This window comes from Paenibacillus phytohabitans (genome assembly GCF_013141775.1).
GTDB lineage: Bacteria > Bacillota > Bacilli > Paenibacillales > Paenibacillaceae > Paenibacillus_AQ > Paenibacillus_AQ phytohabitans.
This window is the reverse complement of record NZ_WHOB01000097.1, coordinates 230,686-288,356: the sequence shown is the minus strand read 5'-3', so window position 1 is coordinate 288,356 and position 57,671 is coordinate 230,686. Positions and strand designations below refer to the sequence as shown.

53 protein-coding genes and 1 other RNA gene (2 of these 54 only partly in view) are annotated in these 57,671 nt (G+C 52.8%); 6 read left to right on the top strand and 48 right to left on the bottom strand.

The window, feature by feature from the left end; translation table 11 throughout:
- From GC101_RS34790 to GC101_RS34775, 4 genes are all read right to left on the bottom strand, one after another.
- On the bottom strand, window positions 1-321 hold the 5' end (the start) of the coding sequence (locus tag GC101_RS34790; RefSeq protein WP_171721011.1) for a peptide ABC transporter substrate-binding protein. The gene continues 1,404 nt to the left of window position 1, outside the view; 321 of the gene's 1,725 nt are visible here — the first part of the coding sequence; its start codon is at window positions 319-321; the stop codon falls past the left edge of the window.
- 150 nt (window positions 322-471) lie between these two features.
- Entirely contained in the window at window positions 472-831 is a 360-nt protein-coding gene (locus GC101_RS34785) for a DUF3397 domain-containing protein (protein WP_342424821.1), read from the bottom strand.
- Window positions 832-864: 33 nt separating this feature from the next.
- A complete protein-coding gene (locus tag GC101_RS34780) occupies window positions 865-1,845 on the bottom strand; it encodes a ketopantoate reductase family protein (protein WP_171721009.1) in 981 nt (326 codons plus the stop codon).
- A gap of 132 nt (window positions 1,846-1,977) precedes the next feature.
- On the bottom strand, window positions 1,978-2,625 hold the full coding sequence (locus GC101_RS34775; protein ID WP_039304213.1) for an RsfA family transcriptional regulator: 648 nt from the start codon (window positions 2,623-2,625) through the stop codon (window positions 1,978-1,980).
- Between the two features lie 347 nt (window positions 2,626-2,972).
- On the opposite strand from GC101_RS34775, the gene GC101_RS34770 reads away from it, so the two are divergent.
- Window positions 2,973-3,209 (top strand): DUF2626 domain-containing protein, encoded by a 237-nt coding sequence (locus GC101_RS34770; RefSeq protein ID WP_039304209.1) that lies wholly within the window; start codon window positions 2,973-2,975, stop codon window positions 3,207-3,209.
- Window positions 3,210-3,415: 206 nt separating this feature from the next.
- On the top strand, window positions 3,416-4,546 hold the full coding sequence (locus tag GC101_RS34765) for a hypothetical protein (protein ID WP_171721008.1): 1,131 nt from the start codon (window positions 3,416-3,418) through the stop codon (window positions 4,544-4,546).
- Here GC101_RS34765 and GC101_RS34760 read toward each other — a convergent pair.
- Window positions 4,538-5,770, bottom strand: coding sequence for an extracellular solute-binding protein (locus GC101_RS34760; protein WP_171721007.1), 1,233 nt, complete (start codon window positions 5,768-5,770; stop codon window positions 4,538-4,540). The genes GC101_RS34765 and GC101_RS34760 overlap by 9 nt on opposite strands.
- A gap of 484 nt (window positions 5,771-6,254) precedes the next feature.
- Window positions 6,255-7,586, bottom strand: a complete 1,332-nt coding sequence (locus GC101_RS34755) for a PhoH family protein (RefSeq protein WP_171721006.1) — start codon at window positions 7,584-7,586, stop codon at window positions 6,255-6,257.
- A gap of 105 nt (window positions 7,587-7,691) precedes the next feature.
- On the opposite strand from GC101_RS34755, the gene GC101_RS34750 reads away from it, so the two are divergent.
- Window positions 7,692-8,264 carry a YhcN/YlaJ family sporulation lipoprotein gene (locus GC101_RS34750; RefSeq protein ID WP_171721005.1) on the top strand — a complete coding sequence of 191 codons (573 nt, stop codon included), beginning with the start codon at window positions 7,692-7,694 and terminating at the stop codon, window positions 8,262-8,264.
- A 61-nt stretch (window positions 8,265-8,325) separates the two neighbouring features.
- On the opposite strand, the gene GC101_RS34745 is transcribed toward GC101_RS34750, so the two are convergent.
- The 6 genes from GC101_RS34745 to GC101_RS34720 all read right to left on the bottom strand — a co-directional run bounded on the left by GC101_RS34745 (window position 8,326) and on the right by GC101_RS34720 (window position 13,978).
- Window positions 8,326-8,778: a PNPOx family protein gene (locus GC101_RS34745; protein WP_171721004.1), complete on the bottom strand. Its 453-nt coding sequence runs from the start codon at window positions 8,776-8,778 to the stop codon at window positions 8,326-8,328.
- Window positions 8,779-8,874: 96 nt separating this feature from the next.
- Window positions 8,875-9,996 (bottom strand): LCP family protein, encoded by a 1,122-nt coding sequence (locus GC101_RS34740; RefSeq protein ID WP_171721003.1) that lies wholly within the window; start codon window positions 9,994-9,996, stop codon window positions 8,875-8,877.
- 82 nt (window positions 9,997-10,078) lie between these two features.
- Window positions 10,079-10,375: a YlaH-like family protein gene (locus GC101_RS34735; RefSeq protein WP_042139406.1), complete on the bottom strand. Its 297-nt coding sequence runs from the start codon at window positions 10,373-10,375 to the stop codon at window positions 10,079-10,081.
- Window positions 10,376-10,535: 160 nt separating this feature from the next.
- Window positions 10,536-12,380: a translational GTPase TypA gene (typA, locus tag GC101_RS34730; protein WP_039304185.1), complete on the bottom strand. Its 1,845-nt coding sequence runs from the start codon at window positions 12,378-12,380 to the stop codon at window positions 10,536-10,538.
- A 255-nt stretch (window positions 12,381-12,635) separates the two neighbouring features.
- Window positions 12,636-13,148 carry a hypothetical protein gene (locus GC101_RS34725; RefSeq protein ID WP_076244067.1) on the bottom strand — a complete coding sequence of 171 codons (513 nt, stop codon included), beginning with the start codon at window positions 13,146-13,148 and terminating at the stop codon, window positions 12,636-12,638.
- A 170-nt stretch (window positions 13,149-13,318) separates the two neighbouring features.
- Entirely contained in the window at window positions 13,319-13,978 is a 660-nt protein-coding gene (locus GC101_RS34720; protein WP_042139408.1) for a TerC family protein, read from the bottom strand.
- 189 nt (window positions 13,979-14,167) lie between these two features.
- Here GC101_RS34720 and GC101_RS34715 point away from each other — a divergent pair, with 189 nt between their 5' ends.
- Complete coding sequence (locus GC101_RS34715; protein WP_171721002.1) at window positions 14,168-14,869, top strand: TerC family protein; 702 nt, start codon at window positions 14,168-14,170, stop codon at window positions 14,867-14,869.
- Window positions 14,870-14,950: 81 nt separating this feature from the next.
- Here the strand turns inward: GC101_RS34715 and thiI are convergent, their stop codons facing one another.
- The 6 genes from thiI to GC101_RS34685 form a co-directional block, all read right to left on the bottom strand.
- Window positions 14,951-16,177, bottom strand: coding sequence for a tRNA uracil 4-sulfurtransferase ThiI (gene thiI, locus GC101_RS34710; RefSeq protein WP_425497175.1), 1,227 nt, complete (start codon window positions 16,175-16,177; stop codon window positions 14,951-14,953).
- Window positions 16,178-16,249: 72 nt separating this feature from the next.
- Window positions 16,250-17,401, bottom strand: coding sequence for a cysteine desulfurase family protein (locus tag GC101_RS34705; protein ID WP_171721000.1), 1,152 nt, complete (start codon window positions 17,399-17,401; stop codon window positions 16,250-16,252).
- Between the two features lie 144 nt (window positions 17,402-17,545).
- Window positions 17,546-18,259, bottom strand: a complete 714-nt coding sequence (locus GC101_RS34700; RefSeq protein ID WP_042139411.1) for a lytic transglycosylase domain-containing protein — start codon at window positions 18,257-18,259, stop codon at window positions 17,546-17,548.
- 191 nt (window positions 18,260-18,450) lie between these two features.
- Window positions 18,451-18,852, bottom strand: a complete 402-nt coding sequence (locus tag GC101_RS34695) for a hypothetical protein (RefSeq protein ID WP_042139414.1) — start codon at window positions 18,850-18,852, stop codon at window positions 18,451-18,453.
- Between the two features lie 11 nt (window positions 18,853-18,863).
- Window positions 18,864-19,085, bottom strand: a complete 222-nt coding sequence (locus tag GC101_RS34690; RefSeq protein ID WP_042141544.1) for a DUF1540 domain-containing protein — start codon at window positions 19,083-19,085, stop codon at window positions 18,864-18,866.
- Window positions 19,086-19,261: 176 nt separating this feature from the next.
- Window positions 19,262-19,759 carry a YpuI family protein gene (locus GC101_RS34685; RefSeq protein ID WP_042139416.1) on the bottom strand — a complete coding sequence of 166 codons (498 nt, stop codon included), beginning with the start codon at window positions 19,757-19,759 and terminating at the stop codon, window positions 19,262-19,264.
- A 281-nt stretch (window positions 19,760-20,040) separates the two neighbouring features.
- Here GC101_RS34685 and GC101_RS34680 point away from each other — a divergent pair, with 281 nt between their 5' ends.
- On the top strand, window positions 20,041-21,918 hold the full coding sequence (locus tag GC101_RS34680) for a S8 family peptidase (protein ID WP_171720999.1): 1,878 nt from the start codon (window positions 20,041-20,043) through the stop codon (window positions 21,916-21,918).
- Between the two features lie 37 nt (window positions 21,919-21,955).
- On the opposite strand, the gene pdxR is transcribed toward GC101_RS34680, so the two are convergent.
- Window positions 21,956-23,398 (bottom strand): MocR-like pyridoxine biosynthesis transcription factor PdxR, encoded by a 1,443-nt coding sequence (gene pdxR / locus GC101_RS34675; protein ID WP_171720998.1) that lies wholly within the window; start codon window positions 23,396-23,398, stop codon window positions 21,956-21,958.
- A gap of 95 nt (window positions 23,399-23,493) precedes the next feature.
- Here pdxR and GC101_RS34670 point away from each other — a divergent pair, with 95 nt between their 5' ends.
- Window positions 23,494-24,708 carry an aminotransferase-like domain-containing protein gene (locus GC101_RS34670; protein WP_042139419.1) on the top strand — a complete coding sequence of 405 codons (1,215 nt, stop codon included), beginning with the start codon at window positions 23,494-23,496 and terminating at the stop codon, window positions 24,706-24,708.
- Between the two features lie 115 nt (window positions 24,709-24,823).
- On the opposite strand, the gene rnpB is transcribed toward GC101_RS34670, so the two are convergent.
- The 29 genes from rnpB to GC101_RS34525 all read right to left on the bottom strand — a co-directional run.
- An RNA gene (gene rnpB, locus GC101_RS34665) (RNase P RNA component class A) lies at window positions 24,824-25,240 on the bottom strand.
- A gap of 72 nt (window positions 25,241-25,312) precedes the next feature.
- Window positions 25,313-26,428, bottom strand: a complete 1,116-nt coding sequence (locus GC101_RS34660; protein WP_171720997.1) for a Nif3-like dinuclear metal center hexameric protein — start codon at window positions 26,426-26,428, stop codon at window positions 25,313-25,315.
- Entirely contained in the window at window positions 26,404-27,183 is a 780-nt protein-coding gene (locus GC101_RS34655; protein ID WP_171720996.1) for a tRNA (adenine(22)-N(1))-methyltransferase, read from the bottom strand. The genes GC101_RS34660 and GC101_RS34655 overlap by 25 nt, the downstream gene beginning before the upstream one ends.
- A complete protein-coding gene (locus tag GC101_RS34650) occupies window positions 27,180-28,004 on the bottom strand; it encodes a hypothetical protein (protein ID WP_171720995.1) in 825 nt (274 codons plus the stop codon). Before GC101_RS34650 ends, GC101_RS34655 begins: the two co-directional genes overlap by 4 nt.
- A gap of 159 nt (window positions 28,005-28,163) precedes the next feature.
- A complete protein-coding gene (rpoD, locus tag GC101_RS34645) occupies window positions 28,164-29,297 on the bottom strand; it encodes an RNA polymerase sigma factor RpoD (RefSeq protein WP_039304147.1) in 1,134 nt (377 codons plus the stop codon).
- 40 nt (window positions 29,298-29,337) lie between these two features.
- Window positions 29,338-31,158, bottom strand: a complete 1,821-nt coding sequence (gene dnaG / locus GC101_RS34640; protein WP_039304434.1) for a DNA primase — start codon at window positions 31,156-31,158, stop codon at window positions 29,338-29,340.
- A gap of 39 nt (window positions 31,159-31,197) precedes the next feature.
- Window positions 31,198-31,671 (bottom strand): YaiI/YqxD family protein, encoded by a 474-nt coding sequence (locus GC101_RS34635; protein ID WP_039304144.1) that lies wholly within the window; start codon window positions 31,669-31,671, stop codon window positions 31,198-31,200.
- A 179-nt stretch (window positions 31,672-31,850) separates the two neighbouring features.
- The gene (glyS, locus tag GC101_RS34630) at window positions 31,851-33,932 is read right to left on the bottom strand and encodes a glycine--tRNA ligase subunit beta (RefSeq protein WP_171720994.1); all 2,082 of its coding nucleotides are present in this window, start codon (window positions 33,930-33,932) and stop codon (window positions 31,851-31,853) included.
- Entirely contained in the window at window positions 33,925-34,812 is an 888-nt protein-coding gene (glyQ, locus tag GC101_RS34625) for a glycine--tRNA ligase subunit alpha (RefSeq protein WP_039304138.1), read from the bottom strand. The genes glyS and glyQ overlap by 8 nt, the downstream gene beginning before the upstream one ends.
- A gap of 460 nt (window positions 34,813-35,272) precedes the next feature.
- Entirely contained in the window at window positions 35,273-36,028 is a 756-nt protein-coding gene (gene recO, locus GC101_RS34620; protein WP_171720993.1) for a DNA repair protein RecO, read from the bottom strand.
- Between the two features lie 36 nt (window positions 36,029-36,064).
- Window positions 36,065-36,208, bottom strand: a complete 144-nt coding sequence (locus GC101_RS34615; protein WP_081972193.1) for a YqzL family protein — start codon at window positions 36,206-36,208, stop codon at window positions 36,065-36,067.
- Between the two features lie 107 nt (window positions 36,209-36,315).
- The gene (gene era, locus GC101_RS34610; protein ID WP_039304132.1) at window positions 36,316-37,209 is read right to left on the bottom strand and encodes a GTPase Era; all 894 of its coding nucleotides are present in this window, start codon (window positions 37,207-37,209) and stop codon (window positions 36,316-36,318) included.
- A gap of 799 nt (window positions 37,210-38,008) precedes the next feature.
- On the bottom strand, window positions 38,009-38,428 hold the full coding sequence (locus GC101_RS34605; protein WP_039304130.1) for a cytidine deaminase: 420 nt from the start codon (window positions 38,426-38,428) through the stop codon (window positions 38,009-38,011).
- A 332-nt stretch (window positions 38,429-38,760) separates the two neighbouring features.
- Window positions 38,761-39,156, bottom strand: a complete 396-nt coding sequence (locus tag GC101_RS34600) for a diacylglycerol kinase family protein (protein WP_042216793.1) — start codon at window positions 39,154-39,156, stop codon at window positions 38,761-38,763.
- The gene (ybeY, locus tag GC101_RS34595; protein WP_171720992.1) at window positions 39,156-39,659 is read right to left on the bottom strand and encodes an rRNA maturation RNase YbeY; all 504 of its coding nucleotides are present in this window, start codon (window positions 39,657-39,659) and stop codon (window positions 39,156-39,158) included. The genes GC101_RS34600 and ybeY overlap by 1 nt, the downstream gene beginning before the upstream one ends.
- Window positions 39,631-41,910, bottom strand: coding sequence for an HD family phosphohydrolase (locus tag GC101_RS34590; protein ID WP_171720991.1), 2,280 nt, complete (start codon window positions 41,908-41,910; stop codon window positions 39,631-39,633). The genes ybeY and GC101_RS34590 overlap by 29 nt, the downstream gene beginning before the upstream one ends.
- A gap of 17 nt (window positions 41,911-41,927) precedes the next feature.
- Window positions 41,928-42,899, bottom strand: coding sequence for a PhoH family protein (locus GC101_RS34585; RefSeq protein WP_039304117.1), 972 nt, complete (start codon window positions 42,897-42,899; stop codon window positions 41,928-41,930).
- Window positions 42,900-42,914: 15 nt separating this feature from the next.
- Window positions 42,915-44,096, bottom strand: coding sequence for a sporulation protein YqfD (yqfD, locus tag GC101_RS34580; protein WP_171720990.1), 1,182 nt, complete (start codon window positions 44,094-44,096; stop codon window positions 42,915-42,917).
- Window positions 44,093-44,386, bottom strand: coding sequence for a sporulation protein YqfC (gene yqfC, locus GC101_RS34575; RefSeq protein ID WP_039304110.1), 294 nt, complete (start codon window positions 44,384-44,386; stop codon window positions 44,093-44,095). Before yqfC ends, yqfD begins: the two co-directional genes overlap by 4 nt.
- Before the next feature lie 264 nt (window positions 44,387-44,650).
- Window positions 44,651-45,265 (bottom strand): hypothetical protein, encoded by a 615-nt coding sequence (locus tag GC101_RS34570; protein ID WP_171720989.1) that lies wholly within the window; start codon window positions 45,263-45,265, stop codon window positions 44,651-44,653.
- A gap of 15 nt (window positions 45,266-45,280) precedes the next feature.
- Window positions 45,281-46,282: a flotillin-like protein FloA gene (gene floA / locus GC101_RS34565; RefSeq protein ID WP_039310446.1), complete on the bottom strand. Its 1,002-nt coding sequence runs from the start codon at window positions 46,280-46,282 to the stop codon at window positions 45,281-45,283.
- An 86-nt stretch (window positions 46,283-46,368) separates the two neighbouring features.
- The gene (locus GC101_RS34560) at window positions 46,369-47,709 is read right to left on the bottom strand and encodes an NfeD family protein (RefSeq protein WP_171721049.1); all 1,341 of its coding nucleotides are present in this window, start codon (window positions 47,707-47,709) and stop codon (window positions 46,369-46,371) included.
- A 389-nt stretch (window positions 47,710-48,098) separates the two neighbouring features.
- Window positions 48,099-48,542 carry a GatB/YqeY domain-containing protein gene (locus GC101_RS34555; RefSeq protein ID WP_039310385.1) on the bottom strand — a complete coding sequence of 148 codons (444 nt, stop codon included), beginning with the start codon at window positions 48,540-48,542 and terminating at the stop codon, window positions 48,099-48,101.
- A gap of 15 nt (window positions 48,543-48,557) precedes the next feature.
- A complete protein-coding gene (gene rpsU, locus GC101_RS34550; protein ID WP_005547957.1) occupies window positions 48,558-48,731 on the bottom strand; it encodes a 30S ribosomal protein S21 in 174 nt (57 codons plus the stop codon).
- A 138-nt stretch (window positions 48,732-48,869) separates the two neighbouring features.
- On the bottom strand, window positions 48,870-49,229 hold the full coding sequence (locus tag GC101_RS34545; protein ID WP_042139435.1) for a histidine triad nucleotide-binding protein: 360 nt from the start codon (window positions 49,227-49,229) through the stop codon (window positions 48,870-48,872).
- A gap of 456 nt (window positions 49,230-49,685) precedes the next feature.
- Complete coding sequence (gene tnpB / locus GC101_RS34540; RefSeq protein WP_171720988.1) at window positions 49,686-50,807, bottom strand: IS200/IS605 family element RNA-guided endonuclease TnpB; 1,122 nt, start codon at window positions 50,805-50,807, stop codon at window positions 49,686-49,688.
- 425 nt (window positions 50,808-51,232) lie between these two features.
- A complete protein-coding gene (locus GC101_RS34535) occupies window positions 51,233-54,793 on the bottom strand; it encodes an AAA family ATPase (RefSeq protein WP_171720987.1) in 3,561 nt (1,186 codons plus the stop codon).
- On the bottom strand, window positions 54,790-55,977 hold the full coding sequence (locus tag GC101_RS34530; RefSeq protein WP_171720986.1) for an exonuclease SbcCD subunit D: 1,188 nt from the start codon (window positions 55,975-55,977) through the stop codon (window positions 54,790-54,792). The genes GC101_RS34535 and GC101_RS34530 overlap by 4 nt, the downstream gene beginning before the upstream one ends.
- 917 nt (window positions 55,978-56,894) lie before the next feature.
- On the bottom strand, window positions 56,895-57,671 hold the 3' portion of the coding sequence (locus GC101_RS34525) for a UvrD-helicase domain-containing protein (RefSeq protein WP_171720985.1). The gene runs 3,414 nt beyond the window's last position; only the last 777 of its 4,191 coding nucleotides appear in the window; its start codon lies beyond the right edge, outside the window — the gene reads right to left on this strand; the stop codon is at window positions 56,895-56,897.

Genomic DNA, 57,671 nt, shown 5'->3' with positions numbered 1-57,671 from the left:
AGCTTGGCCAGTTTCGTCGTTCATGCGGGTCAAACCTTCATACATAGTTTTCAGGACGGTATTAGCTTGGCTGTCCTGAGCTTGAGCAGGGTCAAAAGTAGGTGGTTCTGCAGTCAGGTTGACTCTAAGTGTCTGGTCAGCAGCCAGTTTCTCGTCACCACTTGTTCCTGTGTTCGTGCTACCTTCATTACCAGCTGCATTTGTTGCTGCAGCATTGGTGCCGCTGTTAGCATTGTTGTTGTTTCCGCCGCAGCCAGCAAGCACTGTGCCGATAACCAAAACTAATGCGAACATGAGCAATAGACTTTTACTCTTCTTCATCTAGCAGTTCCCCCTAAATAGAATGTGGTATATGGTTTATGATTATACAACCAGTGGTCAAAAAAATCTAGAGCAATATTTTCTGAAAACGACTTTTTTTTAATTCTTTAAAATTTTGTGACGTTGACGCTTCACCGGAGCAGCGGAACATTACATCGCTTGTGATATGTATCGTATAAGGCCTACAATCATAAATAATACGTAACTGGCACCCATAAAAAAGAAAGAAAGTCGCCAAACTGCCCGTAGTAACCGTTTTCCGTCTACCGATCCTTTGAGCCGGTTTTGCGCGCCTCCAATCAGTCCAGCGGATATTAATACAATAAGTAGTATAAGAAAGAACCCGAAATTCGAATGAAAGATCGTATTAAATAATCCTGAAACTGACAGCAGTAAAAATAAAGTAGTCACGTCCATCGCCAGCAAAAAAGTTTTCCTCTTCTCTTGCTTAAGACCGATGCCCGTGAAATATACAATTAAAAAAGGAACAATCGGAATAACGCTTAACACGCCGAACGAATTCCGCAAAAATTCCAAACAGCCTCACCTCTCCCTCACAGTCATGCCCTCTACCAGTCCGCAGATCCAGCGGTGCAGCGGGACTTGCGCCCCGTGCTGCAGCCCCATATTCACAATGCTTCCGTTAATCCAGCGGATTTCCGTTTCCCTTGAGGCAAGCACATCGGCCAGCATGGATGAAATATTGCCCGATGTAGCCCGGCATACTTCAAGAATGGCCTCCCAGACATGCTTCTCATAGGTAATCCCGCAGGCATCATAGGTCTGTACAGCCTCTGTGTACAGTTCCTTCATAATCTGTACACGCTCAGGCGAAGCCAACAGCCCGCCGTTTGGGACCCGCCATATTGCGGTTAAAGGATTAATTACAGCATTGATCAAGAGCTTCCGGTAAATGATGGTATCCACTTCTTTCGACAGAGAGGCGTTGAATCCTGCTGCTGCAAGGGCCTCAGCAAAACTTATTACGCTGCCACGGTCCCAATCCTGCGCGTTTGATTCATTGTGATGCAGAGAGTGACTGCTTTTCCCTATACAGATTTCCCCTTTACCTGCATGAATAACCTCTGTTAATGTTTTCCTCTTGGCAGCCTCAGTGGTTACCGCCACCCAGAGAGAGGATTCCGGCAGCAGCTCCTGCAGCAGCTCTATATGTCCGCAGCCGTTCTGGAAACATATCATTGTAAGATTCCGGTCTTGAAGCGGCCGCAGAATCTCCGGAAGCTCATGATGCAGCACCGTTTGTTTGACGGTTAGCAATGTCACCTCTCCCGGATCCGCCAGCTGCCGCTGCGTATACTTACTCACCGGTTCGGCCGAGAAGCGGTCACCCTTAACAGATATCGCCTCCCCGCCGTCCTCATAGCTGACTGTTAGACCGCTGCTTGCTAATTCTCTGCACTGCTGCTCACTCCGGCACCACAGTCTGACCTCACTCCCCGCACTGATGAGCTTGCCGGCAAGCAGGAGCCCGAGCGCCCCCGCCCCTATAATATCAATTTTCATGCAAACACATCCTCCTGCCGCCCGGTAATTTTCCTAATTATATCCTGCACCTCTGCTCAAAGCAAAACACAAAAAATCCTGCAATGCCGGTGCCGTGAGGCACTGGGATGCAGGATCTGCGGGATTCATGTTCTATTCGATCCGTTCCAGGTTTCCATTCGCGTCCATTTTGAAGCGGGTTTTTTCCTCTTCTTCTTCATTTAGAAATGCGAGTCTGCGGGCCCGGTCCATAATCTGGATCAGCGCTTTGTAATCATCATTGACTACACGGTAATCGCTCTGGGCTAGATTGACTTCCTTGGATAAGCGTTCATTCTCTGCTCTCAGCTCCGTCAGTTCATCTTCCTTCTCTCGCAAATCCCGCTCCAGCATCTTCAGCTGCCGCCCAGCCTCCTGGAACGTGCCTTTCCATTGTCTCAGAAACCGGATTACCGCATCAATCGATAAGCTGTTCTCGCTTAACCCTTCGCTTCGTCCGTAGTCCTCTTCAATGTCTCCAAGAATCAGTCCCGCTACCTGCGCACCTCTGGAAGCCGGCTGTTTCTTCAAATAACTTCGTTTCTGACGCTGGCCTTTAGCAATTCCGATAGCATCCTCGTAACTTTTGCGTACGCAGCTGTTCCAGCGGAAACCGCAGGCAGCCGAGGTTCTGCCGATTTTTTCACCCACCTCTTCAAAAGCAGCAAGCTGTGTGCTGCCCTCACGGATATGACGCAGCGTTATTTCTGCCAATATCAGATCATCTTCCGCACTCCAAGCATCCTGTCTAACGGCTGTCATAAAGCCTAACCCTCCTAACAACATCATGAAATAACCATCTTCAGAACCGGCAGCTCTTGCCGGGTAGTGAATAGGGATAAAAGCTGCTTACTCCATTTCTATGCCTCTATTAGAGTTCATAGAATCTATTTGATACTAAATTGTATTGCCATTTTGGCTGAACCTCATACTTACAATGCTATAAATTCTCGAATTCGAAGAGAAAAGCTTGTGTCAATTATAAAAATCATAAAGATTATGATTTCCTGCCTTTTTTTTCAATGAATTCGTTTACAGTGTTTTGCGGAGCCGTTATAATGAATGGTAAGCAGCAGTATCCGGATTCATACTGGAAGGGGGACTCTCTCTTGGACCGCATGTTTCGCGTATTGGGATTTTTCACACTCGTTATCGGACTTATGGCATTCGCCGGTGATCTTACGGAAATGGCCCTGCTATTCTTTTTACAAACCGCTTTTTTTGTGATCCTCGGCTACATGAAATTCACGGAAAAGACCTACATTCTGCTCTTCTGGGGTTATATGATCCTGACCTTTACAGGCTTCAGTTATTGGACAGTCTTTCAGATGGGTCTGCCGCTGTAACGCATATACAGTACTGAAACGGATAGTGTTCCTTTATCTCAGGGAGCAACTCCGTTTTTTTTGTATGGGAATTTATATGTTTTCGCTGTAATTTTGTTTGTCCGAATGTAGTTCCCGGATGCCGAAACAGGGTATGATATTTTAACAGGCAGAAACATATTATTAGTACATACCTATTACTCAACTCTGTTCAAGGTGGTGATGTGGTGTTATTCCGCAGTTCCTTACGCCGGTTATTTGCAGCTCTACTCCTTCTCACCTGCACACTTCTGCCGCTGGCTTCACCGGTATATCTGTCCGCCGACCCGGGTTCCGGCCTCAGCGCTTCAGCACCTGCCGTTCCGGATAATGAAGAAACCCGCAAGCTGCTCGAACAGACTCTGTCCTCAGCGGAGATTGAACGGGAGATTGTCCGGATTACGGCAGAACAACAAGCACTTGAAAGTGAAGTCGCCACGCTGACCCGGCAGTCGGCCGCCAAACAAACGGCCATTGCAGATCAGCAGGAACGCGCAGGCGCAGTTGTGCGGGCTTATTATATGGGGGAACGCGACGGATTGCTTGCAGCCTTACTGTCCGCCAAAAGCATCAGCAGAGTACTCGCTCTTTATGATTATTATGAGATTATTATGGGGCAGGACCGGGACACGCTGTCACAGTATGAAACACAATACAAGGATTTGAAAAAAACAATTGCGGCCGCACAGCGCAGCTCTGAAGAGCTCGCCGGGCTCAAAACAGCGCTCCAGGAGCAGCAGAAGCGTGTGCTTGCTTTGAATGAAGAAATTGAGGGCGGGATTCAGGCCAGTACAGATCCTGAGCGCATGGGGGTACTGCTGGAGGAATTCAGTAAATATTGGGAGAATATCGGAATACATGAGGTTAAGACTTATTTCAAGGCGTTATCCTCGGCGATGAAGCATCTGCCGCAGTTCGTCCAGAACCGGGACGGTGTGCTGGTCCGTAAGGGGATGACTTATAATCTTGCGCTGAAGGAAGAGGATTTGAACGAATTCCTGGTCACGCAGAATACGCTGTTCAAGGATTTCGCTTTTCATTTCAAGGATAACGAGATCACAGCCATGGGGAAAAGCGGCGGACTGTCACTGACATTGACAGGTCATTACACCATTCAGGAGGAACCGGTCAACGGATTAATGTTCCATGTGGACCATGTGGTCTTCAATGGACTGGAGCTGCCGGATACTACCCGTCAGGCGCTGGAGGAAGAGTTCGATCTGGGCTTCTATCCGTCAAAAATCGTCTCATTCCTGCATGCCACTGAAGTATCCAGCTCGGACGGCGTGCTCCATGTCAAGCTGTCCCTCTCATTCTGAGGCTGCGGCCGCTGCTTGATATCCTGCAGCATCCAGCTTGCCGGTCAGGAGCAGCATTGCCGCTTCCGCCTTGCGGCTCCACTCGCCCTCAGAGTCTGACTCGGGGGCATTGTCATCAGTGAGGAATAATCCGGAGTCGAACGGAAGCCGGGAGATTTCAGGCAATCCAGAGCGGTACAGCTCATCCAGTGCAGGCAGATGGTCTGTATTCTCCAGCCATTCCAGCTGAGCCGAGCTCGAGGTCACATAAGCCAGCCACTTAACCGCCGCTTCCGGGCTGCCGGATTGTGCAGGGAGCGCAAAAAAGCGGCTTTGGATTGCCTCGTAGATGTTGTGGCCCGTCTGTTCCAGCGGCGCTTGGACCGCCAGCGTGGAGTTTCCATATTTTCTCCATTCGGAGAGCGGCACTACGGCCACCGCAAGCTTGCCATCCTGCAGCATATCCCAGATATCCTGATTAAACCGGCTGGTCAGATAAAAATATCCGCGGGCAGCTTCCGTCCAAGCTGCTTGCGCTTCACTCATAGACAGCAGTCCGCCTCCCATGCTCTGCAGTACAGCAGCATAACCATAAGGGTTCCGCGTATCCATTGCCAGCAAATAATGTTCCTTCGTCTCGTCCCCGTTCAGCCGGCCCAGCAGTCCGTTCCATTCTTCCAGACTTGACGGTGCCCCGGACAGCCCCCATTCCGCAAGCCGCTGCGGAGAATATACCAATACATAGGGATCAATATCGAGCGGAACGCCCCAGTCGTATCCGTTCCACTGCATTTGCGGGATCAGCATGGTAAGAGGGGTGCTCCCGGGAACACTCTGGTATATATCTACAGGCAACAAATAACCCCGGGAAGCCAGATCAAAAATACTGTGGCCGTCCAGCATTACAATATCCGGACTATCCCCAACCGTCAGTTCCTCCCGTACCTGAGAGGCTCCGTCTTCTTCAGTGTCCACATTGGTCAGCTGTACGCTGACCCCGCTCGACAGGCTGTAATTATTGCTGATCCGCTGCAGTACGCCAAATTCCAAACTGCTGAGCGATACGCGGATGGTCAAGCTCTGCTCGTCCCCAAGTTCTCCTGAAGGGGGGCGCTCTGATTGGTCGAGCGGCTGTCTGGGCGGATAACTTCCCTCGTCCGTGTCCAGCTCCATGCTGGGCGACAGGCTTGTCAGCGACAGCAGCAGAACAGCAAACAGCAGCCAATAGTTTTTGCGTCTCAGCACGTGCTTCTCTCTCCTCCCGCGATCCTCGTCTTCCTCATTTTAGCAGACATATACGTGCTTGTCTGCGTTTGTGAAAACGTTCTCTTTCTATTATATAGGTGTGAACGGCATGAGGGGGTGAGTCTGATGAACCGGTCGCCGGTTAGGCGGTATTCGCACCTGCGGTGAATATTTGGACTTCCGGCCGCTGTTGTCTCCAGATTTCTTCGATTGAACCGCTGTGCGCGGTTGAAATCCGGAGACAAAGGCGGACGCTCCCGCTCCTCCAGTTCCAAAATTCCCCTCCGGTGCTATCGCCTTTCCGCTCCAGCTATCTCAGAGATCCCCTCCTGCCGTTCCGGGGGCGGGCAGACAAAAGCCGGGAGTGGTCATCTCCCGGCCGTGATTGTGCCAATCAACCGGCGGGCTGCCGATTGAAGAGCGGGTGCTGCCAGTTAAGCTTGCGGGCTGAAGCCTATTATGCCTGGCGCGAAGAGCTTAAAGGCTACAACAAGTCCGCAGCCAGCTGAGCAAGATGCGAACGCTCACCCTTTTCAAGGGTAATATGGCCGCTGATGCCCTGCTGCTTAAATTTCTCAACGATATAGCTGAGCCCGTTGCTCGCGGCATCCAGATAAGGATGGTCGATTTGCTCCGGATCTCCCATCAGAATCACCTTGCTGCCTTCACCGGCGCGGGAGACAATCGTCTTCACTTCATGCCGGGACAGGTTCTGCGCCTCGTCGATGATGATGAACTGCGCCGGAATGGAACGTCCGCGGATATAGGTGAGCGCCTCAACCTGGATGCTGCCCAGGCCCATCAATATTTTATCGATATCTCCGGCTTTTTTGGTATCGAACAGGAATTCGAGGTTATCATAGATCGGCTGCATCCATGGACGGAGCTTCTCGTCCTTCTCACCGGGTAAATATCCGATATCCTTACCCATCGGGACCACTGGACGGGCGATCAGCAGCTTCTTGTATTTATGTTCGTCCTCCACCTTGAACAGTCCGGCGGCAAGCGCCAGCAGCGTCTTCCCTGTACCCGCTTTACCGGTAATGGTCACCAGCGGAATATCATCATTCAGCAGCAGCTCAAGCGCCATCCGCTGCTGGGCATTCCGGGCGCTGATGCCCCACACCGCATCATTGCCGAGGTACAGCGGTTCGAGCCGGCTGGCATCGCTGTTCACCTTGAGCAGGGCCGATTTGCCGCTGCCAATCTCATCCTTCAGAATGACAAATTCATGAGGGTAGAGCGGGTAGGACAACGACAGCTGTTTGATGGACAAGAAACGGTGACTATAATATTCATCGATCAGCGAAGGATGCACCATCAGCGACTGGCAGCCGGAGTACAGCTCATTCAAATCTCCGGTGCGGTCGGATAAATAATCCTCCGGTGTTATGCCAAGCACATCCGCTTTGATGCGGACGAGTACATCTTTACTTACGAGTACCACAGGACTGGGATCAGCCTTTTCATTCTCCTCATGGAGATAATTGAGGGCAACAGCCAATATGCGGTTATCGTTCGAGACCTCCCCGAACATTTCCTGTACCTTTACGAAGCTGCGGTGGTTAAGCTCTACCTTCAGCGTGCCTCCATGTTCCAGTACCACACCGCTGTGCAGGTGGCCCAGTTCCCGGAGTCCGTCTAACAAGCGTGACACGGTGCGGGCGTTGCGGCCGATTTCATCGGCATTACGCTTCTTGGAGTCGATTTCTTCCAGGACTACAGCGGGAATGACAACTTCATTCGCCTTGAAAGCAAAAATCGAATTGGGGTCGTGCAGTAGCACGTTAGTGTCTAGTACGAATATCTTTTTCATGTTATCCCCTCCACAGCGCCTGGTTTGATTGATCATACATAACTCTTTTCAGCAAGGGCAAGATAAGGTAAACCACTGAACTATGGCTGAAAGGAGTAAGCACATATGAGAAAATCAATGTGTCTGTTGCTGGTACTGCTGCTGCTGACAAGCTGCGGTATCGCTAATAAAGAGACATCACCCTCTCCTCAGGATAAACAATCGTCAAAGGCCTTGAGCAGCCAGGGGAATCACGGAGTACGGACATTGTCCGAAGATGGTACAGCCCTTGAACCTACACCAGAGAACGGACAACCTTCTGACGTTAAGGGCGAAAGCGATGTTGCACTTAAGGATCATTTTGAACAGTTAGCCAAAAGAGTTCCCGGTGTAAACGGAGCCCACTGTGTCGTAATGAACAACATTGCCGTTGTCGGCATTGATGTCGACGGATCGCTTACCCGCTCACGGGTCGGAAGCGTGAAATACACGGTAGCGGAAGCTATCCGCAAGGACCCGAGGGGTGTAAGAACGCTCGTTACTGCCGACATGGACCTCACCAGCAGGTTAGCCGAGATGGGAAAGCATATTACCAAGGGAAACCCGGTATCCGGCTTCGCCTCAGAAATGGCTGACATTATCGGCCGGATCATTCCGCAGCTGCCGGAGGATACCAAACCGCAAGGCAACGGACAATAAGCTCGCACATTCCTGTACAAAGCGCAGGATCTGGAGACAAAAAAAGCCTAGTGATGGCACACTAGGCTTTTTGCATGGCGGCAAATACTTGTCCGTCCAGCTTCTCAGCCGCACGCGCATCGTATACCTTCGCATATTTCGGAGCAGATTCCAGGTGAGCGCCGTAGAACAGCGCATTGCGGACCGCTTCAATCTCAACATCAAAACAGCACATCTTAAAAGGAACATCCGACAGCGGGTCCTGCTTCACAGAAGCACGCCCGTTGATGGCATGAACCGTTCCCTCACCAAACACAGTAATGGTTACCAGCGGGTTGACCTTCATGTTGTTCACAAGTCTGGAACGGTGATCTACCGATAAGCGCACAATAGAAGGGCTCACTGCATAGATCCAGGAAATCGCAGTAGATGTAGGGCCACCGGATTCAGCATCCACAGTGTTTAGAAGAACAAAGGTTTCCGACTGCAGCATAGCTAGCAGAGTTTCGTTGAGCTGAGCAACGGCTTCGGACATAAGTACAGGCCCCCTATGCGGCGTGAGTGCATTCAATTTATTATATTATAGCACAGGATGAAACTTGCATTCAATTTGTAGATTCTTTCCTGCTCTTTAAGGACTGTCTGCGGCCGCAGCAGCAGCGGCACCTGAGAGGCCGGATATCTGGTCCTGAAGGCTTTGCTTGGCTGCGTCCAGCTCTTTATCGTCAATATATACATAGGGACTGCGCCAGGTTCCTGTCACCGGCACAAATTCTACATTCTCCTTAGATATATTCCAGTAAGTCGCTATCATGCTCTTGATCTGGGCATTCTCAATATCGCTGGCCAGATTATCGTCCACGGCATCCAGCACCTTGCCGATTTTGAGCACCCCTCCGAGTGACTGCATCTGCGCGATCAGCGAATTAAGCACTTCATTCTGGCGTTTATTGCGGTCAAAATCATCGGAAGGCTTCGTTGCCGGACTGCAATTGGATTTACGGTAACGTACATAATCAAGCGCCTTATCCCCGTTTAGCTGGGCTTGGCCTTTCTTGAGATTAATATCTGTTCCGTCCACACTGTCCGTGTAGCACATATTCTCGCTGATATTGACATCTACACCGCCGAATTCATCCACGATATCCCGGAAGCCCTGGAAATCAAGCACAGTAACATAATCGACCTGAATATCGAGATATTTGCTCATCATGGTCTTCATTTCATCCCCGGCCAGAATCCCTGAGGTCTTCTCCTTGCTCTTGAAGCGGGAGTAGAACGCATTGATTTTCGTTTTCTTATAGCCGCTAAGCTCTACGTAAGTATCACGCGGCAGTGAAACTACGGTTGCCGATTGGGTCTCCGGGTTCAGCGCCGCAACCATAATCACATCCGTCAGATTGGACGGGTGCTTCGGACGGTTGTCAGTGCCTAGCAGCAGCATCGTCAGCGGCTTCTCTGAAGCGGATTGCCCGGCTTGAACCGGCTGGTCCACTCCGAACCCTCCCTGATCAAACTTCCAGTACAAGTACCCTGCGTAGCCTAGCGCCGCAATTACGGCAACCAGGAGGATGATCAGCAGCAGTCTCATCAGCCGGGCGAAAAATCCGCGTTTCTTTGGCTTCTTCTTATTAGATTTAGTTGAGTTGGTTGATTTCGTTGATTTGGTCGAGGCAGCGGGTCTGGACTGCTGTCTGTTGGTTCCTTGCTGGCCGTTCGATCTGGGTGGCAGACTGCCCTTGCTTGTATTCATAATTGAATTAGGTCCTTTTCATTCAGGTAGAATTAGATAACTTTATAATAAGTTAGACGATCCGGAGCACTAAAAGTTGCGCCTAGTGCCGTTTCGCCGCAGCTGCAGCTTTCCGCTTCTGCCGGGCCTCTACCAGGTAGCGGACCCGCACGAGCAGCATTAACCCTACCGCCACCAGCAGGCACTGGATGATCGGAAGTTTGTCATGCTGGAAGATGAGCAGCATTCCCGAGCCTATAGCCATCATAATATAAAGTACGATCTCTTTGCCGATGGGCAGCTTCTGGTTGACGCGAAATACACGGTTATACACATAAGTCAGTAGAATAAAGATGACAATGTAAGCGACAATTGGATGCTCAGCGAACCAGCTCTGCACAGCTCGTCACTCCTCCCGGATATAAGTATCGTTTACATTATATCATCCTCAGCGGTTTTATACTGCTTTTAATCCCTGCAATTTGAACGGTCTTCTGTCCGGGAAAATAAACAAGAAAAGCCGCCGGATTCTTCATCCGGCGGCTTGAATGGGTGACAGCTTACGCTTGGCTGGCTTGCGCCGCTTTACGCTGCTTCTCTACACGTTCGCGCTCACCCTTGTTCAGGATCTTTTTGCGCAGACGAACGGATTTAGGTGTAATTTCGCAATATTCATCATCATTCAGGTATTCAAGCGCGCCTTCCAGAGAGAACATACGCGGAGTCTTCATCTTAACAGTCTCATCCTTCGTTGCAGAACGAACGTTGGTCAGCTGTTTTTCTTTGCAGATATTTACAATGATGTCATTATCGCGGGTGTGCTCACCTACGATCATGCCTTCATAAATTTCAGTTCCCGGTTCCAGGAAGAGAATACCGCGGTCTTCTACGCCCATCATGCCATATAGAGTCGTATTGCCGGTTTCACTGGATACGAGTACGCCTTGGTGACGTCCGCCAACCTGTCCGCCAATCAGTGGAGCATAGCTGTCAAACGCATGGTTCATAACGCCATAACCGCGGGTCAGGGTCAGGAAGTAGGTGTTGTAACCAATCAGGCCACGTGCAGGAATCAGGAACTCCAGACGAACCTGGCCAGTACCATGATTGATCATGTTGACCATTTCTGCTTTGCGTGTTCCCAGACTTTCCATAACAGCGCCCATGCTTTCTTCCGGAACATCAATCATCAGGCGTTCAAGCGGCTCCATCTTGGCTCCGTCGATTTCCTTGACGATAACTTCAGGCTTGGAAACCTGCATTTCGTAACCTTCACGGCGCATATTCTCGATCAGGATACCCAGGTGAAGCTCACCACGGCCGGATACGACAAATGCATCAGGCGAATCCGTTTCATCTACACGCAAGCTGACATCCGTTTCCAGCTCTTTGAACAGACGTTCACGCAGCTTACGGGAAGTTACCCACTTGCCTTCTTTACCGGCAAACGGACTGTTGTTCACGAGGAACGTCATTTGCATTGTAGGCTCGTCGATCTTCAGAACAGGCAGCGCTTCTGGATGCTGCGGATCGGCAATGGTCTCACCGATGTTGATGTCCTTGATACCGGCAATTGCTACGATGTCGCCTGCACCCGCTTCTTCAGTCTCAACACGCTTCAGGCCCTGGAAACCGAACAGCTTCTCGATACGTGCTGTTTTGCTCTTGCCGTCACGCATGATAACAGTTACGGACTGGCCCTGCTTGATTACACCGCGGTTAACACGGCCAATGGCGATACGGCCAAGGTATTCATTGTAATCCATCAGAGTTACCAGGAACTGCAGGGGCTCTTCAACTTTTTCAGTTGGAGCCGGGATATGTTCAACAATGGTTTCGTAAAGGGCAAGCATCGTTTCATCCTGCTTCTCAGGGTCCATGCTCGATGTGCCGTTAAGCGCAGAAGCATAAACAACCGGGAATTCAAGCTGATCGTCACTGGCTTCAAGCTCAATGAACAGATCCAGAACTTCATCAATAACTTCCTTCGGACGTGCAGCCGGACGGTCAATTTTGTTCACGACAACGATAGGTGTAAGGTGCTGCTCCAGCGCTTTGCGCAGAACGAACTTAGTCTGCGGCATGCAGCCTTCATAAGCATCCACAACCAGCAGTACGCCGTCAACCATCTTCATGATACGTTCTACTTCACCGCCGAAATCGGCGTGTCCAGGGGTATCTACGATGTTGATCAGGAACTCTTTATAGGTAATTGCTGTATTTTTGGCTAGGATAGTGATTCCGCGTTCCCGCTCCAGGTCGTTAGAGTCCATGGCCCGTTCCTGCAAGTGCTCGTGCGCGCTGAAAATCCCTGATTGCTGGAGAAGCTGATCGACGAGTGTTGTTTTACCATGGTCAACGTGGGCAATGATCGCAATATTACGAATATCTTTTCTTGAATGCATGATTTGTATCCAAATCCTCTCATTTATCAAATTAAAAATGTTTAAATTTATAGCATGTCACGGCAGTCTCACAAAAGAAGCGCCAGGCAGAAACCCGACGCTCCAACATATCCTTAATAGTATCGTGAAAGCACCATGAAAAGCAAGTCTTTTTCTGAAAAAAACGTTACCAACTTCGTTTAATTTTTCTAATTTTGCCTTGCGTTACATTCAGCGGTGCCCATTCCCTCAATCTGTGCCGTTTACCCGGTTCTCTTACCAGCCGCCGTTCCACTTCTTACGCCCGCCCGGTCTGCCCCGGCCCAGCATCAGCCATAGGCCTGCGGCAACCAGAACGGCACCCAGCAGATACAAGGCTCCAGTCCCGAGCAGGGTGAAGATGAACAATACAATGCTTAGCAGCCCCAGGATAACAGCCGTTGTTGTTAGTCCTCTGCTTCTGGCTGAAGAATACAGCGAATATTCATAAAGTCCGACCGCAATGCCCAGCAGCAGGATAGGCCATAAATGCCTCATCAGGTCCCAGCCCCATGTATTGCATAGTCCAAATAGCAGACCGTATACCGTTAATATGCCCGCAGGTATTAATACAGATGCAGAAGCACGGCGGGTGAAGAAGAGCACATGCAGGAACAGGCCCGGAACCAGAATTACGAGCGGCCACAAGGCATGTCCAAGAAATCCGAACACCCCCAGCTTCCCGAACAGAATCACAATGCCGGCGGCGGCGATGAACACACCCAGTTTCATGTCGTTTTTGGAAGACATCTTTCACCCATCCCTTCAAAATTCGCGTCTTTTCTCTGGCCCTCGTCATTTTATATTTTATCTGAAAAATAATTAAAACACCATCATTCTTCGTGTATTCGGGGGAATTGCATAAAAAAGCTGCACCAAAGCTTTCCAGCTTTTGGCACAGCCTCTAGTATTGCCGCTTCTTATCCTGCAGATACCATCCTCCGCTTAAGCATACCTGTTACTACGACAAGAATCCCCAGCACCATCGGCAGCATGGAGTGGAATGTAGGCAGCATGAAGGAAATGACCGCACCAAATTTGGCATCCTGCAGCAGCATATTACCGGCCGTATACGCCAGAATATAGGCTCCGATGAAGACCAGCACCGGGAAACGGTGCAGCCAGCCCACGATGATGCCGCTTCCCCAGACCACAATCGGAATGCTGATGGCAATCCCGATTACGATGAGTGCCAGATCTCCTTTGGCCAAGCCCGCAATCGCCAGCACATTGTCCAGACTCATGATGAAATCGGCGAGCAGAATGGTGCGCACCGACTTCCATACACTGGAGCTCCCCTCAATCTTAAGTTCCCCCTCTTCCTCCAGCAGCAGCTTAAAGGAGATCCAGAGCAGCAGTATCGCGCCTCCGGCTTCAATATAAGGAATTTTGAGCAGCAGCACTGCGGCAAAAGTCAGGATGCAGCGCAGACCCACTGCCCCTGCAGCTCCCCACCATACCGCTTGCCTGCGGTGCTTCTCCGGGAGATTCTTGCTGGCCATCGCAATGACCATCGCGTTGTCTCCGCTCAGCACCAGATTGATCATCAGTATTTCACCCAGCAGCAATAAAGAATCCATTCTTTTCAACCTCCCTGAACTCCATGTAAATACATGTATGCCTCAGGGTGACAAGCTATGCATCCTGTCCTGCTTTTTTAGAAACTACGCATGAGCGGGGCTGTTCCAGCGTATACAAAATTATAGCCTGCCTGCCGTATGTCAAAAAAGCCCGTATATCTTTCCACCAAATTCGAGGAGTGACCCCTATTGAATCCATCCGTTACGGATTTCATATTATCCCTGCTGAATATTGTCTTCCTCGATCTGATTCTGGCCGGTGATAATGCCATAGTGATCGGCCTGGCCGCGCGGAACCTGCAGGGAAGTTCGCAGAAGAAGGCGATCCTGCTGGGTACAGGCGGCGCCGTAGTGCTGCGGATTATCGCGACGATTCTTGTCGTGTGGCTGCTCAAAGTGCCCTGGCTGCTGCTATTCGGCGGACTGCTGCTTATTATGATCGCCTACAGGCTGCTGACAGGGGGAAATACGGAGGACACGGACATACAGGCCGGAGGAACACTGTGGTCGGCCGTACGGACGATCATTGTCGCAGACGCGGCGATGGGGCTGGATAATGTAATCGCGATCGCCGGGGCAGCCAAACACAATATTACACTCGTGGTGCTCGGGCTGCTGATCAGCGTGCCGATTGTGGTCTGGGGCAGCACGCTGTTCATCAAGCTGATCAACAGATATTCCTGGATTATCTATATCGGCTCAGCCGTGCTTGGTTTCACGGCCGCAAGTATGATTACCAGTGAGAAGCGGGTTGCCCCCTTCTTCGAACAGCAGCCGCTGCTCCATTATCTGTTTATTGCTCTGGTGATTGCAGGCATCCTTGCCGCCGGCCTCTGGCAGCGCCACCGCGCACAGGGCAGAATTCCGCATAGCGGCAACTCTACCCGGTAATGCATATATCGCCATATATCAGAAAGAGGTGCCCCGGCCAACCAGTATTACCGGCTGCAGGGCACCTCTTCTTCAGCTATTCTAGAACCATTCTTCCTGTAAACCTGCCTGTACAGGGATCACATCGCTCGGTTTCTCATCACCGTATGGTGTAATCGACACCGTCTCTGTTCCGGTAACAGCCGCTTCCAGGAGTGCCTGGTACCCGGGAAGCGTGGCTTCAATCTTATCCACAATCCGCATGTTCGGATTCGTCGTCGGCGACTTGGGCACGAACAGCGTACAGCAATCTTCATAAGGAAGGATGGACAAGTCATAGGTGCCGATGCTCTGGGAGATTCCGACAATCTCACTCTTATCCATCATCACCAGCGGACGCAGCAGCGGCAGCTCGGTGGCACGGCCAATGACATTCATGCTTGGGAGCGTCTGGCTGGCGACCTGCCCCAGACTGTCACCAGTGATCAGGGCCAGCGCCCCTTCGCGTTCGGCGAGAGCGGTAGCAATCCGCAGCATGGCCCGGCGCATTAGTGTAATAATCAGATTATCCTGGCCAATTCCGGTAAAAGAGGTCTGGACCTCCGTGAACGGAACCAGGTGGAGCTTGATCACTCCGGCATAACGCGACAGTACCCGCGTCAGATCTACAACCTTCTGACGGGCAAGCTCGCTGGTATACGGGTAGCTGTAGAAATGGACACATTCCACTTCAAGTCCTCTGCGCATGGATGACCAGCCCGCAACCGGGCTGTCAATGCCGCCGGACAGCAGCAGCATTGCTTTGCCGTTCGTACCGAGCGGGAACCCGCCGACACCGGCAATATTCTCGCAGAAAATATAGGTATGCCCTTCACGAATCTCAATTCTCAGCTCCATCTGCGGAGATTTCACATCCACAAGCAGCCCGGGATACCCCTGCAGCAGAGGAGTGGCAATAAGCTTGCCCATCTCAATGGAGCCATATGGAAATCCCTTCCATACCCGGCGAGCACTAACCTTGAAGGTCGTTCCTGCTGCCGGGGCAATAATATTCAGGAATGTCCTGCTGGCTGCAAGAATCTCTTCAAATTCCGACCGGGACACCTTCACCGGGCTAATTGAAGCAATGCCGAATACATTCTTCAGTGCATCCGTTAACTCTCCCGCCGGCTCACCGTTCAGTTCGACATATATCCGCCCGAATTCTTTGCTGAGCACCACGCCGGGATAGGGTTTAACCATCTCCTTCACATGACGGAGCACTGTTTTTTCGAACCGGCTGCGGTTTTTTCCTTTTAAGATAAATTCTCCAAAGCGCAGCAGAAGCATGTCCGCATATTCAATGCTGCTTCCAATCCCCGCAGCGTTTGCTCCGTTGTCAGACTCTATAATTGTCATTTGTTATTTCACGCCTCCTTCAGCAATCTTCAAAGACTGGACAGCGGCAAGCAGCGCCTGCTCCAGCTGCTGCACCTCCTGCTTCGTATGGCTGTCACCCAGACTGATACGGATGCCGCCAAGCGCAGCAGCCCGGTCTCTCCCGATGGACAGCAGAACCCGGCTCGGTTCTGCCAGCCGTGACGAACAGGCGGAGCGGGTGGCAACGGCCATTCCCAGTTCCTCCAGCTTCCTGGCCATAACCTCCCCCTTCATTCCGGGGTAAGAGAAATGAACAATATGAGGCGCCCCGTCTCCGCTGCTGTTCAGCACAAGCTCCGGAATTCCTGATATATAATCCTCCAGCTGTTTTTTTAGCGGCGTAATCCGGCGGGTGAATTCCTGCCGCCGTTCGCCGCTCATGCGCACCGCCTTGGCTGTGGCTACAATATTCGGCACATTCTCTGTTCCGGCGCGGTTGCCCATCTCCTGTGAACCTCCGGTAAGCAGAGGGAACAAGGTTACGCCTTCCCGCACATACAGGATTCCTGTTCCGCGCGGGCCGCGGATTTTGTGCGCTGACAAGCTGTACAGATCCGCCTGCCATTCCTTCAGCCGGGTCTCCAGCTTGCCATAGCCCTGCACCCCATCGACATGAAACAGTGTCCGGCGGTTCACCGCCTTGACCTGCCGTCCGATCTCTTGCAGCGGCTGCACCGTGCCAATCTCATTATTCACATGCATTACACTGACCAGCACGGTATCCGGCCGGACCGCAGCGGCAACCTGCGAGGGTTCGACGACTCCGGAGCTGTCCGGTGCAATAAAGGTAATCTCCCAGCCAAGCTGCTGCAGCTGAAGACAGCTCTCATAGACTGAAGGATGCTCCAGCTCGGTAGTTATCATATGGCGGCCTCTGCCCTGATATTGCAGCGCCGCCCCTTTGATGGCCATGTTATTGCTCTCAGTAGCTCCAGAGGTAAACACAATCTCCTGCGGCTGCACGCCAAGCGCTGCCGCACACACTTCCCGCGCACGCTTGATCAGCTTGTCCGCCTCCGCCCCCGCACGGTGCAGAGATGAGGGATTGGCAAAGTGCTGCCTCATGACTTGTTCCATAGTCTGCACTACCTCCTCATACGGCGGAGCAGCAGCGGCATAATCCCAATACAGCATATATCGGCGTTCTCCTTTGCTTATCGTTTCAGCGAGAAAGAATAAGTATAGCAAAATTCATACTTTATTTATATGTTGCAAAAAGGATCAAACGGGCTGCTGCCGCCGGAGCGGCTGGATGCAGATTCCGTTTGATCCTTTATATTATAACGCGTATTGCGCGCGGGCGCGTTCTATTTTGGCAATATAGGCCTGAGTTTCCTTCGGAAGCTCTGAGAGATTAGCCATCAGTTCGGCATCGTTGCTGACGCCAAGCTTATTAACGCGGCCTGGTCCGGCATTATAAGCGGCCAGTGCCATATTCTCCTCGCCATTGTAACGTTTGAGCTGGTAAGAAAGGTAGCGTACGCCTCCGTCAATGCTCTGGGCCGGGTCAAACGGATCGGAGACACCCAGACCGTTCGCCGTTCCATCCATTAATTGCATCAGCCCTTTGGCCCCTGCAGAAGAAACAACATTAGGATTAAACGAGGATTCCGTATCAATTACAGCCTTGATCAAATCAACAGGAACGCCATATTTCGCGCTGGCCGTCTGGATCAGCTCTTCGTAATCTGTCGGCACCGTGTGCGTTATTTCCCCGGAAATGCCGTCATACGTTTCAGCTGTTCCACCAAGCTGCTGCCAGAGCAGATTACTTAGTGAAGAAGCATCCGTGAGTGAGGTTAAAGTGCTTCCGCTGCTGCCGCCGGTTGCGGATTGCAGGGCCGCCTGCTGTAGTAAAGCCGCGAATTCCGCTGCCGAAGAACCTGTTACCCCGGATGAAACCTTGCCGCTTCCGCCCTTCATGCTTGAACTCCTCAGATCAACCCATTTCAGTTGCCCGGTTCCGCTTGCTGCAGCGGGGTCGATTGCCATGCTCCCATTCCCTCTTTCATCATAAATCTATATAAACAAAATAAAGCATTCTATTTAAATTTGAAATACGGCTTTATTTTACAATTTATTTGCAGTAATTACTATATGCCAAACAGAAAAAACAGACCTCAGACCCGCATAGTTAGGTCTGAAAGCCTGTTTTGAAATCAAATTTCTGCATGCAGCTTACCCTAACGGGCAAAAGGTATTAAGACAAAATAACTTAAGGTAGAGACAATTCCAAGTCCCATGGACCAGGCGCCAGCAGTTTTTTGCCCCCTGGCATAGGCATAATACCCGAGCACTGCAGCAATAGGCCCCATAATTATTGACCAGATAAATAGGGAAACCACACCAAATCCGAGGCCAATATAACCGATTGTCCGTTCATCGCTTTCCTTTACACTGCCGGTTGTACGTTCTGTTTCCCTGCCTGCGGTACTATGGACCTGCACGGGAAGCGGACTGATTTCAGCAGCATATTCCTCGTTATGACTTCTGTCCCGGCGGGGATAATCCACTCTGCGCGGACGCAAAATAATCTTCCTGCGTTCCGAACGGTCCACTTTGGGTTCATCATTCTGATTGTCCATAAGGGCCTCCTCTAGGCGTTCGGCTTGAACGTCAGACAACAGGTTGCGGATGAAGTTCCGGCATGGTCATGATGATTATTTGCCGTCAGCTCTTCAGCATATTCTTCCTTGAAATGGCTGCCTGCATGCTTGTCAATTTCAATTACAATTTCTTCGGCACGGCACAGGTTCTGTTCTCCCCAATAATGACAGTTGCTCACACTGCATCTCACAAGCGGTTTTGCGTTTGTCATAATGATCACCTCGGCTTCATTATGTCCTCTCCGCATTACTGCTATGCGGCTGAATGGTTTCCAGCTGATGAATGGAGCCGTTCATATGTACATCCAATTGTGCACGCAAAAAAGACCAGGCTGTCATGTTGCTCATGACAAACCCGGTCCTTTACCTGAAACCGGCAGCTCCGGTATTACACCTGATTCTGCATCCGTTTCTCCGTTAAATAATCGTTCTCATAATAAGCCAGATCATCACGCAGTTCTTCATAGACCTTGGTAATCTCCATAATAATATCGCGTGCCGGACGGACCGGCTTCTTGCGGAAACGGATCGCATCCTGACCTGTGTAGGCATAGCGTCCATCTTCGGAGTAGCTTTCGTTCTTAGGATAGAAGAAGTTGTTTACTCCAAAATGATATACATTATATAGCGCTTTTTGCGCGAAGGCTTCATCAAAAGTGGCGCGGCGCAGAGCAACCCCAAGCTTCTCATAAGACATCTCCGAGAACACCAGCAGATGGCGGAGATCGGACAAGAACCCTTGATAGAAATGCAGTGTTTCTTCATCCTCTTCGGCAACCAGTTGCGGAAGCGCATGCTCGTTCAGGAACAGTTCCATTTTTCCGATTACGGATTTAAGTTTTTCTCTCGTCGATTCACACAATTTCTGCACATTAGCTGCTGACATGGCGATTGCTCCCCCTTATTAGTCCTTGCTTTGTAGTCGTTACGACATAATCATTTCGAGTAGTTCTATCTTGATAGTATCACAAAACTTCACCGGTCTCCACCCACCGCAGGTGAGGAGAGTCATCCCGGTCCGGCAGACCGGATACAAGCCCCGGAAAGCGCTTATTTTCTGATATTAACATAAAACCCTGTACGGCGGTATCCTTTTCTCCGATGCATAAAACCGGCCCTCTCTTCTAAACCTAATAGGTATTACAATGCCAGGAAGGAGCGGAAACCATGTCACGAAAAAATTTAACCGTCGCCGGTCTGGTCACTGCTGCGCTGACGGTGGTGCTGCTTACTTTTGCCCTGCGGCCGGAAGACAGCGCCATAAGCGGTACCCTCAGACAAGCCTCTGTGCCGAATCCCTCTCAGGAGAAAACCATTAAGAAAACGGCCCTGGTACAGGATGTGAGTGCTACTGACCGCCTGAACCGCGTGGATGTAAGCAAGCATCTTAGAACTATGCTCTCGGATACCCACGGCGCTTCGCCTGAGGATATCTCAGCATATGCCAGGAACTTACAGCAGGGACACGGTCATATCACCATGCTGATGCTGATTGATTTCCGCACGCAGAAGACAACTACCTACAAATCCTCCCTTCCGGAAGGAACGGAGCAGGAGAACAAGCAGCTGCTCAAATACCTGAACACAGCCAAGTCGGCCATCAAGGGGCATCAAGCCTATGAGTCCCCGTCTTTTGTAATCGGCAGCAAGAAATATTATTTCGTGGCACAGCGTGACCAGGAGGGCCAGCTCGGCGTCATCGCCCTGATCAATCAGAAGATCCTTGACCGGGTAGCCCAGCACCAGCTGAAGAATCTCCGTCTGATCCCTTATCCTAAGGAAGGTAAGTACCGCGTAGAATCCGTTCATGCCGATACGCTGCAGGATCTCACTGTCAAGACCGGCCATGACAACGAGAATGCCAGCCACTACTACGAGAACGAGATCGTCGTCCGGTTCCGGAGCGGGCATCCTACAGCAGGCCAGCTCCAGACCATTGCCGCAGATATTCAGTGCAAGGAGCCGCGTAAGCTGGGATATGCCTATATTTTTCGCTCAGAGAAGATGAACTATTCCCAGCTCAAAACCTACTTCGCTTATAAATGGCACCCGCAATATTCCGAGCCTCACTATATGTATTTAACCAATGATACAGTGAGCGAAAATACAGGAGCCAATGTTATAACGCCTAATGATCTGCTCTTCTCCACCTATCAGTGGAATCTGCCGGCCATTGAAACAGAGCTGGGCTGGAATCTGTCCAAAGGCAGCAAGGAAGTCGTTGTAGCCGTGGTGGATACCGGAGTTCAGGCGGACCATCCCGATCTGCAGGGCCAGCTGCTGGCCGGATATAATGCGATAACTAACGGTGGAGCACCGGATGATGATGTCGGGCATGGCACGCATGTCTCAGGCATCATCGGAGCATTGACCAATAATGAGGAAGGTGTGGCCGGCATCAGCTGGTATAACAAGATCCTTCCGGTAAAAGCGCTCGACAACTCCGGGGCTGGCACCACTTATTCCGTTGCCGAAGGCATTATCTGGGCTGCCGACCATGGCGCCAAAGTGATTAATCTCAGCCTGGGCAATTATGCCGACTCCCAGTTCCTGCATGATGCCATCAAATATGCCTATGACCGTGACGTTGTCATTGTCTCCGCTTCCGGCAATGACAATACCGAACGGCCGGGCTACCCTGCCGCCTATGAGGAGGTAATTGCCGTGGCCGCAACCAATTCCACCGGAGAGAGAGCGTCTTTCTCCAATTACGGGGATTATATCGATGTGGCTGCACCCGGGGAGAGTATCGCCAGCACCTATCCTGATAATCAGTATGCGGCATTATCCGGCACCTCGATGGCCAGCCCTCATGTGGCAGCGCTCGCCGGGCTGGTACGCTCGCTGAACCCCGAGCTGACCAATAAGGAAGTAACCGAGCTGCTGACCTCAAATGCGGTGGATCTGGGTGATGCCGGACATGATAAATACTATGGCTGGGGTCAGGTTGATATCTACAAGACACTGCAGGCTGCCGGCGGAGGTCAGGTTCCCCTGCAGTTATTCCCCCAGCATGTCGGTAAACAGCTGAAATCCATGCAATGAGTTAGGCGCTTGTCCGCCTGGCCTGACGCGGGAAGGCTTATTGGCGGATTGAACGCAGATGCCGGTCCAGCAGATGCAGGAACTGTCTGAGCCCGCGCTCCATGTCTTTTTGCGTAAGCTGCGAATAACAGAGCCGGATATGGCGGGAAGGCGTGTCTCCGGCATAGCAGACATCTCCGGGCAGGAAGGATATCCCATCCTGATCAGCCAGCGCATGCAGCTTGTCAATCCCGGGGGATTGGGGCAGCTGCAGCCATAGGTTCAGGCCGCCCTCAGGCAGCGTCCAGCTGACTCCGGCCGGGGCATACTGCTTCAGAAGCATCGCCGCCGCTTCCTTGCGAAGGCGCAGGGCGGTCCGCAGCTTCGCCGCGTAAGCCTCATACCTGCGGTCGATGAACGGCAATACCGCCCGCTGGGTCAACAGCGGACTGCCCAGGTCACTCGACGACTTGGCGGCAATCAGCCTGGACAGGATATTGCCTTCAGCGGCAACGCAGGCGATCCGGCATCCGGGCGCCAGCACTTTGCTGAAGCTCTTCATATAGACTACATGCCCGGCGCCATCCATCGATTTGATCGACGGCGGGGGCGGCTGATGGAAATACAAATCACTGAACGGATCATCCTCCACAATGAGACAGCGGTAACTGCGGGCAAGCTCCAGCAGCCGCTGTCTTCTTGTTATGCTCATCGTAGCGCCGCTGGGATTCTGAAAGGTAGGATTCGTATAGATGAGCTTCGGCGGTCTGCGGTCACACATTGCAGTAAGCCGGTCCACCCGCATCCCTTGCTCATCCATCGGAACGAAGATCATCTCTGCCCCCCGTCCGGCAAAAACATCAATGGCCCCCGTATAGCTGGGTGCCTCCAGATACACGGTGTCCCCGGGACCAACGAAGGTCCGGGCCACCAGATCGATTCCCTGCTGTGAACCGCTGGTAATCATTAAGTCATTGGACCCAATCGCTATGCCCCGGCTCTGCAGATGCCTGCGCATCACCTCCCTCAGCTCCTGATCCCCCTGGAAATTCCCGTAGGAGGCCATCAGCTCCGGCTCTTCTTGTACCAGAGCCGCCATAGTGGCGCCAATCGGTTCAAGCGGAAGGAGGCTGCTGTGTATCGCTGCCAGATGGAAGGGATATTTCACTTCCGAATAATTGAAGTTGCGCCACAGCTGTGCCCGCGGCAGGTAGTCGTCATAACTGTCCTGCCATCCGGCTGAAGTATCGGGCAAATTCCGCTGCCGCTCCGCTACATAACAGCCTTTGCCCTGGCTGCAGACAATATGGCCGCGGGTTTCCAGATCAGCATAAGCCTTGCTTACGGTTACCTGGCTTACCTTCAAGGAGGAGGCCAGGCCTCTTACGGAAGGCAGCTTACTCCCCGGCTGGAGCAGTCCGGAAGTGATCCGCTGGGCGAATGTCTCACTGATCTGCTGCGGCAGAGATTTAGTGCTGCTGCGTAGTAAATCAATACGCATCCCGTTTCCCCCTGACTGTTATATTTAGCGCTTTACTGTTATACTGCTATACCGTTATGATACAACAAAATTCAGATTAGCGGGGAGCATGAACCATGAAGATCAATTATGCTGAGATGACGAACCACCTGGGGTCCTCAGCTGTCCGTGACATTCTCAAAATTACGCAGGGCAAAGATATTATCTCGCTGGCAGGCGGCCTGCCTGCTGAGGAGCTGTTCCCTGTAGAGGCTGTCCGCGATGCCTATAGCCGTGTACTCTCCAGTGATGTTTCAGCGCTGCAATACGGCTTAACCGAAGGATACCTTCCGCTGCGTGAAGCGGTCGCTGCAAGATTGGGACAGCAGGGTATTCCGGTGTCTGCACAGGAAATGCTCCTCACCACCGGTTCCCAGCAGGCTATAGACCTGCTCTGCAGAATACTTATTGATCCGGGTGATGCCGTACTGGTGGAAGCCCCGACTTACCTGGCTGCCCTGCAGGTGCTGGGCTCCTACCGCGCAGACATCCGTGTTGTAGACAGCGATGAACAAGGGATGCTGCCTGAGCATCTGGAAGAACAGCTCCGTACGCACCGGCCTAAGCTCCTGTATGCCGTCCCTACGTTCAACAATCCCTCAGGTGCAACCTGGAGCAAAGAACGCCGTGAACAAGTTGTAGGGCTATGCAGGAAATACGGCGTGCTGATATTGGAAGACAATCCGTACGGCGAGATTGCCTTCGATGAGACACCGGGAGCATATCCGCCTGCGCTCGCCGCCATTGACAGAAGTCTGGACGGGGATTCCTGTGTGGTCTACACCGGTACGTTCTCCAAAATCGTTGCACCCGGACTGCGCACCGGCTGGATCACCGGGCCCCTGGAACTGATTCGGGTCGTTGCCAAAGCCAAGCAGGCTGCCGATCTGCATTCCAGCGCCATTGATCAGCGCGCTCTGCATGAGCTTCTGCAGAGTTTTGACCTTGAGGGTCATATCCGAGTGATCTCCCGTGAATATCAGTCACGGATGAAGCTGCTCTCGGCTGAGCTCTCCTCGCGGAACTGGGAAGGTGCCAGCTTCCTTGAGCCGCGCGGCGGCATGTTCCTGTGGCTGACCCTGCCCGGCCGCATCAATACCGCAGAGCTGCTGCCGCTTGCAGTAGAGCAGGGCGTTGCCTTCGTTCCCGGCGAGGTATTCTACTCCGCCCGGCCGCTGAAGAATGCGATGCGCCTCAACTTCACCCATACACGGCCGGAGCTGCTGCCGCTTGCGGTGCAGCGGCTGGAGACAGCCATGTCCCGGTATGAGGAGCGCTTGCTTCCTATGTAGCCAGTCACCGGATGTTACCTATAACTGTATACAAAAGGCGGCCCCCTGAGGAGGCCGCCGTCTTAATGTCTGTATGTGTATTGAGTTACCGCACAGTGCTTATTTCGTTGTCAGTTAGGAAAGTTTGCCGTAAGCCGGGTTCTGTGCTCGTTGTGGTTCAAACGGGAACTACCCTCCCACCATAAGCGACAATCATCTATCTAGGCCATACATTACTGCACAGCTCCAGCGACCAACCTAGACACGCCTCAGGCGAAGGCTGCTTCTCCCGGTTAGGGAAGACGCTGCGTCTCATTAGGTCTTGCTCCAGATGGGGTTTACCAGGAACGAAGTCACCAGCGTTCCTCGGGGTCTCTTACACCTCGGTTCCATCCTTGCCTGTGCTGCCCGAAAGCAGCCATCGGCGGTCCATTTCTGTGGCACTATCCTTCGGCTCGCGCCGACTGGACGTTATCCAGCATCCTGCCTTATGGAGCCCGGACTTTCCTCCCGCGGCGTTCTCACGCACACCGGCGATTGTCTGTCAAACTTTCCGGAACAACATTGTATATTATACAGACTTGGACCAGCGGACACAAGTGTAAATAATTGCAGCCCAGCAAGCTTAGAGGAAATTAAAAGGCTCGGTGTTCAGCTTGGAGGCATGCACCACAGTACTGCACTTATGCTCCGTCAGCTTACCGGCAAGAAATTCCGCTACTTTCTCCTTCATGATCTTCTCCGCGTTATGCCCGGGATCGATCAGTGCGATGCCTGCCAGGTGTGCATCCTGTGCCGTATGGTAATCGATATCACCCGTCACCAGCACATCCGCTCCTTTGAAGATGGCACTGCTGTAATATTTGGCACCAGATCCGCCCATCACAGCTGCCTTGCGGATAGGACGGTTCAGATCGCCGACGACCCGCACATGGCCGACATCCAGACCGCCCTTAACGGTCTCCACGAATTCTCCCAGTGTGGTCGGCTCCTTAAGCTTACCCACTCTTCCGAGGCCGAGGCTGCGGCCCTTGAGGTCCATGGAATAGAGATCATAAGCCACCTCTTCATACGGATGAGCCTTCAGCATCGCCTGCACAACTTTGTTCCGGATCGGTTGCGGCACAATGGTCTCAATGCGGATCTCTTCAGCCCGCTCCAGCTTGCCTTGCTTGCCGATATAAGGGTCTGTCCCCTCCTGCGGAATGAAGGTGCCATAGCCTTCAATGTTGAAGCTGCAATGGCTGTAATTGCCAATCCAGCCCGCACCGGCATTCAGAATCGCATCCAGCACCTTCTGATGGTGATCCTTCGGCACAAATACAACGAGCTTGGACAATTGCTCCGTATGAATATCCTTGATCGGTGCGCCGTTCTCAATCCCCAGCGCTTCCGCCATCCAGTCGTTCATTCCGCCTTCGGCCACATCCAGATTGGTATGGCTGATATAGACGGCAATGTCGTTTTTGATCAGCTTCTCATACAGCCGGCCCATGGGAGTATCTGTAAGAATGCCTTTGACCGGCCGGAAAATAATCGCGTGATGCGCGATGATCAGATTGCAGCCTTGGGCAATCGCTTCGTCCACGACACTGTCGTTAACATCCAGCGCGACCAGCACGCCGGTAATCTCCTTCTGCAGACTACCCAGCTGAAGCCCTACATTATCCCATTCCTCCGCCAGATGCTTCGGGGCAAGCTGCTCCATATATCCTATTACAGTCTGTCCTTTGGCAAACATCCCAGCACCTCCGCTATCCGCTTAATCTGTGCACTGATCTTACTGCGCTTCTCTTCTGCCGCCTCCAGCTCTGAACGCGACAATGAGGTCAGGATACCTTCCAGCTTAGAGATTTCCCCCTGCCACTTCGCCATGAACACTTCATTCGGCGCTTGCAGCAGCCAAGGACCCATCTGCAGCAGCAGACCCTGATCTAGGGCCACCTTGCCGCCGGCGAGCGCTTGTTCCCGGTACAGCTGTTCATTCGTCCGGGCACCTTCAGTGCCTTCAGGGACCGCTGTCAGGATCTCATAAGTTTTGCCGTCTTCCTCCAAAATATGCTCCGAGATCAGCACCCAGCCGTTACCAAGCAGCCAGCGGCGCAGAATATCCTCGCCCACATTCGGCTGCAGCGCAAGTGTCTTCACCCCTGCCAGCTTACCCAGTTGCCGGCCGCGTTCAAGAATGGCGGCGATTAGCGATCCGCCCATGCCGGCAATTGTGATGCAGTCTGCTTCCCCCGGCTCCAGCACTTCCAGTCCGTCTCCACGCCGTACAGCAATCTGCTTGCTGAGGCCTGCTTCGGCTACGCCTCTGCCTGCTGCTTCATATGGTCCCAGGTTTACTTCCCCCGCAATTGCGGAAGGCACACGCCCGCTCTCAACTGCAGCTACAGGCAGCAAGGCGTGATCCGAACCAATGTCAGCAAGCCTGCTTCCTTCCGGTACCTGCTCCAGCAAAAGCTGAAGCCGGTCTGATAATTTTACATTGTTCATGAGGCCACCCACGTTATCCATTTTTTTCTGAAGATGAACAGCAGCGCTAAGCCAGCAGCGATCTTCAGTATTAATACAAGCGAAGTCCATTCCGGGAATCCCGATCTGAGCCACAGCGCATCGATTTCCGGCATCAGCCAGAGTGAAACGCCGACGCCCAGGTACACACCCGAGACCCCGCTAACCCGGTGATACAAAAGCCAGCTTAGCCAGATCATCAGCACACAGAGCGGAAGCCAGAGCAGTTCCAGCATGAGAATGGAAGCATCCGGCCGCGCCTGGCCGAAGAATCCGGCATACAGCAGGGCCCAAAAAGCAAAACCGCAAAAATGAAGGAGTCCGATACGCAAAAAGAAGCCAAGTACACACCATAGAAGACCGCAGGTTGCAATCAGCAAAGGTCTCCAAAAGTCCGGATCCAGATCATGCAAAGCAATTAACCATAGCCCGAACCCAAGGGTTAACACGCTGCCGATTCCAGCCAGTACCAGACTGATCATCTTGTTGCGGTCCTGATAAATAGCAGAGTAGCCATAACATACAATTAATACACAGAGCGCCGTGGCAAGTTGCAAAGGCCAGGGAAAAACGCTAAAATAAAGACTAATCAAGAAAATCAAGGAAATTATTCCAAAACCAAACAGCCATATTTTGATGCTTCCCTGCTGGAGATTCCGCAGCGACACCGGATTGCTATCCTTAATTTCTGCTTGATCATCATACAGGTTGGTCAGGAAGTCACAATATTGCTCCGGCAGCAGCTTGCTTCTTCTCCAGTACTGAATTTCTCTTAAAATAGTGTCACGTTTCTCCAAATTCAACGGCTCATCCCTCTTTCCAGATCTTGCCTCCGGCCTGTTACATAACCCCCCGCAAAGTGGGGCTTTAGCTTCGATGATGACTCAGGTACTTTGAGGGGCCCCAGAATATACACAAAGGACCTCCTGCCACCGTGCAGCAGAAGGTCCGGCCTTATACGTCTATTCGAGGAAATCCTTCAACCGCTTACTGCGGCTCGGGTGACGCAGCTTGCGCAGTGCTTTGGCTTCAATCTGGCGGATACGCTCGCGGGTAACACCGAACACCTTACCCACTTCTTCGAGAGTTCTCGTCCGTCCGTCATCCAGTCCGAAGCGCAGGCGAAGCACGTTCTCTTCACGCTCGGTGAGCGTGTCCAGCACATCCTCCAGCTGTTCCTTCAGCAGCTCATAAGCCGCTGCATCCGCAGGCGCTAGCGCCTCCTGATCCTCAATGAAATCTCCCAGATGCGAATCATCTTCCTCACCGATTGGTGTTTCCAGTGATACCGGCTCCTGGGCAATCTTCATGATTTCCCGAACCTTCTCAACGGTCAGTTCCATCTCAGCCGCAATCTCTTCCGGCGAAGGCTCACGTCCCAGCTCCTGCAGCAATTGGCGGGAGACCCGGATCAATTTGTTGATGGTTTCCACCATGTGAACAGGAATACGGATCGTCCGTGCCTGGTCAGCAATCGCACGGGTAATCGCCTGGCGAATCCACCAGGTAGCATAGGTACTGAATTTGAAGCCTTTATTGTGGTCAAATTTCTCAACGGCCTTGATCAGACCCATGTTGCCTTCCTGAATCAAGTCCAGGAACAGCATGCCGCGTCCGACATAACGTTTGGCGATACTGACTACGAGCCGCAGGTTCGCTTCGGCAAGTCTCCGCTTCGCTTCCTCGTCACCATTCTTGATTCTCATTGCCAGTTCCACTTCATCGTCAGCCGATAACAGCGGAACACGCCCGATTTCCTTCAGATACATCCGGACGGGGTCGTTGATCTTGATGCCCGGAGGCAGCGACAGATCGTCGTCGAAGCTGAAATCATCACTGTCTTTGTCCTCATTATCCTCACTTGGACGGAGGCTGTTGACCTCTTCATCATTCTCATTCACAACTTCGATCCCCAGATCGCTCAGCTGCTCGTAGAATTCCTCCATCTGCTCGGGGTCTTGATCAAACGGCGATAATTTCTCCATAATATCTTTGTAGTTCAATGATGATCTTTTCTTACCATGATCAATAAGCTGATCCTTAACCTGATCCAGAGTAAATTCCGCTTCCAGTTCAGTATGCTGATCGTTCGCCATAATTCGACTCCCTCCTCCCTAGGTACATCCTGTCAATGTCTCATTGTCTCTCTAGGGCTAAAATTTCACTTGCTATTTGTGCTGCACGCAAAAAGTCACCGGATTTTTCCGCCTGAATCATCTCTTCACGCTTGGGTTCTATTTTGCGCTGCAGAGGATACTTCTGCACTTCACGAATACAATCGTCCAGAACCTGGGTATTCCAGTCCGGAGGGGTATCCATCATGGAGATTGCCGTAGCGGTCTTCTCCAGACGGTCATCCTGAAGCGATGATAGAAACCGGCTGATGCCGGGTGGTTTGCCTTGCGCATAATAGGCATATAGATAAGCGGCAATTGCCGCATGATCATCAATATTGAACTCTTCCCCGAGGCGTTCGCCCACATAGGCCGCCGCTTCCGGATCTTGAATCATCAGTGATAAAAGGCGCCGTTCCGCAACATGGTAAGCAGGCAGCAGCGTAGGTGTCTGCACTTGCCCTTTTTTATGCCTACCATTATTCCACCTTTTGTCGTTATTATCCCCTTCGGGAATGTTTTTTTGCATGGACGCCCGAAGTAAATTGCAATCCTGCTTCAAGCTGTCATAGGACAGCTCCAGCTCGGAGGCGATTTCCCTCAGATATACCTCACGCTCCGTCGAAGAATGGAGTCCGGCAATAATCTCCAGAGCCTCCTTGACATAGGCAATTTTGCCGTCTTCCTCTAGGAGTATATGGTTTTTTTTCAGATATATAAGCTTAAATTTTATGGATGATACGGCGGAGTCAATCACCTGTTCCCTGAATCTGTCCCCGCCATGCCGGTTGATGAATTCATCGGGGTCCAGGCCGCTCGGGAGCAGCGCAACCTTAACTCTCAGCCCGCTTTCTTCAAGCAGCGGAATGGCCTTGAGTGCGGCAGCTTGTCCCGCCTTATCTCCGTCATAGGAGAGAACAATCTCATCCCCCAGGCTTTTCATCAGCGCCACATGGCCCTCGGTGAGCGATGTACCCATGGTCGCCACCCCGTTATGCACACCTGCATCCCAAGCCGAAATGACATCACCGTATCCCTCGAACAGGACGATTTGCCGCGTTTTGCGGATGGATGCTTTGGCCTGGTGCAAATTGTACAGGATCCGGCTTTTGTTGAATAACCGGCTCTCCGGGGAATTCAGGTATTTCGGCTGCCCTTCGCCGAATATTCTTCCGGCAAAGGCAATGGTCTTGCCCATGCGGTTAGCAATCGGAAAAATGACCCGGCCGCGGAAACGGTCCAGATAACCCTTGCCTTCCCCCCGGGCAGACAGCAGTCCGCCCTTCTCCATCTCGGCGAGATCAAAGCTCCGTTTCTCCAGAAACTGCAGCAGTGTATCCCAACGGTCCGGCGCATAGCCAATTTGAAACTGGTCAATCATTCTATCGCTGAAACCCCGGGTTCTTAAATAATCCATGGCGGCTGTGCCGTATTCCGTGTTCTTCAGCAGATAATGATAATACTTTGCCGATAAATCATACGCCTGAATCAGCCGGTCCCGCTCTGGATCGGGTGGAGCGAGCGCTCCCCCTCTGCCCTCGGGCACGGGTATATCACTTTCTTCCGCCATTATTCTGACTGCTTCGGGAAAGGATAATCCTTCGATCTCCATCCTGAACTTGATGGCATTTCCGCCCATACCGCAGCCAAAGCAATGAAATACTCCCCGGTCAGGGGTGACGGTGAAGGAAGGGGATTTCTCCGAATGGAACGGGCAGAGGCCCCATAAATATTTCCCCTGCTTGGACAAATGGACAACCTTACCGACTGTATCGACAATATCATGCCGCGCCAGCACGCTTTCGATAACCTCTTCCGGAATATTACCGTGTCCGCTAGCCACATTAGCCACCTTCATCTCTTAACAAATAAATATAATTCGCTACAGCTGTACATTCTCCTGCAAAAAAGTTAAAAGTTTTGTCAGTTTATGTTGAAAATAAATTTTTTCCTCTGCGGTAATCGCTTTTGGACCCTTGGAATAGTGGCCCCGCCTGCGCTCTACCGCCCGGGCATGCCTGCCCTCCAGCATAAAATCCATTTTGGAATCCTCATACTCCTGCCCCCGGTTCGAGAGCACCCTGCAGCGTTTGCCCAGCGCCAGCGCCGCAAGCCCATAATCCTGCGTAATTACGACATCTCCCGCAGAAATATGATTGGCGATATACAAATCGGCACTGTCAGCTCCGCGGTCCACCTGGACAACCGTGACACCTTCTTCAGCTTTGAGCACATGATCGTAAGAAGAAACCATCAGCACCGGTATGCCAAAGCTGCGGGCCACGGTATTAATCTCCTGTTTGACCGGACAAGCATCCCCATCAACGACGATCTTTCTTTCCTGGGACCTTACCATGATCCTCACCAAATTCCCGTGTAATATATATACGCTCCGCTTGGCAGAAATCCTTCTTTGTAAAGCATAAATACGGAACGAATGTCAACTTACGCATTGGCACCGTTCCGTATATTTATACCCTAAACCCTCAATCTATACCATAAGTCACAAACATTAATTGAATTTCCAGCCCTTGATTACCACACCAGCTTGCCGAAATCGGCAAATAATCTGGAATCCGCGTTAATGCCGGACAAGAGTGCCAGACGGTTAGCGCGAACCGCCTCGTCTTCAGCCATGACCATAACGGAATCGAAGAATCCGGTAACGGCATCCTTCAGCCCCGACAGAATCTGCAGTGCTTCTGCAGCATGCAAGGCAGTCAAGGCTTCACGGTAAGGATCATGAATACTCTGCCAAGTCTGATACAGCTTCTGTTCGGCTTCTTCTTTGAGCAGAGAAGGATCGATTACCGTTCCTTCGGCTGCTTTGGCCGCCAGATTGCTGACGCGGGTCAGGGAATCCACAGTGATTTTGAAATCAGCTACGCCTGTTACTGCATTCATAAGCGCAAGACTTCTGCCTACCACGTCAACGATATCATCGAAACCGGCAGCAGTAGCTGCATCCACAACATCATAGCGGACATTGTTGTCGGATAATAGGCGTTTGACGCGCAGACCAAAGAACTCGTAAAGGTTTATACGCAGTTCAGGGGTGAAATGTTTCTCTGAACGTAAACTTTCATGAACTTCCAGCGCTGCAGCGAAAATTTCCTGCAAACTGATACTGAGCTGATGCTCCAGCACCATTTGCACAATTCCTGCCGCCTGCCGGCGCAGCGCATAAGGGTCCTGGGAACCGGTCGGGATGATCCCAATCGAGAAACAGCCTACAATCGTATCGATTTTATCGGCAAGGCTGACTACCAGACCTGCCTCCGTTGAAGGAACAGCATCCCCTGCGAAACGCGGCTGATAGTGCTCGAAGATCGCTTTGGATACATTGTCAGCTTCGCCGGCCTTGCGGGCATAATCCTCACCCATCGTACCCTGCAGCTCAGGGAACTCGCCCACCATTTGCGTAACCAGGTCGAACTTACAGATATCTGCAGTCCGGCTGACTTCAGCCGCAGTACTCGCCGGCAGTGCAAGCTTCACAGCCAGACGGTCAGCGATGGCACGGATACGGCGTACTTTATCTCCTACACTGCCCAGCTCTTCGTGATACACGATATTCTCCAGCTTGGCCAGCGCATCGTTAATCTGCAGCTTCTGATCCTCTTCATAAAAGAACTTGGCGTCCTGAAGCCGGGCGCGCAGCACCTTCTCGTTACCCTTGGCGATCACGTCCAGCGATACGGCATTCCCGTTACGGACAGTTACGAAGAACGGAAGAAGCTTGCCGTCTTCGCCGAACACCGGGAAGTAACGCTGATGCTCACGCATGGAAGTAATCAGCACATCCTGCGGGATGTTCAGGAAAGCGGGGTCGAATGTACCGAACAGGACGGTCGGTGTTTCTACCAGGAACAGCACCTCTTCGAGCAGATCTTCCTTAATCGCAATCTTCCAGCTCTTCTCTTCGGCGAGCTTGTTGATTCCGCTGAGGATCAGCTCTTCTCTTTCTTTCACATCTACGAGCACATGCTGGCTGCGCAGAGCTTCGACATACAGGGCAGGTTCAGCGATAACTGTCTCTTTCCCAAGAAAACGGTGGCCGCGGCTCACATTGCCGGCTTTGACTCCGGTAATCGTAAGGTCAATAATCTCCTGGCCAAAGAGCGCGACCATCCAGCGGATTGGCCGGACAAATTTGAAATCATAAGCGCCCCAGCGCATATTTTTCGGGAAAGTCATAGCATTGACAATACCTGTTAGCCCCTCAGAGAGCAGGGAGGCCGTTTCGATCCCGGTGCTGCTCTTGGTTACATAGATATATTCTACGCCGGCCAGTTCCTTGAACGTAAATTGCTCTGGCGCAACGCCCTGGCTGCGGGCAAAACCAAGTGCCGCCTTGCTCCACTCGCCGCTTGCATCCAGAGCGATTTTGCGTGACGGGCCTTTGACTTCTTCGCTCACATCTTCCTGCCGCTCAGCAGCATCCTTCACCAGTACAGCAAGACGGCGCGGGGTTGCATATGCGCTAACGCCATTATGGCTGATCCGCGAGGCTTCGAGCCATTTGGCTATTCTATCCTTCAACTGTTCCATGGCGGCGCGGATGAAGCGGGCCGGAATTTCCTCGAGACCGATCTCGAACAAAATGTCTTTAGACAAGGTCAGCACCTTCTTTCTTCAGCAGCGGGAAGCCGAGCTTCTCGCGTTCCTCCAGATATGTTGCCGCTACGGTGCGGGCAAGATTACGCACTCTTGTGATGAACCCCGTACGTTCGGTTACACTGATCGCTCCGCGCGCATCCAGAAGGTTGAAGGTGTGCGAGCATTTCAGCACATAGTCATAGGCGGGGAAAACCAAATGGTTCTCCATCGCTCTGCGCGCTTCCTCTTCGTAGGTGTTGAAAAGGGTGAACAGCATTTTGACATCGGAAACTTCAAAAGTATACGTGGAATGCTCCACCTCCGGCTGATGGAACACATCACCGTAAGTCATTCCGTCTACCCATTCCAGGTCGAATACATTTTCCTTATCCTGAATGTAGGAGGCAAGACGCTCCATACCGTAAGTAATCTCCACCGCTACCGGGCTGGCTTCAATTCCCCCTACCTGCTGGAAGTAGGTAAATTGCGTGATTTCCATTCCGTCCAGCCACACTTCCCAGCCGAGGCCTGCACAGCCCAGTGACGGATTCTCCCAGTTGTCTTCGACAAACCGCACGTCATGCAGCAGGGGATCTACGCCCAGTGCCTTCAAGCTATCCAGATACAGCTCCTGAATATTGTCCGGGGACGGCTTGATGATGACCTGGAACTGGTGATGCTGGTACAGGCGGTTCGGGTTCTCCCCGTAACGGCCGTCTGACGGACGGCGTGAAGGCTCGACATAAGCGACCTTCCAGGGCTCCGGACCGAGTGACCGCAAAAAGGTCATGGGATTCATCGTGCCCGCCCCTTTTTCCGTATCGTACGGCTGGACGAGAATACAGTTCTGGGCTGCCCAGAACTGCTGCAGTGTCAGAATCATCTGCTGAAAGTTCATACTACCGACTCCTTCGCTTTACAAGTGTGTACTGCCTCTTACTTATGACTGGCTCTTGCTGCTGCGCGATGGAGGCGGTCACCGGCTTCTTTCTGTATCCCTGCGGCTGGTTATGGAGAGTATATCCTTCATAAGTCCGCCACAAGGCAAAAAAGCTCCCGCCCCCATGCCTGATTAACAGACATAGGGACGAGAGCCTGAATTCTTCTCCCGCGGTTCCACCCTACTTGATTACGCTACGCGAAATCCACTTTTCATTCTGCCGCTTCCGTACTCCCGGGTGCCATGTTCATGAACGTTGTCCTGCCAGGCTTCCACTATCCCCGGCTCGCTGAAGCGACAAATCGATTCATTACTTTCCCGATCGCTGCACTCTCTCCATGTCTGGAGCAATCACGGCATTCCTATAAATTGCTGTAAAAAGAAACTGAACTTATAGTAACGGATATTTCGCATTTCGTCAAATATTGTATTTATCAAGCTGATCGAGGAAACTCTGCGATTTCAGCCGGAGCCCCAGCTGCATATCCATAAATGCCCGCATAATGGCCTTGAGCTCTGCGCGTGTCTCAGGCTTCACATCCACATTGCCAAGTCTGGTCAGATCAAGTAGCGCGAATAGACGCAGCAGCTTCAGGGCACGCGGAGAAATCTCCATCGCGGGAGGATCATTATGCCGGCAGCTGCGGCAGATTACACCGCCAAGACGCGGACTGATTCTAAGCTCCTCATCCGGCTTGTCCATATCGCAGACTACACAGGTATCCAGCTGCGGGCCGTAGCCTGCCGCCTGCAGCACTTTCATTTCAAAAACATTTATGATGATGCCGGGCTCTTTGTCTTCTTCAAGTGCATTCAGGCAGGCGCTTAATTGACGGAACCAAAAGCTTCCCGTCTCTTCATCATGCAGTACCCGGTCAAGCAGCTCGCAGGCATAGGATGCATACGCCGCTTTGACAAGATCCTCACGCAGCGGATGATGGGACTTCGTGATCTCCCCGGCATTCAGTGTTCCCAGTCCGCCATTATTACGGAAAAATACAAATTCTCCTGTTGTGAACAACTGGATCAGGGCAGCATGGCGGCTTTTCACCTTCTTGGCGCCCCGTACCAGAACACCTACTTTACCGGCGTTCTCGGTGCAAAGCGTAACAATTGCGTTCCCTTCGCCGTAGTCCATGCTGCGGATGACGATCCCTTCCACCCTGTATAGCATGCCTCTTCTCCCAACCACTCGGCAAGCAACCAGTCCTTATTGTGCTTCTTCATCAATGACCATCTCTTCCTCCGCCGGCAGCGGTCCGCTGCTCTCCGGCGAATCTCCAGCTTCTCTGTACAGCAAATAAGCATCGACATCTCCAGTCATTGCAAAATACTTCCACGAAAAGTTCCGCATTCGTATTCATCCTTTCTTCGGAAACACGATGTCTCTTCAGAAGTAGGATGTACGAAGCTGGGGGATCTATCCTTGCAATTCCTGCCAAGTAGAAGCGGAGGGAAGGTTTATTGGTCTTTATGGAAGCCCAAATCCCGCAGTACGCGGTCCTGATTGCGCCAGTCTTTTTTCACTTTTACCCATAGTTCCAGGAAAATCTTCGAACCCAGCAGGTTCTCAATATCCGTTCGCGCACGCCGTCCGACTTCCTTCAGCAGGGCACCCTGCTTGCCGATAATGATCCCCTTCTGGGAATCGCGCTCCACAAAAATAACCGCTGAAATATGCACTACGCCATTCGGTTCAACGCTCATGTCCTCAATCGCCACCGCAATGGAATGCGGCACCTCTTCGCGGGTCAGATGCAGAATCTTCTCGCGGATCAGCTCCGCACAGACGAATTGCTCCGGGTGATCGGTAATCTGGTCGTCCGGATAATACTGCGGGCCTTCCGGCAGATACTTCTGCACCTGCTCCAGCAGCGTATTGACATTACTGCCCATTTTGGCAGAAATCGGCACGATCTCGGCGAACTCATGCAGCTTGTTGTATTCGGTAATCATCGGAAGCAGCGCTTCGGGCTCGATCTTGTCAATCTTGTTCATCACGAGAATGACCGGCGTCTTGATGGAGTTGAGCTGTTCCGCGATATAACGGTCACCGCCGCCCATCCCCTCAGAAGCATCCACCAGGAACAACACAGCCTCCACTTCATGCAGGGTGCTCATCGCCGTCTGGTTCATGTAATCGCCCAGCTTCGACTGTCTTTTATGGATACCCGGTGTGTCCAGGAATACGATCTGCGAATTATTGGCTGTATATACCCCGTGAATTTTGTTTCTGGTGGTCTGCGGCTTGTCCGACATAATGGCGATCTTCTGGCCAATCACCTGGTTCATAAGTGTCGATTTGCCTACGTTCGGTCTGCCGATAATGGCGACAAACCCTGATTTAAATTTCATAAAATCCTCCTATTTATCTTACAACTTGGTCAAAAACGTTTCAAAACCTTACAAAACATTTCAAAACCTTTCGATCCCCCTAATTCCCCCTTAGCCAAGGGGGACCCCAAGGGCCCCGGCCCTCTGGACACCCGGAATTGGCGTGGGCACAGCGTCCGGCATGGGGAAAGCGGAGTTGGAGCAGGAGCGCTTACGTTCCCTGCGGGAACACGCTTGACTGTGGCGCAATAAGTGACTGACACGCTTTACTGCGGCGCGGAAAAAACTGGTTACTTGAACAACCCAAAGCTTGGTCAAAAACAATACTTCCAAAACCTTTCGATCCCCCTAATTCCCCCTTAGCCAAGGGGGACCCCAAGGGCCCCGGCCCTCTGGACACCCGGAATTGGCGTGGGCAGAGCGTTCGGCACTGGGGAAGCGGAGTTGGAGCAGGAGCGCTTACGTTCCCTGCGGAACACGCTTTACTGCGGCGCAATAAGTGACTGACACGCTATACTGCGGCGCGGAAAAGACTGGGTACTTGAACACCTAAACCATACTTGAACCCTCTAAAACAGACTTAGTTGTATTTTGTACACTTATTCTGTTTAGAATCAGAGACTCTACAGGTTTAAATGTATTTCATACAACTATTTCCTGAATTAGAGGCTGTTTTCGGACAAACTAGCAAATATAGTTGTACTTTTTGCAGTTATATCGAAGTTTAGCGAAGCTAGCGGGATTTTAATTGTACAAAATACAATTAAACTATGATCACAGGCATAATTAAACCCAACTAAATACTTCACCTGTCTTGCTGCTACTCCGGAGCCTGACCCTGCTCCAGATCCGCAGGACCGAAAGCGCCGGGCAGCAGGTCGCGCACGGTAGTCTCCACGATGTCGCCCTTCAGGTTGCCGAGAATGACCGGCATATCAGGGCCGCACAGCTCAACCATTACCTGGCGGCAGACGCCGCAAGGCGATACGGGGCCGTCCGTATCCGCAACTACAGCGATAGCCCGGAAGGTCCCCGGCTTATGCCCGTCCGCAATCGCGCGGAACATAGCGGTCCGTTCCCCGCAGTTGGTCGGTCCGTAGGCAGCATTCTCAATATTACAGCCGTGGTGAACATTCCCGTCCTGATCCAGCAGCGCAGCACCGACTCCGAAACGGGAATAAGGTATATATGCATTGGCTCTTGCCTTGATCGCTTCCTGAAGAAGTAGCGCAGAATCCATAGTTGTCCTCCTAAAAGTTTTGTGAGCATATACTTCTCTGATTAGTCTTCTTACAAAACTCACTTCGTAAGCATGGACCTAGTTTTGTGAGCATATCCTACTTCGATTATTCTCCGTACAAAACTCACTTCGTAAGCATAACCTTAGTTTTGTGAGCATACACCGCTTCGGTTATTCTTCGTCTAAAACCCTGCTTTATAAGCATGCACCGCATCCATTATTCTTCGTACACTACCGGCCGCTTAAACATGACCTGGTATTGTGGTTCTAAGTAAAGATGACGGAGCGCACAAAGCGGATCCGCCTCTCCCTAAGCTGAAGTTGTAAACTGATTATGACATAAGACTTGTGATCCAGTCCATCACGGGATGATAAAAAACATAGATTCCCGTAATAACAGCAAACACCGCCGTAAGCAGTACAGCTCCTGCGGCGGTATCTTTGGCCTTCTTGGCCAAGGGATGAATCTCCGGCGACACCAGGTCAATCGTCGCTTCAATCGCCGTATTCAGCAGCTCGGCGGTCAGCACCAGCGTAATCGCCAGAAGCAGCAGCATCCAGCTTGACAGGGGGAGCCTGAATGCAGCGGCGGCGGCCAACACTATAACAGCAAGGCCGCTGTGCACCTTCATATTCAGCTCCGACCGGAAAGCCGCAGCAATGCCATGAGCCGCAAAGCGAAAAGAATGCCAGAATTTTTTGTGGCCGACCGCCGTGTTCTTGACCATTAGCGTGTCAACCCGACCTGAGCCAGAACATTCTCCTGCTTAGACATCATCTCGGCCTCAGATTCCGGATCCTGATGGTCATATCCCAGCAAATGCAGGAAACCGTGGACGAACAGGAAGCCCAGCTCGCGCTCCAGCGAATGTCCATATTCCAGCGCCTGCTCTTGCGCACGCGTTACGGAGATAATGATATCTCCGAGCATGTTAGGTACTTCCTCCAGCTCCTCGCCCTCACCAGCGGGCACAGCATATATAATTTCCGGCTCATCTTCTCCGGTCTCATTCATCGCGAAGGACAGCACGTCCGTTGGACGGTCGATTCCCCGGTACTCCAGGTTCAGCTCATGGATGCGTTCGTTATTAACGAAGGTAAGATCCACTTCCCCCTCATCAATTCCTTCAGCGCTGCCCGCTTTCTGCAGAATAATCTCCAGCAGGGCGATCAGCTCGCCGTTAATCTCATGCTCTTCCTGTTCATTGCTCCAAACGACGCTCAGGCTCATTTTTGATGGCCCCTTCCTCTTTTTTGGGCTTGCGCACATCCTCGGGGTACTCAATCCGGGAATGGAAAATGCCCATTACAGTCTCTTTAAGTGTCCGTGCAATAATGTCCAGCTCTTTGATGGTCAGGTCGCATTCATCAAACTGATGGTCATCCAGCCGGCTTTTGATAATCTTCTCGATCATCGTTTCTACCTGCACAACGGTAGGCTTGCGGAGGGAGCGGACCGCGGCCTCCACACTGTCGGCGATACCGACCACTGCAGATTCCTTCGACTGTGCCTTCGGTCCCGGATAACGGAAGTCCTCCTCCGTGAAGTCGGGCTCCACACCCTTCTCCTCTGCAATCTTCAGTGCTTTATGATAAAAATAATGCAGGAATGTTGTGCCGTGATGCTGCTCCGCGATATCGCGGATCGGCTTCGGCAGCTTGTACTCCTTCTGCATCTCCACCCCGTCACGGGCGTGGGCCACAATGATGGATTTGCTCAGCTTCGGCTCAATCGAATCATGCGGATTCTCCATATTGTTCTGATTCTCAATGAAATAGAACGGCCGTTTCGTCTTGCCGATATCATGATAATACGAACCCACCCGGCACAGCAGGCCGTCTGCACCGATCGCTTCAGCCGCAGCCTCAGATAGATTCCCGACCATAACACTGTGATGGTATGTTCCCGGTGTCTCCGTGAGCAGCTTGCGCAGCAGCGGATGATTCGGGTTAGACAATTCGACGAGCTTCAGCGCCGACAGGATGCCGAACGTAGCTTCGAAGAATGGCATCAGGCCGATTACCAGCACGGCAGTCAGCAGACCGCTGGCAAACGCAAAGCCGATGGAATATAACGTCTGCGTCTCGTTCCACACGCCTCCGCTCAGCATGGTCAATATAGCTACCGTCAGGCAGCCAAACAGGGATACCATGATTCCGCCCTTCAGGAGTGTAGAGCGCTGTCCTGCCCGATGGGTGGAGAAAATAGCCACATAGCTCACAATAAGTGCAAAGAAGCCGAAGGTGAAATCAAATACGGTGTTCTGCTGCACGTTCAGAATAATACTGGCAAGAACGCTGAACAGAATAGAACAGAAATAGGCCAAAGTCATGTCCAGCAGCATGGAGATCAGCATCGCACCTATCGCTACAGGAGCCAGGAAGCCTATATACGTCCGGACATCCGTCTGCAGGAATGCCGCCAGCTTCATCATAATAATTGTAATTATAAACACCAGCACCAGCATAAGCAGCTGGGAGTTATTATACTTGAAGCCGGAGGTCCCGCCGTTATAACGGATGAATGTCATCAGGCCAAAAGACAGCAGTACGGAGAGCAGCAGCAGCCCGAATTGCGGCCAGTAGTTGACTTCTTTGCTCAACAGACCGTTCTCGTCCAGAAGAGCATACAGCTCCGGAGTAATCTCCTGGTTCTTGGCGACCAGTACATCCCCCTGCTCGATGAATACATCAGGTGTATTCTGGCGGGCCTGCACCTTTGCTTCCTTGGTGGCTTCCTCGTCGTAGAACTTGTTGCTGGTAATGACCTGCCGCACCAATTCCTGCACAACCTCACGGGCGGTCCGCTGGCTAAGCGAGCTGATACTGACCTGCTCGGCCACCTTGGCGCGCGCAGTCTGGGCATCGGTAATCTGGTCATTCATCAGCTTGATGACAATATCCCGGGCGACCGGCTTCATCTCAATGATATCCTGGGAGGTCAGCCGCGGAATCTTAATATACGTTTCTTCCGGGATCGCATACGCCTGGTCCTTGATGACCGACTGCATTTCAGCGAGCAGATGCTCCGAATACGTTCCGGCTTTTTGGCTGACAGCAACAAAATTAAGAATAAAATCGTTCGTACGCTCAGGAATCACTTCACGGTAAATCTCCGTCTTTTCGCTTTGTGAAATCGTATCATCCTGGTTCAGCCGGTCAATTCTATCCAGCAGCATGGTAACGAGATTCTCGGTCCGCATGGGTATAATTGCATACCGGTTGGTTACATTCTCGGCCGCTTCTTCCTGGGCTTTCAGCTTGGCATTGGTGTCAGGTATTTGTTTGGGCGCTATGATTTCCTTGGCACTGCGTGTACCCTCTTTGATATCATACTTTTTGGGCAGCAGGTCAGAGGACAGGCTGAAGTAGAAAACAAGCCCCAATAACAGGAAAAGAGCATAGCGCGAGACCGCGCTATACTTCCACCCGTTAGTGCTATATACAAATCCGCTTAATTTCGATGGTTGCTTTGAGGCCATGAAGACAATCCCCTTTTTTATTGGAGGTTTTCGGCAGAGCGGTCATAGGCAACGATAATTTTCTGCACCAGGGAATGCCGGACTACGTCCTGTTCTGCAAAATAGACAAAGCCGAGCTCCTCAATACCGGATAATATCGCTTTGGCTTCTATCAGCCCTGACTTTTTGCCGCGCGGCAGATCGATCTGGGTAACATCGCCCGTAATGACCATCTTAGAGCCGAAGCCCAGCCGGGTGAGGAACATTTTCATTTGTTCTGGTGTCGTATTCTGGGCTTCGTCGAGGATAATAAAAGCATCCTCCAGCGTACGCCCGCGCATATAGGCAAGCGGCGCGATCTCGATCAGCCCGCGCTCCAGCGCCTTGGCTACCTGATCAGGTCCCATAACGTCGTACAGGGCGTCGTAGAGCGGCCGCAGATACGGATCTACCTTCTCCTGCAAATCACCGGGAAGGAAGCCCAGGTTCTCGCCTGCCTCCACTGCCGGACGCGTCAGCACGATGCGCTTGACGGACCCTTCCTTGAGCGCCGTTACCGCAAGCACAACGGCAAGATAAGTCTTGCCTGTTCCCGCCGGCCCGATGCCAAAGACGATATCACGCTTTTTGATGGTTGTCACATAATGTTTCTGGCCAATCGTTTTGACGCGGATGGGTTTACCGCGGAAAGTTGTTGTAATTTCACCTTTGAACAGGTCAAGCAGCTGATCGGCACGGAAATCCTTCGCCAGTTCTACGGCGTACTGCACATCGCGTTCACTTAGTATGTAACCGCCCCGTACCAGGGACAGCAGCACGTTGAACAGCTGGCCCAGCATGTCCACTTCACGCTCAGCGCCGCGTATGGTAACTTCAGCTTCGCGCGAGTCGATAACCGCCGGAATTTCTTTCTCGATAATTTTCAGGAATCCGTCCTGCGGGCCGAACAGGGATTGAGCTTCTCCCGCATTTTGCAAAGATATACGAATGCTTGCAGTCTGTTCTGACAAGTAGCCTCATTCTCCTCAATTGTTTACTATCGGAAGTTCTTCCGCGATTCTCTCTTCCACCTCAAACAGCACTTTCATATAAACTTTACCATTCTCTTTCTTCTCATGCAAAATTTTTTGACTTTTGATGACGCTGTCAGCACCGTAACGCGCGAAAATATCACTCTTGGCCCGCGTCAGGCCTTCCTCCCGCGCGGCCTCCGGCGTCAGCATTTCAGCGGTATATTTAATCTCCAGCTCCTTCTCGGTCATCATGCCCAGCGGCAGCTGGAAGGAACGCCAGGACAGCATATCGGGCTCCGTGAGCGTGCGCGACTTCTCAAAGCCGGAATCCCCGTACCCCCACAGCTGCACCGCCCATTTGCCAAGAACGAGATACGTGCGGTCTTTGCGTTCTCCTGTATAGGAACTGCCCGTTCTTTTGAGGGGCACCTCAAGATTATATTCATGCCATACCAGGCCTTTAACATCGCCTTTGGCTACTACAAACTCTGTATTCTCCTCGTCCCCCAGCGCTCCGGAGATGAGGATGTCCCCTTTTTTGACGCGGGAGTTGCGGCTCACCACAGGTCTGCCCTGCTCCGCATAGATTTCGGTGACAACCGCATCCGTCCTACTGATCAGATGACGCTGGCTGAGTAGCGGCTTAGTCTCCGGGCGGTCGGCTTCGACAACCTGGATCGTAATGCTCGTCCCCGTCCGGTGAAACCCTGCCCACGTCAGCCCCGGAACAAGGGTGGTCAGCTCCCTGGAGAGCTTGTCCGACTCTTCCATCCGCCAAATCCACTGAAAAGGGTACACCCCCTCCTTGCGTGCGGCTTCGAGAATGTCCTCGGTAGGAATGCGGGTATTCCCTTCAACCTTAATGCTCCACACCATAGAGGACAGCAGCAGCAGCCCCACACCGAAGATCAGCAGTCCTGCGGCAAAAAACTTCCGCTTCCACAGGCGGGCCGCCCGGAAAGGAATTCCGTTACGGGCCGTAACATGCATGCGGCAGCCTGTCTTTTTAAGGAGCGGACGGAGTCTGAAAAAATCATCCAGCAGCAGGTTCAGCGAAGCGCCGTCCCCGGCAGGCCTCACATCCCAGATGACGATGCCTGCTCCGGTTACAGCGTTGATAAAGGTCTCCACCTGCGGTCCCGTCACATGCAGTGTAACGAACCCCCGCAGCGATGACAGAGGCGGCTCTTTCATGGATTCTCCCCACTTTCCTTATACCTGATTTCACCGATAATACCTTCAACGGCAAGCTCCTGGCCCAGAATATTGCGGATGACCAGCCCTTCACCGGAAATCTCCAGATATCCCTTGGCCAACGCCAGCCTGAGCTGCTCCGATGAGAAATGCAGCACGCCGCGGTGGTTCTCAATATACAATTCCTTATTGCCGATCAGGGTGATCCGGGGCATCTCCTGCAGCACATCCTGCGGAAGATCCAGTACCCCGTTTGTCCATCCCCGCAGCCTGCGGCCAATACGGGTCATATATAGACGCTCCCCCTTCCTGCCTTCTGTACACCTTATGCGGGAGTGCGTTTGTTTATGAGAAGAACTCACATCATTTGTACCGGGAAGCTCCTGCGGCTCCATCCGCCAGGCAGTGGGAGATGCAGCGGATTCTGCAGGATAAGCACACGGGATAAACACGGCAAAAAGCCCGGATCTGCTCCTCTTAAGGAGCAGATCCGGGCTTTCAGGCAGAGCAAAGAGGTAACCGCAGTGCAAAGCAGCCGCTCTTCTGCCAGGGGTTCAGCCTTCCTTGCGGACAGAGGCATGCGGCTGCCGGGAACGGGGCGGTCCCAGAATCTCCGCCCACACCAGGCCGCTGCGCAGCGCCTCACGGTCCTGCGCCAGCGGATGCTGTCCTGTACCCGCCTGAGACGGACTGGCGCCCTCTCCGGCAGTCATTGCGCCTGTGGAAGGCACTGCAGCCGCCATGCCGTCAAAAGCCACCTGCAGCCGCTCCAGCTCCCGCTGCATGCGTTCTGTCCGCGCCTGCACACCGTCCATATCGCCGGTCTGCTCCATGGACATCCCTTCGCCTGTCTCATAGTCAGGCGAAGGCAGCTCTGGCCGCTCCGGCCACGCCGGCGAAGCATCGTATTCCCGCTCTTCCGGCGCGGGATCAGGCCGGCCCGAATTCCCCCGGCGCCCCCCGGGCTTCGGAAATCCGCTGCCCGGCCGTTCAGGGCGCCCGCTATCCGCTGTCCGGGCGGGAGCACGGGGGCGGCGCAGCGGATTGCCTTCGCCCCCGCCGCCAAAGGTAGGCATGCCGCCGCGCGGGGCGGACTTGCCTTTATTTTTGTTCCAGTTGCTGATGACCGCGATCACCGCAATGACCACAATGTAGATTATGCTGCTCATGGGAATCACATCCCTTTATTTGTGGGGCGGACGGCTGCTGTCGTCCCCGTCGTTTAATTTACCGAGGGAGCCGCGCATCTGCGTGTCGGCCTCAATATTTTTGAGGTTCATGTAGTCCATTACACCAAGCTTGCCGGAGCGCAGCGCTTCGGCCATCGCCAGCGGAACCTGGGATTCGGCTTCAACCACCAGCGCCTTCATCTCCACCACCCGGGCCTTCATTTCCTGCTCGTGGGCAACAGCCATCGCTCTGCGTTCCTCCGCCTTGGCCTGGGCGATGCGTTTATCCGCCTCTGCCTGCTCGGTTTGCAGGTACGCGCCAATATTCTTCCCAACATCAATATCCGCAATATCTATAGACAGAATCTCAAAAGCGGTACCAGAGTCCAGACCCTTGGACAATACCGTCCGCGAGATGGAATCGGGATTCTCCAGCACATCCTTGTGCGAATCACTCGAACCTACTGTGGTTACGATCCCCTCACCGACACGGGCAATAATCGTTTCTTCACCGGCGCCGCCGACGAGACGGTCGATATTGGCCCGAACGGTTACCCGCGCTTTGACCTTGACCTCAATCCCGTTCTTGGCCACAGCCGCAACAATCGGAGTTTCAATGACCCGCGGGTTAACGCTCATCTGAACCGCCAGCAGCACATCGCGTCCGGCCAGATCGATGGCCGCAGCACGCGTGAATTCCAGCGGGATATCCGCTCTCTGTGCCGCAATCAGCGCATTAACTACCCGGTCTACATTCCCTCCGGCCAGGTAGTGGCTCTCCAGCTGGTTGATATTCAGACCCAGCCCGGCCTTGGTAGCCTTAATCAGCGGATTAACAATCCGGCTTGGCGTTACCCGGCGCAGCCGCATCGCTACCAGTGTAATAATGCTGATTCTAACGCCCGATGCCCAGGCCGACACCCACAGCATGACCGGGAAGAAGCTGAAGAAGACGCTTAGTACAATGATCACGACAACCGCGATCAGCAAAAAAGTAATCATAGATGCTTCCATCATACGCTTTATAACCTCCGTTATTTTTGGGATTAACCTTATTTCCATACAGTATTACATGTTGCTGCCAGCTCATAACAGAGGTACAACTATTTCACGGCTTCCTTCACGACCACCCGGCCGCCTTCGACCTTCACCACCGAAATGGCGGTCTGTGCGTCGATGAATCCGCCCTCTGTCACCACATCAATCCGCTCGCCGTCAATGGCGGCAGTTCCTGCTGGTCGCAGCGGAGTTACGCTGATCCCGGAAGCTCCGATCAAACGCAGCTTCTCCGTCACAGGCACAAACCCCTGCTCTTTGGTGAGGCTATCCTGGAGAATGAACCGGTTCCAGATCCCCCGCTCCTTGAAGACCACAGCCACTATCACAATCACCACTGCCGCTGCCGAAAAAGCAATGCCCAGACTGAACATCGCATGCGTAAAGCTGTAAGCAGCTCTTACAACACCCGCCACAAGGCTGACGGAGCCCAGCAGTCCCAGAATACCAAAGCTAGGCACAAACAGCTCGAGCACCAGCATTACGAGTCCCAGAATGAACAGCAGCAAGGTCTCCGCCCCGGCGAAGCCAGCCACATAGTTGCCGAAGAAATAGAGAGCGAACGCCAGCGTCCCGATAATTCCGGGCACCCCAAAGCCGGGTACCAGCAGCTCAATGAATACCCCGGCGATGCCGACGAAGAGCAGAATCGTCATAATAACCGGATTCGTCAGAAAATGCGACATTTTCTCCGCACCGGTATGCTCAACGCGAAAAATGTCATCTGTAGAATAACCCAGCCAAGTAATGGCCTCATTGGCTGTACCCGCAATACGGTCGGCATAACCTGCCTGGAGCGCTTCCTCACTGCTCAGAGCGATGATCTCCCCCTGCCCCTTGGACACGCCAAGTCCGGGCTTGTTCACCACCAGGTTAATATCCATCATCCCTGCAGCCACTTCCGGATCACGCCCGTTCAGCGATGCGGCACCTACCATCTTGGATTTCCAGTAGGATACCATTTTTGCGTCATCCACGCTATTGCCATTACTGTCTACCAATGAAGCGGCACCGATCATACTGCCCGGCTTCATGATAATGGCGCCAGCATTAAGCGCTATGTAACTGCCGGCGGAAGCGGCGTCGCCTTTGATGTAGGCTGCGGTAGGGATTTTGCTGTCCCTGACCATATTGCCGATTTGTTCAGCTGAATCCACCCGGCCGCCTGGTGTGTCAATCTCCAGCACAATCAGAACCGCGCCGTAATTGGCAGCCTCCTGAAATCCGCGTTCCAGAAAGCTCTGCAATCCGCGCTCAATCTCCTGATCCACCGGAATGATAAACACAGGACCGCCCACAACTGTACCCGCAGCCGCAGCCGGTGCGCGAACCGCTTCATTATCTGCATGGACCCTGTCCGCTAACGGCAGAACCAGCAGGATCATCATCGCGGCAATGCAGGACAAGACCCCTATGCGTAACTTTTTCAAGCTTGCTGCCTCCCTTCTGCACGAATTAAAACCACTGCATCCTTATCATATAATAAAACGCAGCATATAATCCTTAGTACGGCTGTTTCTGCATAGGCGTTTCAACAGTGGATCAAGTGTATGTATTAAGATCATCTTCACATATGGATTGCAAAACTGTTTTGAAGAGGGAATACGGGAAACTATATGTTAATAGAAAGGTTTAGAGAGGTTTATGTTAATAGAGGTAATAAAGAAGCTGATATTTTTATTATGTAAGCTGCTGCATCCGAAGCTATTACTACTTGGAGTCCGCAACACTCCACATAACGAAAAACACCCCTAATTAAAGGGGTGCTAGCGTTATATTATTGCAGAAATTGCTGAACCGCCTGGTTCACGAGTTTACCATCGGCGCGACCTTTGACCTTAGGCATCAGTGCGCTCATCACCTTACCCATTTCACTTTTCGAAGAAGCACCGGTTTCCTGGATGGTCTGCTGTACAATTACTTTAATTTCTTCTTCGGAAAGCTGTTCAGGAAGATATTGAATGATAATCTCGATTTCTGCCTTAGTACTCGCGGCAAGCTCTTCGCGACCCGCTGCTTCAAATTCTTGGAGGGCATCTTTGCGCTGTTTGATTTCACGACTAAGGATATCAAGCACTTCGTTGTCGTCTAATGTTCTCTTCAAATCTATTTCAAGATACTTTATTGTAGAACGAACCATTCGAATGGTGGAGAGTCTGAACTTGTCCTTACTCTTCATCGCTTGCTTCATATCTTCGTTTAATCGTTCGCTAAGATTCATGCGTGGGTAATCCTCCTAAAACTTTCTCTTACGAGCAGCCTCAGACTTCTTCTTGCGCTTTACGCTTGGCTTCTCATAATGCTTGCGTTTCTTCACCTCAGCCAAGACACCATCTTTAGCAATGGAACGTTTAAAGCGACGAAGTGCAGCATCAATTGTCTCGTTTTTGCGAACTTTCGTTTCAGACACCAGTTTTCCCTCCCTCCGACCAGACCGTCCAAGAGCATAACAACACGGTTCATCAAATTTCATTATAGGTCAAACCTAAATAAGGTGTCAACCTTCGTGTTATTATTTTTTAGCCGGTCTGTTTTATTGAATTCCTGATTATGCGTGGGAAGCAGAATTCCCGACGAGGGCACCGAGTTTGGCTCCGCCCAGCAGATGATAATGCAGATGTGGCACCGCTTGTCCGCTGTCCGGTCCGCAGTTGTTAATCAGCCGGTATCCGGAATCAGCGATTCCCAGTTCTACCGCAATTTGCTGTGCTACAGCATGGATCTCGCCGATCAGCGGCAGGTCTTCAGGCGTGACATCATTCATCGAAGCGATAAACTTCTTCGGGATGATCAGCACATGCACAGGGGCTGCAGGCTCAATATCGTAGAACGCCAGAATCCGCTCATTTTCGAATACTTTGCTCGCCGGGATCGAACCTTCTATAATTTTGCTGAACACAGTTTCCATACAACGCTTCCTCCCCAAAATTTGTGATGCAGAAGCTTGCATCCGGCACTTTCCGCGGTAAAATCTGTAGCACCGGCAGTCCTTATATTGTAAAAACAGGCGTATTCACGGCCGTTTCCACTTCATAAAAATCCACCGCTCACAGGGGCATACCCTGTAATCATTAGCTCAGCTTTTGGCCGGCGGGGCGCATTAGCCTGAATCTGTTGGTTATTCCGGCCTGATCCGCTTCGCGACAAATATAGTTTATGGCTCTAATCATACAGGAAATTGAAACATAACGAAAGGTGGAGTCCAAGCTTGAATTCTCCCCCACTTAGCTAACGCTTGAAGTGGCGGATTCTTGCGAACAGAAGAGTACCCTCTTCTTATGGAGCAAGCGATCCCTGCGTTCCCGCAGTTTTACATTTTTGACGCAAGTGAAATGTTGAATTCTATCGTTTGGTTAGGTGGCGGTTAAACCGCTACTTGTTCAATATTGTGAGCGGCGTTTTCGTCACGGTCATGGATCGTCCCGCAGGGCGTACACGTCCATTCCCGAACGGACAGGTTCTTCACCTCGGGGTGGATCGTGCCACACACATGGCAACGCTGACTGGTCGGCTCAAACGTATCGGCGATCCGAAGATTTCGTCCATACCATTTCGCTTTATACGTCAGCTGTCGCACCCACTCGCCCCAAGACGCATCAGCAATGGATTTTGAAAGCTTGGGGTTCTGAATCATATTCGCCACACGCAGATGTTCGATACTAATCGTTTGGTTTTCACGAATCAGTCTCGTGGTCAGCTTGTGGAGGAAGTCATTTCGTTTATTGGCAATGCGTTCGTGAATACGAGCGATATGCTGCCTTGCTTTCTTCCAGTTGGAGCCGCCCGGAGTACGCCGAGCCATCCGCCGCTGCCAAAGCGCCAGCTTTTTCTCGTATTGACGGTAAAAGCGAGGATTGGCGATATGTTCCCCGTTTGAGCATACTGCATATTCTTTCAAGCCTAAGTCGATGCCAATATGTGTATCCACTTGGGGCAGAGGGTTCTTTTGAACTTCGCAAACGAGCGAAACGAAAAATTTCCCGCTGGCGTTTTTACGAACGGTAGCGGACAATATCCGGCCTTCCAGCTTCCGGGAGTTTGCAAAACGTATCCAGCCGACTTTTGGGAGCTTCAAGCGACTGCCCTCCATGGCGATATTCCCGTTGGTGAATTTGGTCGTGTAACTTTGAATCGGATGCTTTCGGCTCTTGAAGCGTGGCGCTTGATTTTGCTTCTTAAAAAAACGATCAAAGCTATCCGCCACATGACGGGCAGCCGACTGCAAAGCGATGCTATCGACTTCTTTCAGCCAGTCGTATTGTGCTTTTAAACCGGGGAGTTGTGTTGCACAAGCGTGATAAGACAAGCCTTTTCCCGTTTCCACATACCTTTGATTCCAAGCTTCCAAGAAGTAATTGAACACAAAACGGCAGCAGCCAAACATTCGACGAATGAGTTGCTTTTGCTCTGTATTGGGGTAGATCCGATATTTATAGGCTTGATGAACCAGGGGTTTTGAAGAAACCTCCTGCGCAGACACGAGCATGTGCAACACCTCCTTTTAGTGATCTCATTCATATTATAGCACATATGTTCGTCTTGAAATCGAAAACTGCTGATTCATCCCCACCCTATCGAGGGTGGAGTATTCTCAGCTTTTTTAGATAAAGGCTGCCTCAGGGAGAAGAAATGAAATAAGGACAAAGAGGACAAGGCTGTATTATAACAGGCAGCAAAATTCAGATGCGGTGGAGCGAGGATGTAAGGCATAGAAATTTCCATTCAAAAAAAGACAAAAAAAAAGAAACACCCTTCACAGCTCATAAGAGCTGCTTCGGCGGCGGACGTATGAGAAGGAACAAATTCCCTGTCATACGTCCGCCGAGGTGTTTCAAATGATGTCGGCTTAGCTGTATTATAACAGGGGGTTGAAGGTGTATCTGTGATCGTTGTCACATTCAACCCCGCCTTTCACATTTTTTCCAAAAGAATGGTTGAACCCCCGCCGCCCTGCTCTGCAGGAACTACAATCAGCTTGCGCGGCAGACGGGCACGAAGCTCGGGAACATGGCTGATGATGCCTACGGACAGCTGGTCATTGTGCAATCTTTCCAGTGAGGTTATCACGGTATCAAGCAGATCCGGGTCCAATGTACCGAAGCCCTCATCCAGGAAAAAGAATTGCAGCGGGTATTGTCCGCGCAGCTGAATCTGGGCTGACAGGGCTAATGCCAGCGCAAGGGAGGTCAGGAAAGTCTCTCCGCCGGAAAGCGTGGAGACCGGCCGTTTCATACCGCCGTTCCCGTCATCACGGATGACAAAACCTCCGCCGGAGTCCACTTCCAGCGCATAACGCTGCTTGCTCAGGAAACGCAGGCGCTGTGAGGCAGCCTGACATACCTGCATCAGCTGTTCTTCCGCTATATATTCCACAAAGGCGTTGCCGCGCAGCACCGTCTGCAGCTTGGACAAGCGTTCCTGCATAGCAGCATGTCCTGCCCGCTGGCCTTCAAGCTCCATCCAGCGGATGTGCCGCTGCTGCAGATCCTCCAGATCACGCTCCGCACGTGCGCGGGCCTGAAGTGAACTCTCATCCTCTTCCCTGCACTTCTGCAGTGACTCCTGGCTCTCCTGCCACTCCTCACCGCTAAGCACAGCACCATCCAGCTTCTCCTCTATGCTCCGCAGCTGCAATGCACACTCCGCTTCCTCCTCGCGGTGAGCCCGCACCCGTTCTGCCGCCTGTGCCCGCTCAGAGGTCTCCAGCGACGCGGCTTCAACCTCAGCGGCTGAAGTAAACGCCGAAGTCTGCAGCGCCTCCTTCCACTGGGAGTCGGCTGCCGTATAATGCTCATGGGCAGACTCTGCCGCCTGACGGGCAACCGCTGCTTCCCGGGTCTGCTGCTGGGCGTTGTCCGCCGCCTGGCGGTGCTCCTGCCGGCTGCGTTCAAGCGCAGTCTGAAGCTCCAGCAGCCTGCGCTCGCATTCCGCCAGCAGTGCCGCCGGCGGACGTCCGCCGGTCCATTCCCGGAGCAGCTGCTCTTTGTCACGCGCAAGCGCTTCTTTGCCTTCTAGCTGAGCGTCCCACTGTGCGAGTTCCTTGTCGAGCCCGGCCAGCTGCTCCTGCAGCGTCTGTACAGCTAGACTCTTCTCGTCCAGGAACTTGACGCTGATCTCCAGCCTGCTGCGGATTTCCTCGGCCCGCTCATCCTTGGCGAGCAGCTCCTGATAAGCTTTCTCCGCCTCCTCAGGCGCAAGCTCCGGAAAGAGCCCGTTCCATTCTTCCCTAAGCTTATTCGCCGAGGCAGCAAGTTCCTCCGCCTTGGCAGCCAGTCCCTGCACCCAGGTCTGCTCGGCTTCGGCACCGGCCGCTTCCTTGTGATACAGCTGCTCCAGCTCCTGCATGGAGCGCTGCCAGTCTGCAGCCGCACGCCGCAATTCTCCGGAGCGTGCCTTCAGCGAGGACAGCCGGGCATTCAGACCGGATAATGCTGCCTCATCCGGAATGTCTGCGGCTGCAAGAGATGCAGCGGACTCAGGGGCTCCGAGGGACTCAAGGGCTGCCGAGGACTCAAGGGATGCATGAGAGTCATGTGCAGAGGACCCAAGGGAGTCGCGCGCGGCTGAGGACTCAAGAGCTGCGTGAGAGTCGTGGGCGGCTGAAGACTCAAGAGCTGCGAGAGAGCCGCCGGCAGCAGTTGCAGCAGACTGCTCCATCGCCTCTTCGGACGCTGCTCCGCCCAGCTGGACAAGCCATGATCCGTCCTGCTCCAGCAGGCTGCGGAACAAATGGCGCGTCTCCAGCGCCTGCCTGGCCAGAACGCGGACATGGCGGAGCCGTTGGTCCAGCTCTTCATGTCCCCCCTGCTCCTGATTAAGCGCAGGGGAGGGATGGTGCTGACTGCCGCACACCGGGCAGGGCACACCCTCCTGGAGTTCACGGGCGAGCGCCAGCGAGAGCCTGTGAACCTCCTGCTCCTTCAGCGCAGCTTCAAGCGCGCTGGTGTGCTGCTCCAGGCGGCCGGCAGCGGCTCCCGCTGCACCTTCGGCCGCAAGCAGCTCTTCCTGGTGCAGGGCAGCGGCAGCCAGCAGCTCCCCGCGCCCGGCACCAAGCGCCTGCCGCCGCGAAGAAGCAGCGGCCAGCCGCGCCTGCGCCGCAGCGAGCACCGCTGCGCGCTCGCGGTGCTCGCGAGCTGCCGACTCCCGCTGGAGCTCGGCAGAACGCAGCCCTTGAAGTCTCTGCATGGCTTCCTGCAGAGACTGCCGCTCCTGGGAGCGGACCGCGAGCGGCTGCAGGCTCTGCTGCAGCTCGTGCTGTTTCTTTTGGCCACGGGCCAAAAGCTCACGCTCCCGGGCCAGGCTCTCCCGCCCGGCGGCAAGGCCCCGGGCGGCTTCGTCCTGGCGCGCCAGCAGCGCCGCGCGCTCCCGGCGCAGCCCGCCGAGCTCGGCTTCCAGCTCGAGCGCGCGGCGGAACAGGCCCTCCTCCTGCCGGAGGGCCGGCTCCCCTGCGGTAAGCGCGGCCTGTGCCGCTGCTTCCGCCTCTGCCTTTACCGCCGCCTCCTGACCGGCGGCGGAGGCCAGAGCCTCCAGGCCCTCCGCGCGGGCATGGCGGCTCTTCCAGGCCTCTTCCGCGCTGCGCCAGGCCTTCAGCGCGGGCAGCCTTTTCTCAGCATCGTCAGCCTTGCCGAGCTTCTGCTCCAGGAGGAGAATCTGCTCCTCCTGGGCTTGTAGAGCCTGCCGCTGCTGCCCCCGGCGGGCCTGCTCCTCCTGCAGCTCGCGGATGCGGGCGAAGCGCTCTGCGCGCGCCGCCGCTTCCGCGAGCCGCTTGCGGCATTCCTCCGCATGCCGGACTGCCTCCTGCACCCGGACAGCTGCCGCTTCCACGTCTGCCTTGCCCGCGCTGCCCAGCCCCTGCTGCTCGGCCTCCAGCGCGCGCAGTGCCGCCTCGTTCTCTTTGACGCGGCGGCTAAGCTTAAGGGCCAGCCCGTCCCCGTATTGCTCCAGATGGAACAGCCGCTGAAGCATCTGCCTGCGGTCTACACCGCGCAGGGACAGGAACTCGGCGAATTTGCCCTGCGGCAGCACCACCGCCCGGGTGAAGTCATCCATCTTCAGCCCGATATGCTCTTCCACACAGCGGGTAACATCCGCAAGCTTATCGGCCATCACAACATCGCCGTCATCCTTGACCTCGATGAACCGGCTGATCGTATTACTGACCGATTGCTCACCGGTCCGTTTAAATTTGCGTTCCACCCGGTAACGGCGCGCTCCGGAAGAAGAGGTCAGCTCGAAGGTGAAGGCTACACTGAGCTGGTCCTCAGAATGGTTCATAATGCCTTGAGTCCCGTTCACTGCGCGCTCCACTTTCCCGTACATTGCCAGCGTGATCGCATCCAGAAGACTGGATTTGCCGCTGCCCGTCGGACCAAAGATCCCGAACAGCCCGGTCTCGGTAAGACTGGTAAAATCTATTTCCTGCTGCTCTCTATAGCTTTGCAGTCCGGATAGTTTCAGTAGTATCGGCTTCACTTAAGCATCTCCTCCCCATCCGCAGATTCCTGCCTTTCTTCTTCAGCCAGCTCCAGGAACAGCTCAATCAGGCTGTCATCCGGTTCCGCACCGCCCGTCTGGCGCTGGTAGAACTTGCGGAACAATTCCTGCACAGGCATGCGTGAACGTGCCATCTCTTCCAGCTCCTGCTCCATCTGCGGATAAACCGGACGGATATGTACAATGCCTTCCCGAGACTTGCGCAGCCGCTGGATATCGTTCATCGACATCGCTTCCGTCAGACGTAGCTCCAGATCGATGAAGGCCCCCGCATCCCTGCCTTCATCCAGCCAGCTGTAGACCTCCTGCAATCCGCCGGTTGACTTCCAATTAACCAGCGGACGGCCGCAGCTCAGATAGATTTCTTCGAAGACCGGCTCCCCGCCGGGCGCAACGTCTATCAGAGCTACAGATTTTGCCTGCCCCGCCTCTGAGAAGCTGTAGGCGAGCGGCGATCCGCTGTAGCGGATCATGCCGTCGCCCTTGACCCGCTGGGCCCGGTGCAGATGCCCGAGTGCCGTATACTGTGCACCGCAGGAGAGCGCCGAAGGATCTACGGTATAGGCACCGCCTACCTGGATCGGGCGTTCAGAGTCGCTCTCCACCCCGCCCAGTACATAAATATGGCTCATCGCCAGATTGACGGTCTGCGGCGAGAACTCCCGGCCGAGCAGATTCATCAGCCTGCCGACACGTGCGCTGTAAGCCAGCCGCAGCTCAGCCTCTCCGCCGTCACCGGCGAGCAGCTCGCCAAGCCGGGCTTCAGAGGGGTAAGGGAGCGCAGCGATTTTGGCAGTCTCACCGGTCCTTGCAGCATGCACCGTCACCGGCTCTGAGGTCGGCATCCCCACCAGTGTAATCCCCTGTCTGCGGACAAGCGGAGACACGGAAGCTACGCGCTCCGGCTGATCATGATTGCCCGAAATGACAACCAGCGGCCTGCCGCCTGCTGTCAGTCTGGCCGCAGCCTCGTAGAACAGCTGCTCCGCCGCAGCCGGAGGATTTACCGAATCGTAGACATCTCCCGCCATCAGAATCAGATCCGCTCCGGAGGAATCTGCAATCCCCACCAGCTCATCCACGAACTGCTCCTGCTCCTTCTGCCGGCTTCTGCCCTCCAGCGTCCGCCCCAGATGCCAGTCTCCCGTGTGCAATATGCGCATTTCCGCCCTCTTTTCCCCGCCTGTCTGCGGCAATCATAGATTTATATATAGATGTTTGGATTTCTTGCTGCTGTAGCCAGAGCAAAAGTTTGATAATCTTCCATATGTGTTGACCATCCGCGTATTTTGTTGAAATCCTGCACGAAATACAACATTTTCCTCATAATATCGATCCTAAACCAGAATTGTTGTATAAAAGGCAGCATTTCTGCTTCTCCAAGCGGATTAGAAGGAGAATTATTGTATTTCGTACAACAATCTTTCGAATAGCTATGAATATAAGAATTCAAGTTGTATAACGTACAACATTTGCTCCTGTGCAGCGTAAACGTAAGGCTTTTATTTCTTTTCTGCCACTAACAAATCAGGTATAAAAATCAAAAGATTCCGAGTGACAGAATAGCGGTGGCCGGTTACTTGTTTGTTTACAGTCTAAGCGCTGTCTATATAGCAACTCTTCGTCAGTCTATCCGCTCAAACTATATCGTGACTCCAGAGAACACTTCGCCCTCCGGCCGTTGCCCGTCTGCAGATTACTTGAAATATTCCGCTGTTCACGGTGGAAATCCGCAGACAACGGCAGACGCTGACGCTCCTATATTCCAAAATGGTTCCCCGCCACGTTCCCCTGTCTATATACTTTCATGTTCAACCTATATATGTTACATCTCTCATTCTCTTAATCTCTAAGTCTATGAGAATCCTTAGCCTCTTGTCTAATAGCATCCTAAGTCTCTTAGTCTGTTAGTCTGTTAGCACAGTTAGCACTCTTAACACTCTTAGCACTCTTAGCACTCTTAGCACTCTTAGCACTCTTAGCACTCTTAGCACTCTTAGCACTCTTAGCACTCTTAGCACTCTTAGCACTCTTAGCACTCTTAGCACTCTTAGCCTCTTAGCCTCTTAATCCCCTATTCTCACAACCTCACAGCATGTCCGCCATCGAAAAAGTACAGCCAGACCTCACTAACCGGCTCGCCCAGAATATCAAGCAGCGCCTTGCTGTACAGCTCCAGCTGGAAGCGGTATTTCTCAGTCAGCGATTCGAGCCCGCCCTCTTGCACCGGGACGAAATCTGTTTTGTAATCGAGCAGAATCAGGCGCCCATCTTCCCGGAACAGACAGTCGATTACCCCTTGAATCAGAACGGTCTCATTAAAAGCTCCGCTGGCGCCGTCAGCCGGGAGTCCCGCCGCCGCTTCATCCAGGTATGCCAGCCCCCGGTAAGCCTCGTCTGCAGGAACGCTATAGCTGAAAGGCTGCTCTCTGGTCTTCCAGGAAGACTTAAAGAGTCTGCGGCCCAGTTCACTAGTACAGAAATCCTCTACTTCGCCCAGTTCAACCGCGTCTGCCTGCTCCTTGCTGAGTATGGCTAGCCGTTCAAGCCGTGCAAGCGTGGCCTCGAGAACAGACCGGTCCACCGGCTCATCCAGCGGAATATGCTGCATAACGGTATGATACGCGGTTCCGCGCTCAGCAGGGGTAAGTCCCCGCTTTTCCATAAATTTCGGGCGCTGCAGATGCAGGCTGTCCCCATATCCGGTACCGCCGCTTCTTGTGTTCTGTCCCCCGGGAATATAGGTTTCCTCCAGCAAATCAAGGGAGGGCTGGTCCTGCATGGACAGCAGTGCCTTCAGCTCGGTCACCGATGTTTTGGCGGGAATGCCGGAAGCAGCCGCATATGGATAGGTCCA

Excerpts from the sequence above, each read along its gene's own strand:
- GC101_RS34615 (WP_081972193.1), bottom strand. The coding sequence starts at position 36,208 with ATGCGGAACTTTTCGTGGAAGTATTTTGCAATGACTGGAGATGTCGAT.
- GC101_RS34725 (WP_076244067.1), bottom strand. The coding sequence starts at position 13,148 with ATGTCTTCCAAAAACGACATGAAACTGGGTGTGTTCATCGCCGCCGCC.
- typA (WP_039304185.1), bottom strand. The coding sequence starts at position 12,380 with ATGCATTCAAGAAAAGATATTCGTAATATTGCGATCATTGCCCACGTT.
- GC101_RS34750 (WP_171721005.1), top strand. The coding sequence starts at position 7,692 with ATGAGAAAATCAATGTGTCTGTTGCTGGTACTGCTGCTGCTGACAAGC.
- GC101_RS34740 (WP_171721003.1), bottom strand. The coding sequence starts at position 9,996 with ATGAATACAAGCAAGGGCAGTCTGCCACCCAGATCGAACGGCCAGCAA.
- tnpB (WP_171720988.1), bottom strand. The coding sequence starts at position 50,807 with ATGCTCGTGTCTGCGCAGGAGGTTTCTTCAAAACCCCTGGTTCATCAA.
- glyQ (WP_039304138.1), bottom strand. The coding sequence starts at position 34,812 with ATGAACTTTCAGCAGATGATTCTGACACTGCAGCAGTTCTGGGCAGCC.
- GC101_RS34755 (WP_171721006.1), bottom strand. The coding sequence starts at position 7,586 with ATGAAAAAGATATTCGTACTAGACACTAACGTGCTACTGCACGACCCC.
- thiI (WP_425497175.1), bottom strand. The coding sequence starts at position 16,177 with ATGCTTCTGCTGCGCTTTGGAGAATTTATCTTAAAAGGAAAAAACCGC.
- GC101_RS34680 (WP_171720999.1), top strand. The coding sequence starts at position 20,041 with ATGTCACGAAAAAATTTAACCGTCGCCGGTCTGGTCACTGCTGCGCTG.
- GC101_RS34775 (WP_039304213.1), bottom strand. The coding sequence starts at position 2,625 with ATGACAGCCGTTAGACAGGATGCTTGGAGTGCGGAAGATGATCTGATA.
- era (WP_039304132.1), bottom strand. The coding sequence starts at position 37,209 with ATGAAATTTAAATCAGGGTTTGTCGCCATTATCGGCAGACCGAACGTA.
- GC101_RS34695 (WP_042139414.1), bottom strand. The coding sequence starts at position 18,852 with ATGGACAATCAGAATGATGAACCCAAAGTGGACCGTTCGGAACGCAGG.
- GC101_RS34600 (WP_042216793.1), bottom strand. The coding sequence starts at position 39,156 with ATGGTCAAGAACACGGCGGTCGGCCACAAAAAATTCTGGCATTCTTTT.
- GC101_RS34705 (WP_171721000.1), bottom strand. The coding sequence starts at position 17,401 with ATGCTGTATTGGGATTATGCCGCTGCTGCTCCGCCGTATGAGGAGGTA.
- GC101_RS34745 (WP_171721004.1), bottom strand. The coding sequence starts at position 8,778 with ATGTCCGAAGCCGTTGCTCAGCTCAACGAAACTCTGCTAGCTATGCTG.
- floA (WP_039310446.1), bottom strand. The coding sequence starts at position 46,282 with ATGATGGAAGCATCTATGATTACTTTTTTGCTGATCGCGGTTGTCGTG.
- GC101_RS34690 (WP_042141544.1), bottom strand. The coding sequence starts at position 19,085 with ATGACAAACGCAAAACCGCTTGTGAGATGCAGTGTGAGCAACTGTCAT.
- GC101_RS34530 (WP_171720986.1), bottom strand. The coding sequence starts at position 55,977 with ATGCGCATATTGCACACGGGAGACTGGCATCTGGGGCGGACGCTGGAG.
- yqfD (WP_171720990.1), bottom strand. The coding sequence starts at position 44,096 with ATGAAAGAGCCGCCTCTGTCATCGCTGCGGGGGTTCGTTACACTGCAT.
- GC101_RS34780 (WP_171721009.1), bottom strand. The coding sequence starts at position 1,845 with ATGAAAATTGATATTATAGGGGCGGGGGCGCTCGGGCTCCTGCTTGCC.
- GC101_RS34560 (WP_171721049.1), bottom strand. The coding sequence starts at position 47,709 with ATGATGATCCTGCTGGTTCTGCCGTTAGCGGACAGGGTCCATGCAGAT.
- GC101_RS34570 (WP_171720989.1), bottom strand. The coding sequence starts at position 45,265 with ATGAGCAGCATAATCTACATTGTGGTCATTGCGGTGATCGCGGTCATC.
- GC101_RS34670 (WP_042139419.1), top strand. The coding sequence starts at position 23,494 with ATGAAGATCAATTATGCTGAGATGACGAACCACCTGGGGTCCTCAGCT.
- yqfC (WP_039304110.1), bottom strand. The coding sequence starts at position 44,386 with ATGACCCGTATTGGCCGCAGGCTGCGGGGATGGACAAACGGGGTACTG.
- rpoD (WP_039304147.1), bottom strand. The coding sequence starts at position 29,297 with ATGGCGAACGATCAGCATACTGAACTGGAAGCGGAATTTACTCTGGAT.
- pdxR (WP_171720998.1), bottom strand. The coding sequence starts at position 23,398 with ATGCGTATTGATTTACTACGCAGCAGCACTAAATCTCTGCCGCAGCAG.
- GC101_RS34655 (WP_171720996.1), bottom strand. The coding sequence starts at position 27,183 with ATGAACAATGTAAAATTATCAGACCGGCTTCAGCTTTTGCTGGAGCAG.
- GC101_RS34660 (WP_171720997.1), bottom strand. The coding sequence starts at position 26,428 with ATGTTTGCCAAAGGACAGACTGTAATAGGATATATGGAGCAGCTTGCC.
- ybeY (WP_171720992.1), bottom strand. The coding sequence starts at position 39,659 with ATGAGCCTGAGCGTCGTTTGGAGCAATGAACAGGAAGAGCATGAGATT.
- recO (WP_171720993.1), bottom strand. The coding sequence starts at position 36,028 with ATGCTATACAGGGTGGAAGGGATCGTCATCCGCAGCATGGACTACGGC.
- GC101_RS34605 (WP_039304130.1), bottom strand. The coding sequence starts at position 38,428 with ATGGATTCTGCGCTACTTCTTCAGGAAGCGATCAAGGCAAGAGCCAAT.
- GC101_RS34555 (WP_039310385.1), bottom strand. The coding sequence starts at position 48,542 with ATGAATCTTAGCGAACGATTAAACGAAGATATGAAGCAAGCGATGAAG.
- GC101_RS34590 (WP_171720991.1), bottom strand. The coding sequence starts at position 41,910 with ATGGCCTCAAAGCAACCATCGAAATTAAGCGGATTTGTATATAGCACT.
- GC101_RS34720 (WP_042139408.1), bottom strand. The coding sequence starts at position 13,978 with ATGGATTCTTTATTGCTGCTGGGTGAAATACTGATGATCAATCTGGTG.
- GC101_RS34545 (WP_042139435.1), bottom strand. The coding sequence starts at position 49,229 with ATGGAAACTGTGTTCAGCAAAATTATAGAAGGTTCGATCCCGGCGAGC.
- GC101_RS34685 (WP_042139416.1), bottom strand. The coding sequence starts at position 19,759 with ATGTCAGCAGCTAATGTGCAGAAATTGTGTGAATCGACGAGAGAAAAA.
- GC101_RS34700 (WP_042139411.1), bottom strand. The coding sequence starts at position 18,259 with ATGGCAATCGACCCCGCTGCAGCAAGCGGAACCGGGCAACTGAAATGG.
- GC101_RS34635 (WP_039304144.1), bottom strand. The coding sequence starts at position 31,671 with ATGGTAAGGTCCCAGGAAAGAAAGATCGTCGTTGATGGGGATGCTTGT.